58 protein-coding genes (1 of these 58 cut by a window edge) are annotated in these 55,248 nt (G+C 63.9%); 35 read left to right on the top strand and 23 right to left on the bottom strand.

What is annotated here, in order from left to right; translation table 11 throughout:
• The 5 genes from BM321_RS12695 to BM321_RS12675 form a co-directional block, all read left to right on the top strand.
• Positions 1-583, top strand: partial view of a coniferyl aldehyde dehydrogenase gene (locus tag BM321_RS12695; RefSeq protein ID WP_092442744.1) — the 3' end only. 848 nt of this gene lie to the left of the window's left edge; the window shows 583 of its 1,431 coding nt (coding positions 849-1,431); its start codon lies off the left edge, out of view; its stop codon occupies positions 581-583.
• 27 nt (positions 584-610) lie between these two features.
• Positions 611-1,156, top strand: a complete 546-nt coding sequence (locus BM321_RS12690) for a twin-arginine translocation pathway signal protein (RefSeq protein WP_092442743.1) — start codon at positions 611-613, stop codon at positions 1,154-1,156.
• Positions 1,157-1,306: 150 nt separating this feature from the next.
• Positions 1,307-2,902, top strand: a complete 1,596-nt coding sequence (locus tag BM321_RS12685) for a GMC family oxidoreductase (RefSeq protein WP_092442742.1) — start codon at positions 1,307-1,309, stop codon at positions 2,900-2,902.
• Positions 2,903-3,017: 115 nt separating this feature from the next.
• A complete protein-coding gene (gene coaD, locus BM321_RS12680; RefSeq protein WP_003177462.1) occupies positions 3,018-3,497 on the top strand; it encodes a pantetheine-phosphate adenylyltransferase in 480 nt (159 codons plus the stop codon).
• A gap of 133 nt (positions 3,498-3,630) precedes the next feature.
• On the top strand, positions 3,631-3,882 hold the full coding sequence (locus BM321_RS12675) for a YfhL family 4Fe-4S dicluster ferredoxin (protein ID WP_016489663.1): 252 nt from the start codon (positions 3,631-3,633) through the stop codon (positions 3,880-3,882).
• A 154-nt stretch (positions 3,883-4,036) separates the two neighbouring features.
• Here the strand turns inward: BM321_RS12675 and BM321_RS12670 are convergent, their stop codons facing one another.
• The 3 genes from BM321_RS12670 to BM321_RS12660 are packed head-to-tail and all read right to left on the bottom strand — an operon-like array spanning position 4,037 to position 6,071.
• On the bottom strand, positions 4,037-4,357 hold the full coding sequence (locus BM321_RS12670) for a hypothetical protein (protein ID WP_060740179.1): 321 nt from the start codon (positions 4,355-4,357) through the stop codon (positions 4,037-4,039).
• Positions 4,358-4,412: 55 nt separating this feature from the next.
• Complete coding sequence (gene mutM, locus BM321_RS12665) at positions 4,413-5,225, bottom strand: bifunctional DNA-formamidopyrimidine glycosylase/DNA-(apurinic or apyrimidinic site) lyase (RefSeq protein ID WP_053188961.1); 813 nt, start codon at positions 5,223-5,225, stop codon at positions 4,413-4,415.
• A 30-nt stretch (positions 5,226-5,255) separates the two neighbouring features.
• Entirely contained in the window at positions 5,256-6,071 is an 816-nt protein-coding gene (locus BM321_RS12660) for an HDOD domain-containing protein (protein ID WP_175534942.1), read from the bottom strand.
• Positions 6,072-6,304: 233 nt separating this feature from the next.
• Here BM321_RS12660 and BM321_RS12655 point away from each other — a divergent pair, with 233 nt between their 5' ends.
• The 4 genes from BM321_RS12655 (at position 6,305) to ilvD (ending at position 11,685) form a co-directional block, all read left to right on the top strand.
• Positions 6,305-6,844, top strand: a complete 540-nt coding sequence (locus BM321_RS12655; RefSeq protein ID WP_092442740.1) for a type 1 glutamine amidotransferase domain-containing protein — start codon at positions 6,305-6,307, stop codon at positions 6,842-6,844.
• A 111-nt stretch (positions 6,845-6,955) separates the two neighbouring features.
• On the top strand, positions 6,956-8,152 hold the full coding sequence (locus tag BM321_RS12650; protein WP_003206543.1) for a class I SAM-dependent rRNA methyltransferase: 1,197 nt from the start codon (positions 6,956-6,958) through the stop codon (positions 8,150-8,152).
• Positions 8,153-8,369: 217 nt separating this feature from the next.
• Positions 8,370-9,575, top strand: coding sequence for an MFS transporter (locus tag BM321_RS12645; RefSeq protein ID WP_092442739.1), 1,206 nt, complete (start codon positions 8,370-8,372; stop codon positions 9,573-9,575).
• 268 nt (positions 9,576-9,843) lie between these two features.
• Positions 9,844-11,685, top strand: coding sequence for a dihydroxy-acid dehydratase (ilvD, locus tag BM321_RS12640; protein ID WP_072405931.1), 1,842 nt, complete (start codon positions 9,844-9,846; stop codon positions 11,683-11,685).
• A 189-nt stretch (positions 11,686-11,874) separates the two neighbouring features.
• On the opposite strand, the gene BM321_RS12635 is transcribed toward ilvD, so the two are convergent.
• Positions 11,875-12,930: an HAD family hydrolase gene (locus BM321_RS12635; RefSeq protein ID WP_092442738.1), complete on the bottom strand. Its 1,056-nt coding sequence runs from the start codon at positions 12,928-12,930 to the stop codon at positions 11,875-11,877.
• 242 nt (positions 12,931-13,172) lie between these two features.
• Between BM321_RS12635 and BM321_RS12630 the strand changes: the two genes are divergently transcribed.
• Positions 13,173-14,564: an L-cystine transporter gene (locus tag BM321_RS12630; protein WP_092254381.1), complete on the top strand. Its 1,392-nt coding sequence runs from the start codon at positions 13,173-13,175 to the stop codon at positions 14,562-14,564.
• 120 nt (positions 14,565-14,684) lie between these two features.
• Here BM321_RS12630 and BM321_RS12625 read toward each other — a convergent pair whose 3' ends face one another.
• Positions 14,685-15,197 (bottom strand): dihydrofolate reductase, encoded by a 513-nt coding sequence (locus BM321_RS12625; protein ID WP_092442737.1) that lies wholly within the window; start codon positions 15,195-15,197, stop codon positions 14,685-14,687.
• Between the two features lie 86 nt (positions 15,198-15,283).
• On the opposite strand from BM321_RS12625, the gene BM321_RS12620 reads away from it, so the two are divergent.
• Together BM321_RS12620 and BM321_RS12615 are read left to right on the top strand one after the other, a co-directional pair.
• Positions 15,284-16,651 carry a DUF2868 domain-containing protein gene (locus BM321_RS12620; protein WP_092442736.1) on the top strand — a complete coding sequence of 456 codons (1,368 nt, stop codon included), beginning with the start codon at positions 15,284-15,286 and terminating at the stop codon, positions 16,649-16,651.
• Positions 16,644-18,017, top strand: a complete 1,374-nt coding sequence (locus BM321_RS12615; RefSeq protein ID WP_092442735.1) for a GTPase/DUF3482 domain-containing protein — start codon at positions 16,644-16,646, stop codon at positions 18,015-18,017. The genes BM321_RS12620 and BM321_RS12615 overlap by 8 nt, the downstream gene beginning before the upstream one ends.
• Before the next feature lie 178 nt (positions 18,018-18,195).
• Here the strand turns inward: BM321_RS12615 and BM321_RS12610 are convergent, their stop codons facing one another.
• The gene (locus BM321_RS12610; RefSeq protein WP_092442734.1) at positions 18,196-18,687 is read right to left on the bottom strand and encodes a 2-thiouracil desulfurase family protein; all 492 of its coding nucleotides are present in this window, start codon (positions 18,685-18,687) and stop codon (positions 18,196-18,198) included.
• Between the two features lie 2 nt (positions 18,688-18,689).
• Positions 18,690-19,322: a 2OG-Fe(II) oxygenase gene (locus BM321_RS12605; protein WP_092442733.1), complete on the bottom strand. Its 633-nt coding sequence runs from the start codon at positions 19,320-19,322 to the stop codon at positions 18,690-18,692.
• A gap of 140 nt (positions 19,323-19,462) precedes the next feature.
• Between BM321_RS12605 and BM321_RS12600 the strand changes: the two genes are divergently transcribed.
• Positions 19,463-20,206, top strand: a complete 744-nt coding sequence (locus BM321_RS12600; RefSeq protein WP_092442732.1) for a DUF2059 domain-containing protein — start codon at positions 19,463-19,465, stop codon at positions 20,204-20,206.
• 116 nt (positions 20,207-20,322) lie between these two features.
• On the opposite strand, the gene BM321_RS12595 is transcribed toward BM321_RS12600, so the two are convergent.
• Entirely contained in the window at positions 20,323-21,270 is a 948-nt protein-coding gene (locus BM321_RS12595) for a phospholipase BipL (RefSeq protein WP_092442731.1), read from the bottom strand.
• A 108-nt stretch (positions 21,271-21,378) separates the two neighbouring features.
• On the opposite strand from BM321_RS12595, the gene BM321_RS12590 reads away from it, so the two are divergent.
• The 14 genes from BM321_RS12590 to BM321_RS12525 all read left to right on the top strand — a co-directional run bounded on the left by BM321_RS12590 (position 21,379) and on the right by BM321_RS12525 (position 30,959).
• A complete protein-coding gene (locus BM321_RS12590) occupies positions 21,379-21,954 on the top strand; it encodes a DUF6436 domain-containing protein (RefSeq protein WP_092329618.1) in 576 nt (191 codons plus the stop codon).
• 395 nt (positions 21,955-22,349) lie between these two features.
• Positions 22,350-23,273 carry a sigma 54-interacting transcriptional regulator gene (locus BM321_RS12585; RefSeq protein WP_092329615.1) on the top strand — a complete coding sequence of 308 codons (924 nt, stop codon included), beginning with the start codon at positions 22,350-22,352 and terminating at the stop codon, positions 23,271-23,273.
• A gap of 9 nt (positions 23,274-23,282) precedes the next feature.
• Entirely contained in the window at positions 23,283-23,576 is a 294-nt protein-coding gene (locus tag BM321_RS12580; RefSeq protein ID WP_371856622.1) for a type III secretion system major pilin HrpA, read from the top strand.
• A gap of 58 nt (positions 23,577-23,634) precedes the next feature.
• Positions 23,635-24,558 carry a type III secretion protein gene (locus BM321_RS12575; protein WP_139230507.1) on the top strand — a complete coding sequence of 308 codons (924 nt, stop codon included), beginning with the start codon at positions 23,635-23,637 and terminating at the stop codon, positions 24,556-24,558.
• 45 nt (positions 24,559-24,603) lie between these two features.
• Positions 24,604-24,978, top strand: a complete 375-nt coding sequence (gene sctI, locus BM321_RS12570) for a type III secretion system inner rod subunit SctI (RefSeq protein WP_092329609.1) — start codon at positions 24,604-24,606, stop codon at positions 24,976-24,978.
• A gap of 14 nt (positions 24,979-24,992) precedes the next feature.
• Positions 24,993-25,880 (top strand): type III secretion system inner membrane ring lipoprotein SctJ, encoded by an 888-nt coding sequence (gene sctJ, locus BM321_RS12565; RefSeq protein ID WP_092442730.1) that lies wholly within the window; start codon positions 24,993-24,995, stop codon positions 25,878-25,880.
• The gene (locus BM321_RS12560; protein ID WP_092442729.1) at positions 25,877-26,467 is read left to right on the top strand and encodes a type III secretion protein; all 591 of its coding nucleotides are present in this window, start codon (positions 25,877-25,879) and stop codon (positions 26,465-26,467) included. The genes sctJ and BM321_RS12560 overlap by 4 nt, the downstream gene beginning before the upstream one ends.
• Complete coding sequence (sctL, locus tag BM321_RS12555) at positions 26,445-27,026, top strand: type III secretion system stator protein SctL (RefSeq protein ID WP_092442728.1); 582 nt, start codon at positions 26,445-26,447, stop codon at positions 27,024-27,026. The genes BM321_RS12560 and sctL overlap by 23 nt, the downstream gene beginning before the upstream one ends.
• A gap of 92 nt (positions 27,027-27,118) precedes the next feature.
• Positions 27,119-27,343, top strand: a complete 225-nt coding sequence (locus tag BM321_RS12550) for a type III secretion protein (protein ID WP_092329597.1) — start codon at positions 27,119-27,121, stop codon at positions 27,341-27,343.
• A 16-nt stretch (positions 27,344-27,359) separates the two neighbouring features.
• Entirely contained in the window at positions 27,360-27,767 is a 408-nt protein-coding gene (locus BM321_RS12545) for a type III secretion system chaperone family protein (RefSeq protein ID WP_175534939.1), read from the top strand.
• Positions 27,760-29,907 carry a type III secretion system outer membrane ring subunit SctC gene (sctC, locus tag BM321_RS12540; protein WP_092442726.1) on the top strand — a complete coding sequence of 716 codons (2,148 nt, stop codon included), beginning with the start codon at positions 27,760-27,762 and terminating at the stop codon, positions 29,905-29,907. Before BM321_RS12545 ends, sctC begins: the two co-directional genes overlap by 8 nt.
• The gene (gene hrpT, locus BM321_RS12535) at positions 29,904-30,113 is read left to right on the top strand and encodes an HrpT family type III secretion system protein (protein ID WP_092442725.1); all 210 of its coding nucleotides are present in this window, start codon (positions 29,904-29,906) and stop codon (positions 30,111-30,113) included. Before sctC ends, hrpT begins: the two co-directional genes overlap by 4 nt.
• A 6-nt stretch (positions 30,114-30,119) precedes the next feature.
• The gene (locus tag BM321_RS12530; protein WP_092329587.1) at positions 30,120-30,497 is read left to right on the top strand and encodes a transcriptional regulator; all 378 of its coding nucleotides are present in this window, start codon (positions 30,120-30,122) and stop codon (positions 30,495-30,497) included.
• Between the two features lie 12 nt (positions 30,498-30,509).
• Entirely contained in the window at positions 30,510-30,959 is a 450-nt protein-coding gene (locus BM321_RS12525) for a type III secretion system chaperone (RefSeq protein ID WP_092442724.1), read from the top strand.
• Positions 30,960-31,016: 57 nt separating this feature from the next.
• On the opposite strand, the gene BM321_RS30515 is transcribed toward BM321_RS12525, so the two are convergent.
• The 12 genes from BM321_RS30515 to sctW all read right to left on the bottom strand — a co-directional run bounded on the left by BM321_RS30515 (position 31,017) and on the right by sctW (position 42,132).
• A complete protein-coding gene (locus tag BM321_RS30515) occupies positions 31,017-31,523 on the bottom strand; it encodes a type III effector (RefSeq protein ID WP_175534940.1) in 507 nt (168 codons plus the stop codon).
• A 134-nt stretch (positions 31,524-31,657) separates the two neighbouring features.
• On the bottom strand, positions 31,658-32,758 hold the full coding sequence (sctU, locus tag BM321_RS12515; RefSeq protein ID WP_092442723.1) for a type III secretion system export apparatus subunit SctU: 1,101 nt from the start codon (positions 32,756-32,758) through the stop codon (positions 31,658-31,660).
• 14 nt (positions 32,759-32,772) lie between these two features.
• Positions 32,773-33,570 (bottom strand): type III secretion system export apparatus subunit SctT, encoded by a 798-nt coding sequence (sctT, locus tag BM321_RS12510; protein ID WP_092329579.1) that lies wholly within the window; start codon positions 33,568-33,570, stop codon positions 32,773-32,775.
• Entirely contained in the window at positions 33,570-33,824 is a 255-nt protein-coding gene (gene sctS / locus BM321_RS12505) for a type III secretion system export apparatus subunit SctS (RefSeq protein ID WP_092442722.1), read from the bottom strand. Before sctS ends, sctT begins: the two co-directional genes overlap by 1 nt.
• A gap of 9 nt (positions 33,825-33,833) precedes the next feature.
• On the bottom strand, positions 33,834-34,487 hold the full coding sequence (gene sctR, locus BM321_RS12500) for a type III secretion system export apparatus subunit SctR (RefSeq protein ID WP_092329574.1): 654 nt from the start codon (positions 34,485-34,487) through the stop codon (positions 33,834-33,836).
• Positions 34,484-35,584, bottom strand: coding sequence for a type III secretion system cytoplasmic ring protein SctQ (gene sctQ / locus BM321_RS12495; protein ID WP_092442721.1), 1,101 nt, complete (start codon positions 35,582-35,584; stop codon positions 34,484-34,486). The genes sctR and sctQ overlap by 4 nt, the downstream gene beginning before the upstream one ends.
• Position 35,585: 1 nt before the next feature.
• Positions 35,586-36,149, bottom strand: a complete 564-nt coding sequence (locus tag BM321_RS12490; protein WP_256573443.1) for a type III secretion protein — start codon at positions 36,147-36,149, stop codon at positions 35,586-35,588.
• Positions 36,142-36,561, bottom strand: coding sequence for a type III secretion protein (locus tag BM321_RS12485; protein WP_092442720.1), 420 nt, complete (start codon positions 36,559-36,561; stop codon positions 36,142-36,144). Before BM321_RS12485 ends, BM321_RS12490 begins: the two co-directional genes overlap by 8 nt.
• Positions 36,548-37,906 (bottom strand): FliI/YscN family ATPase, encoded by a 1,359-nt coding sequence (locus tag BM321_RS12480; protein WP_092442719.1) that lies wholly within the window; start codon positions 37,904-37,906, stop codon positions 36,548-36,550. The genes BM321_RS12485 and BM321_RS12480 overlap by 14 nt, the downstream gene beginning before the upstream one ends.
• Complete coding sequence (locus BM321_RS12475; protein WP_092442718.1) at positions 37,906-38,790, bottom strand: FHA domain-containing protein; 885 nt, start codon at positions 38,788-38,790, stop codon at positions 37,906-37,908. Before BM321_RS12475 ends, BM321_RS12480 begins: the two co-directional genes overlap by 1 nt.
• A 130-nt stretch (positions 38,791-38,920) precedes the next feature.
• Positions 38,921-41,008, bottom strand: coding sequence for a type III secretion system export apparatus subunit SctV (gene sctV, locus BM321_RS12470; RefSeq protein ID WP_092329561.1), 2,088 nt, complete (start codon positions 41,006-41,008; stop codon positions 38,921-38,923).
• Positions 41,005-42,132, bottom strand: a complete 1,128-nt coding sequence (sctW, locus tag BM321_RS12465; RefSeq protein WP_092442787.1) for a type III secretion system gatekeeper subunit SctW — start codon at positions 42,130-42,132, stop codon at positions 41,005-41,007. The genes sctV and sctW overlap by 4 nt, the downstream gene beginning before the upstream one ends.
• 317 nt (positions 42,133-42,449) lie before the next feature.
• Between sctW and BM321_RS12460 the strand changes: the two genes are divergently transcribed.
• Positions 42,450-42,986, top strand: coding sequence for an RNA polymerase sigma factor (locus BM321_RS12460; RefSeq protein WP_092442717.1), 537 nt, complete (start codon positions 42,450-42,452; stop codon positions 42,984-42,986).
• Positions 42,983-43,579: a GNAT family N-acetyltransferase gene (locus BM321_RS12455; protein ID WP_092442716.1), complete on the top strand. Its 597-nt coding sequence runs from the start codon at positions 42,983-42,985 to the stop codon at positions 43,577-43,579. Before BM321_RS12460 ends, BM321_RS12455 begins: the two co-directional genes overlap by 4 nt.
• A 105-nt stretch (positions 43,580-43,684) precedes the next feature.
• Here BM321_RS12455 and BM321_RS12450 read toward each other — a convergent pair whose 3' ends face one another.
• On the bottom strand, positions 43,685-44,899 hold the full coding sequence (locus BM321_RS12450) for a cytochrome P450 family protein (protein WP_092442715.1): 1,215 nt from the start codon (positions 44,897-44,899) through the stop codon (positions 43,685-43,687).
• A gap of 157 nt (positions 44,900-45,056) precedes the next feature.
• Between BM321_RS12450 and BM321_RS12445 the strand changes: the two genes are divergently transcribed.
• Positions 45,057-46,202: a serine hydrolase domain-containing protein gene (locus BM321_RS12445; RefSeq protein WP_371856623.1), complete on the top strand. Its 1,146-nt coding sequence runs from the start codon at positions 45,057-45,059 to the stop codon at positions 46,200-46,202.
• A 42-nt stretch (positions 46,203-46,244) separates the two neighbouring features.
• Here BM321_RS12445 and BM321_RS12440 read toward each other — a convergent pair whose 3' ends face one another.
• Complete coding sequence (locus tag BM321_RS12440; RefSeq protein ID WP_092442713.1) at positions 46,245-47,369, bottom strand: transglycosylase SLT domain-containing protein; 1,125 nt, start codon at positions 47,367-47,369, stop codon at positions 46,245-46,247.
• A gap of 158 nt (positions 47,370-47,527) precedes the next feature.
• Between BM321_RS12440 and BM321_RS12435 the strand changes: the two genes are divergently transcribed.
• The 4 genes from BM321_RS12435 to BM321_RS12420 all read left to right on the top strand — a co-directional run bounded on the left by BM321_RS12435 (position 47,528) and on the right by BM321_RS12420 (position 53,295).
• Positions 47,528-48,019 carry a type III secretion system chaperone family protein gene (locus tag BM321_RS12435; protein ID WP_092442712.1) on the top strand — a complete coding sequence of 164 codons (492 nt, stop codon included), beginning with the start codon at positions 47,528-47,530 and terminating at the stop codon, positions 48,017-48,019.
• Between the two features lie 10 nt (positions 48,020-48,029).
• Positions 48,030-50,162 (top strand): type III effector, encoded by a 2,133-nt coding sequence (locus tag BM321_RS12430; protein ID WP_092442711.1) that lies wholly within the window; start codon positions 48,030-48,032, stop codon positions 50,160-50,162.
• A 282-nt stretch (positions 50,163-50,444) separates the two neighbouring features.
• Positions 50,445-52,850 carry a penicillin acylase family protein gene (locus tag BM321_RS12425; RefSeq protein WP_092442710.1) on the top strand — a complete coding sequence of 802 codons (2,406 nt, stop codon included), beginning with the start codon at positions 50,445-50,447 and terminating at the stop codon, positions 52,848-52,850.
• A 103-nt stretch (positions 52,851-52,953) separates the two neighbouring features.
• Positions 52,954-53,295: a carboxymuconolactone decarboxylase family protein gene (locus BM321_RS12420; protein WP_014340738.1), complete on the top strand. Its 342-nt coding sequence runs from the start codon at positions 52,954-52,956 to the stop codon at positions 53,293-53,295.
• An 11-nt stretch (positions 53,296-53,306) separates the two neighbouring features.
• On the opposite strand, the gene BM321_RS12415 is transcribed toward BM321_RS12420, so the two are convergent.
• Complete coding sequence (locus BM321_RS12415) at positions 53,307-54,272, bottom strand: GlxA family transcriptional regulator (RefSeq protein ID WP_092442709.1); 966 nt, start codon at positions 54,270-54,272, stop codon at positions 53,307-53,309.
• Between the two features lie 188 nt (positions 54,273-54,460).
• Between BM321_RS12415 and BM321_RS12410 the strand changes: the two genes are divergently transcribed.
• A complete protein-coding gene (locus BM321_RS12410) occupies positions 54,461-55,099 on the top strand; it encodes an HD domain-containing protein (protein WP_092442708.1) in 639 nt (212 codons plus the stop codon).
• Positions 55,100-55,248 lie beyond the last annotated feature (149 nt).

Raw genomic sequence — 55,248 nt, 5'->3', positions numbered from 1 at the left:
GCGCAGGTTTTATCCGACCCTGGCGGACAACCCGGACTACACCGCCATCATCAACGAACGACAACTGGCGCGGCTCAATGGCTACATCAGCGACGCCACTGGCAAGGGCGCGTTGCTGATCGAGCTGTTCGAGCAAGGCCAGGGCCGCCGCATGGCCCACAGCCTGCTGCTCAACGTCAACGATGAGATGACCGTCATGCAAGACGAGATCTTCGGCCCGCTGCTGCCCATCGTGCCTTATGACCATCTGGACCAGGCGTTTGCCTACATCAATCAGCGCCCCCGCCCGCTGGCGCTCTACTACTTCGGCTACGACAAGGCCGAACAGCATCGCGTGCTCCACGAAACCCATTCCGGCGGCGTCTGCCTGAACGACACGCTGTTGCATGTCGCCCAGGATGACATGCCGTTCGGCGGCATCGGGCCCTCGGGAATGGGGCATTACCACGGGCATGAGGGCTTCCTGACCTTCAGCAAGGCCAAGGGCGTGCTGACCAAACAGCGATTCAACGCGGCGAAGCTGATTTATCCGCCCTACGGCAAACCCTTGCAGAAACTGATTCAGAAGCTGTTTGTCCGCTGACGCGTGTCTGCCCGGGTGATCACAATCATGAACGCCAGCCTCACCGATACTCCCGCGCTGTCACGGCGCGGCCTGCTGAAATTCAGCCTCGGCGCCAGCGCCTTCCTGGCCGCCGTCGGGCTGGGCGCCAGCCTGAGCGGTTGCTCGCCAAGCCAGCCGGCCGTCGGCCTGGAGGCCCTGCGCGACAGCGACCTGGCGTTTTTACGCGCCGTCATCCCTGTGATGCTGGACGGCGCAGTGACCGCCGGGCAGATGCCTGCCGCCATTGACGCGACCCTGGGCAGCCTGGACAGAAGCCTGGCCCACCTGTCCCCCGCCATGCTCGATCTCACGCACCAGTTGTTCGATGTGCTCACGCTGGGCGTGACCCGCGGGCCACTGACCGGGATCTGGGGCGCATGGGAAAACGCCAGCGCCGATGACATCCGCCAGTTCCTCGCGCGGTGGGAAAACAGTTCGCTGGACCTGCTACAGCAAGGTCACTGCTCGTTGCTGCAATTGGTGATGATGGCTTGGTACACCCAATCCGAAGCCTGGGCGCATTGCGGGTATCCGGGGCCGCCAACGGTTTGACCAATTCAGAACCACCCCCTGTGGGAGCGAGCTTGCTCGCGATAGCGTCACATCAGCCACCGATCGATTGACTGACACACCGCTATCGCGAGCAAGCTCGCTCCCACAAAGGGTCTATCGCTACCTCAAAACAATAAGAGAGCCCAGAACATGCCCGTACCCGATCCCTTCCGCGAAGGCCTGGCCCGTGGCTGGACCACCTACAACGGCACGCAATTGACCGAGGACCTGACCCTGGAAGCCGACGTGGCCATCGTCGGCAGCGGTGCCGGTGGCGGCACCACGGCGGAAATCCTCAGTGCTGCCGGCTACCGGGTGTTACTGATCGAGGAAGGGCCGCTCAAGACCAGTCATGACTTCAAGCTGCTCGAAGACCAGGCCTACAGCAGCCTGTACCAGGAAGGCCTCGGACGCATGAGCAAGGACGGCGCCATCACCATTCTCCAGGGCCGGGCCGTCGGTGGCACGACGCTGATCAATTGGACCTCCAGCTTCCGCACGCCCGACCAGACCCTCGATCACTGGGCCGCCGAGCACAACGTCAAGGGTCACGGCCGCGTTGAAATGGCGCCCTGGTTTGCGCAGATGGAACAACGCCTGGGCGTGGCACCGTGGCTGGTTCCGCCCAACGCCAACAACGACGTGATCCGCAAAGGCTGCGAACAATTGGGCTACGCCTGGCACGTCATCCCGCGCAACGTCCGCGGCTGCTGGAACCTGGGCTACTGCGGCATGGGCTGCCCGACCAACGCCAAGCAGTCGATGCTGGTCACCACCATCCCGGCCACACTGGACAAGGGTGGCGCGCTGCTTTACCTGGCGCGGGCCGAGCGCCTGACGATCAAGAACGATGCCGTCGTCGGCCTCGAGTGCCAGGCCATGGACGAGCGTTGCGTGGCGCCCAGCGGACGGCGCATCACCATCAAGGCGCGGCACTACGTGCTGGCGGGCGGCGGCATCAACAGTCCCGGCCTGCTGTTGCGCTCCGCTGCGCCAGACCCGCACGAACGTGTGGGCAAGCGCACCTTCCTGCACCTGGTGAACATGTCCGCCGGGCAATTCGACGAGGTCATCAACCCGTTCTACGGTGCGCCGCAATCGATTTATTCGGATCACTTCCAATGGCAGGACGGAACCACCGGCAAGATGTCCTACAAGCTCGAAGTCCCGCCCTTGCACCCGGCGCTCGCCGCCACGCTGTTGGGCGGGTTCGGCCCCGAGAACGCCTTACACATGTCCCGGCTGCCTCACACCCACGCCATGCTGGCGCTGCTGCGCGACGGCTTTCACCCGGACAGCCCCGGCGGCCGCGTCGAGTTGCGTAGCGATGGCGCGCCCGTGCTCGACTACCCCGTTTCGCCCTATACCTGGGACGGCTTGCGCCGGGCCTTCCACAGCATGGCCGAAATACAATTCGCTGGCGGTGCCAAGGCGGTGATGCCCCTGCACAGCGACGCCCGCTACGTGAAGACCCTGGCCGAGGCCCGCACGCTGATCGACGGGCTTGACCTGGCCTTGTACCGCACGCGCCTGGGCAGCGCCCACGTGATGGGTGGCTGCGCCATGGGTGAAGACCCGAGAACCGCCGTCACCGACAGCCTGGGTCGCCATCACCAACTGGGCAACCTGTCGATCCATGACGGCTCGCTGTTCCCCACCAGCATCGGCGCCAACCCGCAATTATCGGTGTACGGGCTGACCGCACAATTGGCGACAGCCCTGGCCGAACGCCTGAAAAACCCATGAATATCCGGATTATTCGCAGCGTCTATAGTGCTTTCTTATCCAACAGCCGACTTGGCCGACCGAGAAGGCTGCGATACCATCCGACTCCCCAACGGACTCCCGCCAGGACGACGCGATGAACCGAGTGTTGTACCCAGGTACCTTCGACCCTATTACCAAGGGCCATGGCGATCTGGTCGAACGCGCCGCGCGCCTGTTCGACCACGTGATCATTGCCGTCGCCGCCAGCCCGAAGAAGAACCCGCTGTTCCCGCTGGAGCAACGTGTGGAACTGGCCCGCGAGGTCACCAAGCACCTGCCCAACGTGGAAGTGGTCGGCTTCTCGACGCTTTTGGCCCACTTCGCCAAGGAAAAGAACGCCAATGTGTTCCTGCGCGGCCTGCGTGCGGTCTCGGACTTCGAGTACGAGTTCCAACTGGCCAACATGAACCGCCAATTGGCACCGGACGTCGAGAGCCTGTTCCTGACGCCGTCGGAGCGCTATTCCTTCATTTCCTCGACCCTGGTCCGGGAAATCGCGGCGTTGGGCGGTGATATCACCAAGTTTGTCCACCCGGCCGTGGCCGATGCGCTGACACTGCGCTTCAAGAAATGACCGGCAGGCGCTGCGAGCCACCTCGCAGCGCAGCGCAGTCCATCGCGCCCGCGTGCACTGCGCTCGCCAATGCGGCACAATTGCGCCCATACGTTTTCAGATGCCCGGGCCCAACGCCCCGGCAGGAGCCTGCATGTCCCTGATCATCACCGACGACTGCATCAATTGCGACGTCTGCGAACCCGAATGCCCGAACGAGGCCATTTCCCAAGGCGAGGAAATCTACGTCATCGACCCGAACCTGTGCACCCAGTGCGTCGGCCATTACGACGAACCCCAGTGCCAACAGGTTTGCCCGGTGGATTGCATCCCGCTGGACGAGGCTCATCCGGAGACTGAAGAGCAGTTGATGGCGAAATATCGCAGGATTACTGGCAAGGATTGAGCTTTTGGGCGGCCCCACAGGCCCCATCGCGAGCAAGCTCGCTCCCACAGGAGCTTTGCTTCAGGCACGAATGGTGTAAACACAGCAGCCCCCTGTGGGAGCGGGCTTGCTCGCGATGAGGCCATCAGCAGCACCAAGATTCAGTTGCCTGGCCTCACTCCTGCCGCTCAAACCCCTCCCCCACACACCCCAGGCACCGCACGAACGTGGCCCTGGCCGGGTCCACCACCAATGCCTTCCCCGCATCGCCGACCCCACCGCCCAGCGCGGTAAAGGGCAACGACACCACGAATGCCCCAGCCCCGATCACCGTAGCGGCGAGCAGCAGCGGGCGGGCGATCAGCAGGTCGCCGAGCATGGCGAAGGCCGGCGGATTCTGGATGGTGTAGCGCGGGTCGCCGCTGCCGCTGTTTGCCAGGGCAGGCAAACCGACACTCAGCAGCAGCGCTAGAACGACAGGTCGAAGCGGTTTCATCGGGCGATCCTTCGGCTAAATCAATATGACTACTGACTATAGACCGTCGGACGAATCAGCTCTGGCAGCGTGGGCACCAGACACTGGCGCGCTGGCCCAGGCGGATTTCCCGCAGTCCCGTGCCACAGACCTTGCACAATTCCCCGCCCCGGCCGTAGACGAACAGCTCCTGCTGGAAATAGCCGGGCTGGCCATCCCCACCGATAAAATCCCGCAACGTGGTGCCGCCGCGCTCGATGGCATGGGCGAGGATGCGCTTGATCTCGATCGCCAGCTTCAGGTAACGCGCCCGGGAAATACCTCCGGCGGCCCGGCGCGGGTCGATCCCGGCGGCGAACAGCGCCTCGGTCGCATAGATATTGCCCACCCCCACCACCACCGCGTTATCCATGATGAACGGCTTGACCGCCATGGAACGCCCCCGCGACAGCTGGAACAGCCGTTCGCCATCGAACAGGTCGGTCAGTGGCTCGGGACCGAGGCGAATCAACAGCTCGTGATTGAGTGGGTCGAGGCTCCAGAGCATCGCGCCGAAACGCCGCGGGTCGGTGTAGCGCAAGGCCAGGCCGGACTCCAGCTCGATGTCCACGTGCTCGTGCTTGAGGGCCGGCATGCCCACCTCCACCAGGCGCAGGTTACCGGACATGCCCAGATGGCTGATCAACGTGCCGACCTCGGCATTGATCAGCAGGTACTTGGCCCGCCGCTCCACCTGCACGATGCGCTGGCCCGAGAGCCGCACGTCGAGATCTTCCGGGATCGGCCAGCGCAGGCGGCGGTCACGGACCACCACGCGACTGACCCGCTGGCCTTCAAGATGGGGCGCGATACCGCGACGGGTGGTTTCGACTTCCGGCAGTTCTGGCATGAGGTTCTCGCGTCAGGCGACGCCGCGCACTCAACGAGAGGCGAGGTCGCGAATTTCCTGTTTCTGGGTCTGGAAGTCGTATTCCGACAAACCGATGTAGTCGAGCACCAGGCTCCCGACGCTATCCCACTCGTGGTCTTCGGCCTGGTTGCCCAGCACCCGGTGGGACGCACAGATGTTCTCGGACATCTTCAGGATCGCCAGCAGGTTTTTCAGCTGGCTGTTATTGCGTGAAGACTCGTCGCTGAAGACCGCCAGGGCGTTGTGGTGGTTGGCGATCGCCTGGCTGACGTGATCCGGCAGGCGCCAGGATTTGGAAGTGTAGTAACCGACCACCGCATGGTTGGTGTTGAACACACGGTTCTCGGTGTCCACCACCCGGCACTCGGCGCTGGCATTGGCGTAGGCCTCCTCCAGCACGCTCATGTAGTTGGGGAACTGCTTGAGCATCAACGGCACGCCGCAATCGTGGAACAACCCCAGGGCATAGGCTTCGTCACCGTTCTCCAGGCCGACGCGCTTGGCCAGGGTCAGGCAGGTCATCGCCACGTCCTGGGCCGTATCCCAGAAACGGTTCAGAGTGACGATGGTGTCATCGTGCAGCTCACCCTTGATCGACTGCGCATTGATCAGGTTGATGATCGAACGGCTGCCCAGCAGGTTCACCGCGCGCTGGATCGAGGTGATCTTGTTGCGCAGGCCGTAATAGGGCGAGTTGACGATCTTGAGCAAGGCTCCCGAGAGCCCCGGGTCCTGGGAGATCAACTTGGCGATGGTCTCCAGGTCCGGGTCGGGCATGTACTGCTCCATCTGCAGATCCACCATGATCTGCGGCTGGGGCGGCACACTGATCCCTTGCAGGGACTGTTGGATCTGTTCGGCGGAAAGTTCTTTGGACATGAGTGCACACTCTGGGTCAGGCGGGGATTCTAACCCTTAAAGATGGATCCGATACACCGCCGGGTAGATCGGCGGAACTTTCCTTCAGGCATCGGCTTCGGACTTTACAGGGCCGACAGCCAAGCCTGCATACAGGCTTGAGTCGGCAGCCCGACCACTCAGCTTGAGGAGATTTTTCCATGTCTGGTTTCCTGAACAACAAACGTGTCGCCATCCTGGTGACCGACGGTTTTGAACAGGCCGAACTGACCGGCCCCCAGCAGGCGCTGGAACAGGCCGGCGTCAAGGTGGACATCGTTTCGGCCCGCGAAGGCCAGGTCAAAGGCTGGAACCATGACCAGCCGGCCGACGACTTCCCGATCGACCTGACCTTCAAGGCCGCCAATGTCGAGCAGTACGACGCCGTGGTGCTGCCCGGTGGCGTGCAGAACTCCGACACCATCCGCATCGATCCCGACGCCCAGAAACTGGTCAAGGGCTTCGAGGCGGCGGGCAAGCCCATTGCGGTGATTTGCCATGGCGGCTGGTTGCTGGCGTCGAGCGGGCTGGTCAAGGGCAAGACCATGACCAGCTACAAGACCCTCAAGGATGACCTGGTCAACGCCGGCGCGAACTGGGTCGACCAGGAAGTGGTCAAGGACGGCACGTTGATCAGCAGTCGCCGGCCCGATGACATCCCGGCGTTCAACCGCGAGTTGCTCAGCGCGTTGTCCGCTTGAAGCCTGCTCGATACCGTGGCGAGGGCGCCCGCTTCCTCGCCACATGTCCAGCGCAAGCCCCGCCAAGGTTGCAACACGGTATACTCCCGCTCTTTTTTCCGGAGCGACGTCATGTCCCTGCCTAGCCTGCGCCTCAAAGCCAACGCCGACCGTCGCCTGCGCGCCGGCCACCTGTGGGTCTACAGCAACGAAATCGATGTGGCCGCCACGCCCCTGCATGGCTTCAAGGCTGGCGACCAAGCCATCCTCGAAGCCGCCGGCGGCAAGCCGTTGGGCATCGTTGCGATGAGCCCCAACAACCTGATCTGCGCCCGGCTGCTGTCCCGTGACGTGAAGCTACCGCTGGACAAGTCCCTGCTGGTGCATCGCCTCAACGTGGCGTTGTCCCTGCGCGAACGGCTGTTCGACAAACCGTTCTATCGCCTGGTCTACGGTGATTCCGACCTGTTGCCAGGCCTGGTGGTCGACCGTTTCGGCGACATCCTGGTGGTGCAGATCGCCTCGGCCACCATGGAAGCCCACAAGGACGACGTGATCGCCGCCCTGACCCAGGTGCTCAAGCCCAGCGGCATCCTGTTCAAGAACGACTCCGCGGCCCGTGACGCCGAGGGTCTGAACCGCTACGTCGAGACCGTGTTCGGCCTGGTGCCGGAATGGGTGGCCCTGGAAGAGAACGGCGTGAAGTTCGAAGCGCCGGTCATGGAAGGCCAGAAAACCGGCTGGTTCTACGACCACCGCATGAACCGCGCCCGCCTGGCCCCGTACGCCAAGGGCAAGCGCGTGCTGGACCTGTTCAGCTACATCGGCGGCTGGGGCGTGCAAGCCGCGGCGTTCGGCGCCAGTGAAGTATTCTGCGTCGATGCCTCGGCCTTCGCCCTCGACGGTGTCGAGCGCAACGCCGCGTTGAACGGCTTCGCCGAGAAGCTGACCTGCATCGAAGGCGACGTGTTCGAGGCCCTGAAGGAGCTCAAGGCCAGCGAAGAACGTTTCGACGTGATCGTGGCCGACCCACCGGCCTTCATCAAGCGCAAGAAAGACCTGAAGAACGGCGAAGGCGCCTATCGCCGCCTCAATGAGCAAGCCATGCGCCTGCTCAGCAAGGACGGCATCCTGGTCAGCGCGTCGTGCTCGATGCACCTGCCCGAAGACGACCTGCAAAACATCCTGCTGACCAGCGCCCGTCATCTGGACCGCAACATCCAACTGCTCGAACGCGGCGGCCAGGGGCCAGACCACCCGGTACACCCGGCCATCGCCGAGACCCGCTACATCAAGAGCATCACCTGCCGGTTGTTGCCCAACAGCTGACACCGGGCGGGGCCAGTGCCGTAGCGCTGCGCCCCGCGCACTCGAATCGCACTCTGATCGCGGCCTCGGCTGCGATTTTTTTTGCACGTCTGAAATAAGTCCACAGGAGAACTCCCACGCAATTACCAGAACCTTCCTACTCAATCTCCCCGGCGCCCGGCGGACATGACGCATTAGGATTGAAAGCGCCCCCTCAGGTACGTCTTGGACCTCGTCAATGACTGATCCGCAAAATCGCCCGGCTGCCCGCAAACCGGCCACCGTCGGCTTGTTGCTGACGCTGACACTGCTCGGCGTCTTTCCCATCGATGTCGTGCTGCCCTCGTTCCCCGCCTTGTCCGAGCATTTTGAACGCTCATCCGCGGACATTGCCCTGTCTGTCAGCCTGTTCGCGATAGGGATTGCCCTTTCCCAGCTGCTGGTCGGCCCGCTCTCCGACGTCATGGGACGAAAAACCCTGCTGTTGATCGGGATCGCCGTTTCCGCCGTTGGAGCCGCCGGTTGCGTGCTCGCCGACGGTTACGGGGCCTTTCTGTTCTTGCGTGTCGTCCAGGCCCTGGGATGCGGTTGCTTCGTGCTGTCCCAAGCGCTGATCCAAGACCTGTTCACCGGTCGGGAACAGCAGCGCCTGCGGATCTTTCTGGTCACCTGCGGGGGGATTTTCATTTCCGTTTCGCCCCTGGCCGGCACCGGGCTGCAAAACTGGATGGGCTGGCGAGGCAGCTTCCTGGTGTTCATTGCCCTGGCCATCGGTGCGTTCATCAGCGCCAGTCATTTACTTCAACGCCCTGTGGCAGACAGCCAACCCAGGCGCCTGGATTTCATCGCATCCTATCGAAAGGTCTGCGGCGACTTCAGCTTCATGGCCTATTGGTTAACCTCGGCGCTGGCCTTTTCCTGCCATTTTTCGTTCATCGTCATTTCACCGCTGGTCCTGATCGACCAGTTGCGCCTCTCCCCCGAGGCTTTTTCCCTGGCGCTGCTGGGCTATGGGCTGGCCTACATCGGCGGGGGCGCGGTAGCGTCCGTGCTGAGCAATCGAATCGATCCACAGACGCAAATCATCACGGGACTGGCCCTGATCCTCGCCGCAGGCCTGCTGATGCTGGGGCTTGCCAATCAACTGGGGTTGTCAGTCACCACCCTGTTGCTGCCCATGATCGTGTGCACCACCGGGACGACCATTGCCCGCGCAGCCGCCCACACCCAAGCCATGAACAGATTTCCCGAGCGGGCCGGCACATCCGCCTCCGCCGGCAGTGTGCTGATCTTCATCGTCGGCGGGCTGACCAGTGCCGCGATCAGCCTCACCCCGCTGGACTTGCAACTCACCCTGGCCCTGTGCCTGGTCCTGCTCAGCCTGCTGGGGCTGGCGCTCAATGCCCTGGTCCGGCAGCGTGACAGGGGGCTGTTGGCCGGCTGAACCCTGCCAGTCGTCATCCCGTGCACGACATTGGCGCCCGATCAGCGCTTTGCGTCATTTCATCCTGGCGCCAGCGGTGTAGAATCGTGGCATTCATCGCCATTCATCCCCGGCGGGTTTATGAGCTCATGCCGAGGCGCGCAGCGATCCTGCAAAGTCATCGGCCACTTCCGGACACACGGCCAAACCCGGGTGCTCCAGACGTCGACAGAAGCTCACTTCCCCATTGATACCTGATAAGTACCTGATTAGCCGCCCGGAGTGCTCCATGCCTGATTACCGCTCGAAAACATCCACCCATGGCCGCAACATGGCCGGCGCCCGTGCCTTGTGGCGTGCCACGGGGATGAAGGATGACGACTTCAAGAAGCCGATCATCGCCATTGCCAACTCCTTCACCCAGTTCGTACCCGGCCACGTCCACCTCAAGGACCTCGGCCAACTGGTTGCCCGGGAAATCGAACGCGTCGGCGGCGTTGCCAAGGAATTCAACACCATCGCCGTGGACGACGGCATCGCCATGGGCCACGACGGCATGCTGTATTCGCTGCCGAGCCGCGAGATCATCGCCGACTCCGTCGAATACATGGTCAACGCCCACTGCGCCGACGCCATCGTGTGCATTTCCAACTGCGACAAGATCACCCCAGGCATGCTCATGGCCGCCCTGCGCCTGAACATCCCGGTGATCTTCGTCTCCGGTGGCCCGATGGAAGCGGGCAAGACCAAGCTCGCCAGCCACGGCCTCGACCTGGTCGATGCCATGGTGATCGCCGCCGACTCCAGCGCCTCTGACGAGAAGGTTGCCGAATACGAGCGCAGCGCCTGCCCGACCTGCGGTTCGTGCTCCGGCATGTTCACCGCCAACTCGATGAACTGCCTGACCGAAGCCCTGGGCCTGGCCCTGCCGGGCAACGGTTCGACCCTGGCCACCCACAGCGATCGCGAGCAGTTGTTCCTGCAGGCCGGCCGGACCATCGTCGAGCTGTGCAAGCGCTACTACGGCGAAAACGACGAGTCGGTGTTGCCGCGCAACATCGCCAACTTCAAGGCGTTCGAGAACGCCATGACCCTGGACATCGCCATGGGCGGTTCCACCAACACCATCCTGCACTTGCTGGCCGCCGCCCAGGAAGCCGAGATCGATTTCGACCTGCGCGACATCGACCGCCTGTCCCGTCATGTGCCGCAACTGTGCAAGGTCGCGCCGAACATCCAGAAGTACCACATGGAAGATGTGCACCGCGCCGGCGGGATCTTCAGCATCCTTGGCTCCCTGGCCCGTGGCGGCCTGTTGCACACCGACCTGCCGACCGTGCACAGCAAGAGCATGGCCGAGGCCATCGCCAAGTGGGACATCACCCAGACCACCGACGAGGCCGTGCATCACTTCTTCAAGGCCGGCCCGGCGGGCATCCCGACGCAAACCGCGTTCAGCCAGTCGACCCGCTGGGAGACGCTGGACGACGACCGTGAAAACGGCTGCATCCGCAGCGTCGAGCACGCGTACTCCAAGGAGGGCGGCCTGGCCGTGCTCTACGGCAACATCGCCCTGGACGGCTGCGTGGTGAAAACCGCCGGCGTCGACGAGTCGATCCATGTCTTCGAAGGCAACGCCAAGATTTTCGAAAGTCAGGACAGCGCGGTGCGCGGCATCCTCGCCGACGAAGTGAAGGCCGGCGACATCGTGATCATTCGCTACGAAGGTCCGAAAGGCGGCCCGGGCATGCAGGAAATGCTCTACCCGACGTCCTACCTGAAGTCCAAAGGCCTGGGCAAAGCCTGCGCCTTGCTGACCGACGGTCGGTTCTCCGGCGGCACCTCGGGCCTGTCCATCGGCCACGCTTCGCCGGAAGCGGCGGCTGGCGGTGCCATCGGCCTGGTGCGCGATGGTGACAAGGTCCTGATCGACATTCCGAACCGCTCGATCAACCTGTTGATCAGCGACGAAGAACTGGCCGGGCGCCGCATCGAACAGGACAACAAGGGCTGGAAGCCGGTGGAAGTGCGTCCGCGCAAAGTCACCACAGCCCTCAAGGCCTACGCCCTGCTCGCCACCAGCGCCGACAAGGGTGCGGTGCGTAACAAGGCGATGCTTGACGGCCTGTAAGCGTCGTTCGTTGCAATAAAAAATGCCCCGCCAAGTGCGGGGCATTTTTTTGCGATGAGCGCAAATCCTGAGCACACCGACAATCGAATGTGGGAGCGAGCTTGCTCGCGATGGCGGTGTGTCAGCCAACAAGGATGCTACTGACACGACGCCATCGCGAGCAAGCTCGCTCCCACAAGGGGGTGGGGCTTACTGGATATCTTCCGGCTTGACGATCACCCAGTTCTTGTCCGCCGTCACCGGCAGTCCTTCCTTGGCCTGGGCCGCGGCGTGCTTGGCCATCATGCCGTTGATCTGGGTCATGTACTTGTCCTTGCGGTTGACCCACAGGTGGATGCCGCCCTTGGCCACGTCCACATCGTGAAACAGCATGTAGCCGTCACTGCTCGGCGTGTCGCCGCCCACCAGCACCGGTTTTTTCCATTCGTCGATGTACGTCAGGATCGCCGCGTGCTTGCCAGCCATCCAGGTCGCCGGGGTCCACAGGTAAGGCGTGTATTCCAGGTCAAGGTTGGCCTTCTCGTCATATTTGCCCGCGGTGATCTGCTTGCGGGCGGTGGTCAGTTCGCCGGTCTTGCGGTCCTTGAGCAACATGGTCACGCCGATCACGTTCTGCGGCTTGAGGTTGTAGCCGTATTTCGGGTCTGCGGCGACCATGCGTACCAGCTCTTCGGAAGCGGCGGTCATGACATAGACCTCGATGCCGTTTTCCATCAGCTTGTTGTACAGCTCGGCCTGGCCGGTGAAGACTTTCGGCGGGTTGACGTTGTACTGGACCACCTTGTCGCCATCGTAATAGGTGGTCGGCACCGGCTTGCCGGACGCCATCAGCTCATCGACATAGCCCTTGAGCTCCTTGAGCGTGAAGCCCGAGAACACCTGGGCCACCCACGGGTAGCAGACCATGTCGTCCACTTCGCACAGGCGGTAGTAATAACTGAACAGGCTTTCCTTGTGATCGGCCGTGTCCTTGAACGGCATCAGCTTCAAGGACGGGTCCAGGCTTTCCCGGGTGATGAGGCCCTTGTTCTCCATGAACGGCAGCAACGATTCCTCAAGGTCGTAGCGGTAACTGGTGTTGTCCATGTCGAACACCGCGTAGTTACCCTTGTTGGCGTTGGCCGCGATCATCGCGTCCAGGGCCTTGGCCTGTTCCGCCGGCCAGTGCTTGAGTTCGGTGGCGAACACCTGGCCGGCCAGGCCAAGACTCAAGGCGACAGCGAGAAAACGAGGTGCGAGTTTCATCGGCATTTCTCCCGGGTTCAAAGAATCCGACGCTAACAAATGCTTGTGACAGTCCTCGCCTGTGGGCGACCGCTTACATCTTGATCACGCCAGCCGCGTATCCGTAAACGTCACTGCCTTATTCCATAAACGACAATCTACATGCTTTTTTAGTATTAATTCATTAGTTATCAGGCTGTTAGGCTCCCCGGTTCGCAGTCGCGGCTTCAGGCGACTGGCACAAGTCTGATGGAGCTCTTTTGATGAATCTGCCGCTGATCCTCAATCTGCTGGTATTCCTCGCCTTGCTGTTCGGCCTGGCGCAAACCCGTCACAGTACCTGGAGCCTGGCCAGGAAAGTGTTGCTGGCACTGGTGCTCGGCGTGGTGTTCGGTATCGCCCTGCACACGATTTATGGCGCCGGCAACCCGGTCCTCAAGGCCTCGATCGGCTGGTTCGACCTGGTGGGCAACGGCTACGTGCAATTGCTGCAAATGATCGTAATCCCGTTGGTCTTCGCGTCGATCCTCAGCGCCGTGGCCCGCCTGCACAACGCCTCGTCCCTGGGCAAGATCAGCTTCCTGACCATTGGCACGCTGCTGTTCACCACCGCCATCGCCGCGCTGATCGGCATCGGCCTGACCAACCTGTTCGGCCTCACCGCCGAAGGCCTGGTGGCCGGCACCCAGGAACTGGCGCGCCTGCAAGTGATCCAGAGCGACTACGCCGGCAAGGTCGCCGACCTGAACATCCCGCAACTGCTGCTTTCATTCATTCCGCAGAACCCCTTTGCCGACCTGGCGCGGGCCAAGCCGACGTCGATCATCAGCGTGGTGATCTTCGCCGCGTTCCTCGGTGTCGCGGCGTTGCAGTTGCTCAAGGATGACGTGGAGAAAGGCCAGAAAGTGATCAACGCCATCGACACCCTGCAAAGCTGGGTGACGCGCCTGGTGCGCCTGGTGATGAAGCTGACGCCGTACGGTGTGCTGGCGCTGATGACCAAGGTGGTGGCCGGTTCCAACCTTCAGGACATCATCAAGCTCGGCAGTTTTGTCGTGGTGTCGTACCTCGGGCTGGGGCTGATGTTCGTGGTCCATGGCCTGTTGGTGTCCGCTGCCGGGATCAACCCGTTGCGCTTCTTCCGCAAGATCTGGCCAGTGCTGACCTTCGCTTTCACCAGCCGCTCCAGCGCGGCCACCATCCCGTTGAGCATCGAAGCCCAGACCAGCCGCCTCGGCATCCCACGGGCGATTGCCAGCTTCAGCGCCTCGTTCGGCGCCACCATCGGCCAGAACGGTTGCGCCGGCCTTTATCCGGCCATGCTGGCGGTGATGGTCGCGCCGACCGTGGGCATCAACCCGCTGGATCCGGTCTGGATCGCAACGCTGGTGGCGATCGTGACGTTGAGTTCAGCCGGGGTGGCCGGGGTCGGTGGCGGCGCGACGTTCGCCGCGCTGATCGTGCTGCCGGCCATGGGCTTGCCGGTCGCGCTGGTGGCCTTGCTGATTTCCGTCGAGCCGTTGATCGACATGGGCCGTACGGCGTTGAACGTCAGTGGCTCGATCACCGCCGGGGCGATTACCAGCCAGGTGATGCAGCAGACTGACAAGGCCTTGCTCGATGCCGAGGAGCATGGGGAGTTGGTGCACGCTTGAAGGGGAGTGCCCGTTGGATCGCTATCGCGAGCAAGCTCGCTCCCACAGGGGGTTTGCGGTGATCGCAGAGCGTGTGCTCACCAAGAATCCAGTGTGGGAGCGAGCTTGCTCGCGATGCTTTTAAAGCTTTTCCCACACTTCGAAGCTGTAGGCCGGCTTGTCACCTTCCGCCGGGTTCGGCTGGTTCGAGACCAACGCCCACTGGGTCGAATCAAAGTCCGGAAACCAGGCATCCCCCTCCGGACTCAGCGCCACGCGGGTCAGGTACAGTCGATCCGCCTGTGCCAGGGCCTGGGCGTACAGCTGGGCGCCGCCGATCAACATCAGCTCATCGACGCCCTGCTCCAGTGCCCAGGCCTCGGCCCGCGCCACCGCGGCCTCCAGGGTGGAAAACACTTCCGCGCCTTCCAGCACCAGGTCCGGCTGACGACTGACCACGATGTTCAGGCGCCCGGGCAGCGGTCGGCCGAGGGAATCCCAGGTCTTGCGTCCCATGATGATCGGCTTGCCCAAGGTGGTGGCCTTGAAGTATTTGAAATCCCCCGGCAGGTGCCAGGGCATGCTGTTGTCGACGCCGATCACACGGTTTTCACCAAGGGCTGCGATCAGGCTTAAGGGAAGAGTTTTTTTCATGGCTGCGAGGATACCAGAGGCCCGGCGTACCCCGACAGGCATCACAGCGGTTATGCTCAACCCTCATTCGAGCAACGGAAGCCCCCGTGACAGCACTGCAGAACCTCTGGTTGACCGAGACGATCCGCCTGCGTGAAGAACACGCCGGCCCCCTCGAGGACCAGGAAGCCAATCGCCTGGCCCGCGCGGCAGGCGGCGATCTTTCCACCCGCATCCGCCACCGCGCCCGCTGGCTGGCCGAGCGCGATGGCCTCACCCAAGCCCTGCGCCATTGGCTGCAAGGGGCGCGCCTGGCGCTGATCGTGCTGGTGGTGCTCGCCATCGTCAGCGGCGCCGGCCTCGGGTTCGCCGCCCTCGGCGATGGGCAAGCACCGGTCAATGTGTTCTGGGCCCTGGGCAGTCTTCTGGGGCTGAACCTGATCCTGCTCGTCGGTTGGGTCCTGGGCCTGATCTTCGCGGGCGAGCAAGGTGCCGCGCTGGGGCGCCTGTGGCTGTGGCTCAGCGAAAAACTCGCCCGCGATGCCAAGGCCGCCCAACTGGCACCGGCCCTGCTGCTGTTGCTGCAACGGCACAAACTCAATCGCTGGGCCCTCGGTGCGCTGGTCAATGGCGTGTGGCTGCTGGCGATGCTCAGTACGCTGGTCATCCTGCTGATGCTGATGGCGACCCGGCGCTATGGCTTTGTCTGGGAAACCACCCTCCTCGGCAGCGAGACCTTCGTCGCCATGACCCGAGGCCTCGGCGCGCTGCCTGCCCTGTTGGGCTTCAGTGTGCCGACCGTGGAGATGATCCGCGCCAGCGGCGACGGCGCCTTGGACATCGAGAGCGCCCGCCAGGCCTGGGCCGCCTGGCTGGTCGGCGTGCTGCTGGTCTATGGTGTGCTGCCGCGCCTGGGCCTGGCGTTGCTGTGCCTGTGGCGCTGGCGACGCGGTCGCGCCGCGTTGCACCTGGATTTGAACCTGCCGGGCTACGCCCAATTGCGTGAACGGCTGATGCCCAGCAGCGAACGCCTGGGCGTCAACGACGCCGCGCCCGCGCAGTTGCACCCCATCGAAAGTGCCGTCGGCGCGATGGACAGCGACGGCGCGCTGCTGGTGGCGATCGAACTGGATGATCGGCCCTGGCCGCCCAAACTGCCCGACACCGTGAAAAGCGCCGGCATCCTCGACAGCCGCGAGTCGCGCCACAAACTCCTGGAGCAACTGTCGCGCTTTCCGCCCGCACGCCTGGCCATTGCCTGTGACCCACGCCGTTCACCAGACCGGGGCAGCCTGGCGCTGATCGCCGAGCTGGCCCGCAGCGCCAGCGCCACCCGCGTCTGGCTGTTGCAGGCCCCGCTCGGCGAAGCCCTGGACGCCGAGCGCCTGGGCGACTGGCACAACGCACTGCACCAGTTGCAACTGCCCTTCGCCGACTGCATGCCCTTGAACTGGCTGGAGACCGGCCATGACTGAACCCATGAAGCCGTTGAAGCTGGCCGTGGTCGGCCACACCAACGTGGGCAAGACTTCACTGCTGCGTACCTTGACCCGCGACGTCGGCTTCGGTGAGGTGTCCCACCGTCCGAGCACCACCCGGCACGTCGAGGGCGCACGTTTGTCGGTGGACGGCGAAGCGCTGCTGGAGCTGTACGACACGCCGGGCCTGGAAGACGCCATTGCCCTGCTCGATTATCTCGAGCGCCTGGAGCGCCCTGGCGAACGCCTGGACGGCCCGGCGCGCCTGGCTCGCTTCCTCAAGGGCAGCGAGGCGCGGCAACGCTTCGAACAGGAAGCCAAAGTGCTGCGGCAACTGCTCGCCAGCGACGCAGGGCTGTATGTGATCGATGCCCGTGAGCCGGTGCTGGCCAAGTACCGCGATGAATTGGAAGTCCTCGCCAGTTGTGGCAAACCGCTGCTGCCGGTGTTGAATTTCGTCAGCAGCGCCCACCATCGCGAGCCCGACTGGCGTGAAGCCCTGGCGCGATTGGGATTGCACGCCCTGGTGCGCTTCGACAGCGTCGCCCCGCCCGAGGACGGCGAGCGGCGCCTGTATGAAAGCCTCGCGTTGTTGCTGGAAAGCGCCCGCGGGCAACTGGAACGACTGGTCGCCGATCAACAGGCCCAACGCCTGGCCCGCCAGCAGAGCGCGGCGCGCTTGATCGCCGAATTGCTGATCGACTGCGCCGCCTGCCGACGTAGCGTGGCCAGTGATGCAGAGCTGGAACGCGAGGCCATCAGTGAGCTGCGCAACGCGGTGCGTCAGCGCGAACAGCGCTGCGTCGAAGCCCTGCTCAAGCTCTACGCGTTCCGCTCCCAGGACGCTGCCGCCAGCGACCTGCCGCTGCTCGACGGACGCTGGGGCGATGATTTGTTCAACCCCGAAACCCTCAAGCAGCTGGGCGTACGCGTCGGCGGCGGAATCGCGGCAGGCGCGGCGGCCGGTGCTGGCGTGGATTTGCTGGTGGGTGGCCTGACCCTCGGTGCCGCTGCCCTGGCCGGGGCCATTGTCGGCGGCACCCTGCAAACCGCCCGCAGCTACGGCAACCGGCTGATGGGCAAGCTCAAGGGGCAACGGGAACTGACGGTGGACGATGGCGTGCTGCGCCTGCTGGCCCTGCGCCAACGACAATTGCTGCAAGCCCTCAACCTGCGCGGCCACGCGGCGATGGACAGCATCCGCATCGCCACGCCCCAGGACAAGACCTGGCGCGAAGGCAAGCTGCCCGACGCCCTGAACAAGGCCCGGGCGCATCCGCAGTGGTCGTCGCTGAACCCTCATGCGCGGTTGAGCCAGGCGGAACGGCAGGAGCGGATCGAGCAGTTGGCCGAGGAGCTCTAAGCGACACAAAACCCTCTGGCAAGCACACAAGACCTGTGGCGAGGGAGCTTGCTCCCGCTGGGGTGCGAAGCAACCCCAAAACCTGACACCTTGGTGTGTCAGGCCTACCGCGTTTCAGCATTTCGGGGCCACTTCGTGGCCCAGCGGGAGCAAGCTCCCTCGCCACAAAAGCAATCCATCAGTCGCCGATCAATGCCTTGAGCGCCAAAGCCGCTTCAGCCAACTCCAGCTCACTGAACACCTTCACGCCATGGCGCTTGAGCAACCCCGCCGTCACACCTTCGCCACTGACCTTCACACCGCTGAACGTCCCGTCATAGGTCAGCAGATTACCGCACGACGGGCTATTGGCCTTGAGCACAGCGATACGGATGCCGTGTTCACGCACCTGTTCCAGCGCTTGATACGCGCCCGATAAAAACTGCGCACTGACATCTTCACCGTCGGTAGTGATCACGGCTGCGTGGCCGTCGAGCACTTGTCCGCCCTGCCCACCGGGAATCTCCGCCGCCGCCCGGGGCGTGGGCAGGCCGCCGGCGACTTCCGGGCACAGCGCCACGATCCGGCCTTCGTCGAGCCATTGCCGGAGTTGATCGTACGGCCCGCTGGCACCGCCGTCGTAGCGCACGCGATGGCCGAGCAGGCAGCGACTGACCAGGATCTTTTCCATCGTCAGAACAACTCGTTGCCACGGCGTCGGAACCACCCCGTCAAGGACAGGCGATCCCGGGTGGCCGGCAGTACTTCATGGGGGATGTCCCCCGACAGGAACACCACCAGGCAACCGCCGGTGGGCACCACGTCACGCTCCACGCCATCCTCCAGATACATGCGCAACTGGCCGCCGTGCTCCGGCAGCCAATCGTCGTTGAGGTAGAGCACCGCAGACACCGCGCGCCGATCGTCATCGCGGAAGCGGTCGACGTGCTTGAGGTAGAACGCACCGGGCGGGTACAGGGCGAAATGACTTTCGAAATCCTCCAACCCCAGGAACAACCCGCGATTCATCGCCTCGCGCAGGTTGTCCATCAGCGCCAGGTAACGGTCGCAGGCTGGCGCCTGGCCGGGTTCGATCCACTGGATGCGATCACCCCGAATGCCTTCGCGAATCTCCGAGAACGGCCCGCGCCCGACCGCTGCCGGAGCCAGCTCACCCTCGGCGGCACGCTGGCGGCATTCGGCCGCCAGGGCACGGGTCAGCGCGTCCGGCAAAAAGAGGTTCTGCTGCGACCAGCCGCGCTCGGCCAGGTCGTCGACGATACGTAACAGCAGCGGGTGATCAGAAGGTATTTGCATGGCGCGCATAGTATGCCTGTGCCTGCAAAACCGACAGCGCCACGCAGCGGCTTCGCTGCGTCGGATAGCACCACCGTACGAACTTGATACGAATTCTCGACAAGACCCCACACCCCACGGAGAATAGTCGGCTGCTGACAGGAGTCCCTATGCGCCGTTTGCTTTTCTCACTGTTGATGTTCTGCGTGTTGCCCGTCTGGGCAGACAGCTACGACCAGTTGTACAAGGTCGCCGGCTGGCCGGAACAGCGGGCGCATTTCAATGATGCCTTGAGCGCCGCCCAGCAGCGCTATCAGAGCAGCCTGCCGCCGGCGGTGTTCCAGGCGCTGGTCAACAACAGCAATCAACGTTTCGCCCCCCAGGCCATGGACCAGCGGGCCGAAGCGCAATTACGCAGCAAGCTTCGAGACCCGAACCCGGCCCTGGCCTTTTTCCAGACGCCCCTGGGTCGCAAGGTCGTGGCGGCCGAGTTGCTGGCGACCCGGCGCGATCAATTGGCGAAAAACGCCAAGGGCCTGCCGAAGATGCAAGCCAGCGACAACCGCCTGTTGATCATCGGCCACCTGGCCCAGGCCCTGCCCGCCCGCGAAGCCGGCGCCGAAGTCAGCCTGGCGATCGCCGGCGTGGCGGCCGACAGCCTGAGTTCGATGATCCCCGGCCTGCTGGGGGCTGGCCAGGCCCAAGGCATGCTCAACGGCCAGCGCCAGCGACTGATGGAACAGATCGGCGCGGACCTGAACAACACGTTGTTGTACGTCTACCGTGACTTGTCGGATACCGAGCTGGAAGAGTTCGCCACCTTCGCCGAATCGGCCGAGGGGCAGGCTTATTACCAGGCGGCTTTGGCGGCGATCCGGGCGGGGTTGGCGGTGGGGCAGACGCTCGGGCAATAGTTCAGAGCGCTATCGCGAGCGAGCTCGCTCCCACAAGGGGCTTGAGTGAACTCAAGTTTCGCGAGCACCAAAGGTCCAATGTGGGAGCGAGCTTGCTCGCGATAGCAATAGCCCGATCACCGCCGACTCCGGCTCATCCGCTTGGCCAGAAACCCGAACATCTCCTGCCGCAACGCCAAGGCCTCATTGGCCAGATGATGCCGCCCTTCAGGCAACATCAACACCTGCGGCCGGTCGAACTTTGCGCGCAGCACTTGCAGGTTGTGCATCCAATCCACCGTCATGTCCGCCTGCCCCTGCACGATCAACGGCTGGCGCGGGCTGCTGGGGGCGGCTTCGATACGCTTGATCCACTGCGCCAGCGCGCCCACCCACGCGGTGGGCAGGCGCAGCGGTTGCAGCGGGTCGGCTTGCAGGAATGGCAGGAACTGCGGATCGGTGGAGTTCTCGCTGAAACGCCGGGCAATACCGGTCACGAACGGCTTGAGCAAGTAATAACTCAGGCGCGACCAACCCCAGGCCCGTGGCCGCACCAGGGGTGACAGCAGGATGACCTGGCCCTGGGCCGGACTCTGTGCGCCGTGGTTGAGCACGTGATCGACCACGATCGCCCCGCCAGTGCTTTGCCCGCACAGGTGCCAGGGGTGCGGCAGGTCCAGCGTCGCGGCCTCGGCCAACAGCCCCTGCAAGGTGGCCTGGTACTCGGCGAAATCCTCGATGCTGGCGCGTTCGCCGCTGGACAGGCCATGGCCCGGCAGGTCGCAGGCGATCACCGCGAACTGCTGCTCCAGGGCCCACTCGATCAAGTGCCGGTACAACCCCATGTGATCGTAGTAACCGTGGAACACAAACAACGTCGCCACGGCTTTTTCCGGCCACCAGACCTGGCTGACCAGCTCATACCCGCCCACCTCGAAACGCCCCAACCCTTTGCGCACACTACGCTGGGGAAAATCCAGCCCGTAAAACCGCTGGTAAGCCTGGGCTTGCTCGGACAGGGCTTGCCACTGGGCCAGCGGTTGCAGGCCGGCACGCAGGAGATCGGCATCGAAAGTGGCAGGCATCAAGGTTTCCAGGCATGGGCGCATCGCGCGAAACAGACTTTACAGGCCTGCGATATTCATCTGTCGCGGCAAGCATGGCAAGCTACGCGGCTTCAGAGGATCGACTCCATGCGCCCGTCCCACCGCACGACCTTGCTTGCCAGCCTGCTTGCCCTCGGATGCGCCGTCGTCTTGTGGGTGGCCTACGACTGGTTCCAGGGCCGTTTCCTGCGGACCTTCAGTCAACACACGGCGGTGTTTTCCGGCGATCCTCTGCATCTGCCCGCCGAGCTGGCCGGCCCTGGCGCGATCCGCCTGGTGCATTTCTGGGACCCGGCGTGCCCCTGCAACGTCGGCAATCAGCAACACCTGGCCGAACTGGTCGAAAAATATGTACCGCAAGGCGTCGAGTTCTATGCGGTACAAAAAATCGCCAGCCAGGGCCAACTGCCCGCCACGCTGAACCGCCTCAAACCCCTCGCGGCACTCCCCGGCTCGGAGCAGATTCCCGCCAGCCCGGCCGTGGGGATCTGGGACCGCAGCGGCAAACTGGCGTACTTCGGTCCTTATAGCGAAGGACTGAGCTGTAATTCGAGCAACAGCTTCATCGAACCGATTCTGGAGGCCTTGAGTGTCGGTCGGGAAGTCACCGCAACCCACACATTGGCAGTCGGCTGTTATTGCCCGTGGTCAACTTCAAACTGATAAGGCCCACTACGTTTCGTATTGTTTAGTGCATCTTGGGGATCGCCCGAAAGTGAGAGCATATGCTCGCCTCTAGAGTCCTTGCTCGGAGAATGGACAGGGGCTGAACCGTTTGTCGGATCCAATTCCCCCATACCTTCCTCGTGCTGACGCGTTTTGCTCCGCACCCCCGTACCAGACGGGCTACGCAGGCCGATGAGCGCTTGCCGACTGTCTGGCTGAATCGATTAACAAACGCCCCGGCAACATGAACTTTTTTTTAATTTTCTCTCTAAACCCTCGTGACAGCAGAACGTTGATTTCCGATCCAGGCGCGTCGGCGCGCGGAAGTTTTTCATACCTTTTCATCTTTCAACTTGTCGACCTCCTAATCCAACAAGATGGAATCGTCAGTGATGCAAAAGATGCTTTGCGCTGCACTTTCCAACTCCACCAAAGAGGATGCTCTGAACCTGGAGGCGTTTGCCCAGAGTGTCGCCCCGCTGATGGTCGATGTGCTGTTGCGCGGCGAAACCGGTACCGGCAAGGACACGCTGGCAGAGAAAATCCACCGGATGTCCGGCCGCTCCGGCAGGTTCGTTGCCATCAATTGCGCCGCCATTCCCGAGAGCCTGGCCGAGAGCCAGCTCTTCGGCGCCAACACCGGTGCGTTCACCGGCGTCAGCCAAAGTCGAGCGGGCTTCGTCGAGGCCGCCCATAACGGGACGCTGTACCTGGACGAGATCGACAGCATGCCGCTGTCGCTGCAAGCCAAACTGTTGCGTGTCCTGGAGTCCAGGACGGTCCAGCGGCTGGGCTCGACCCAGAACATCCCGGTGAACATGCGGGTGATCGCCTCGGCCCAATGCCCACTGGCGGAAATGGTCGAGCGTGGCGAATTTCGCCGGGACCTCTACTTCCGACTGAACATCGTCAGCCTCAAGCTGCCGCCCCTGCGCAGCAGAAGGGAGCGCATCGTGCCGCTGTTCCAGTCACTGGTGCACCGGGAAGCCAAGGCGCTCGACCGCCCCTACATTCCACCCTCCCCCGAACTGTTGTGCCGCCTGCTTGGCTACGCCTGGCCCGGGAACATCCGCGAGCTGCAATCGGCCGCCAAGCGCTACGTGCTAGGCCTGCCACCGCTGCCCCGCGCCGAACAATCGGAGCACAGCAGCTCGACACTCACCCTCAAGGACCATCTGCAGCAGTTCGAGAAAGTCCTCATCGAAGACTGCATGCGCCGTCACCACCATCGCGTCGACAAGGTCATCGCCGAATTGGGCATCGCCCGGCGCACGCTCTACTACCGGATGAAGTGCCTGCAAATATCGATGAACTAGGAAGCCGGCGTGGAACCGTTCAGGCCTGCGCCGCCACCTAGTCATCGAGGCGCTCGAAATCGTCTCGCCCTTCCACAATCAGGAGATACGATTATGGCTTTTGGTGGAGCTTCTCTAGCGGCGTCCATGGCTGCCATGCAGCAGATGGACCAGACCGCGGCCGCGATGACAACCCTGAAATCCCAATTCGACCAACAGAAACTGGTCGCCGACACCATGAATGCGATCGCCGCAGGATCGATGGACAGCGCAACCAAAGCCATCACTGCCATGGGGGAGGCGTCGAAGAACATCCATTACTGACCACTCGCTTCAAGCCCCGCCGCGGCGGGGTCACCTCAAGCGCGATGAGATAAGCCCCATGCACATCGACTTGCTCAACCCCCTTCGTTCCTCCAGGGAACTGTCCCGCGACGAATCACCGCCGCGCCTTGCCTCGGCCACGCAAGGCCTGGCAGACGCGGTCGTCGAGCACCTGGCGCTTCATCCGGCCAACAGCCGGTTACGCGAGGCGCTCGCCCAATGGGGCAATGAGCACGGCTCGGCGGGCGGGCAGTCCCGGTTCGGTTGGCAGAGTCCCCAGGGAGGCTTGGCGGCAGAGGTGGAGAGCCCCTTGAACCTGGTGCTCACAGACATCCTGGAAGAAATCAACGGCGGTACCGGCTCGAATCTCGAAATGGACAGCGACGACGCGTATAGCGATGAAGACCTGTTTCGCGACCTGGCGCAGATGTTCGCCCATCGCCGGCAGCCCATCGGCGATAACGATGTCGACAGCCAGAGCGATTTCGGCAACGCGAACAATCCCTTCTGCGGCGCCCTGTTCGGTGCCTGGGAGACGGAAGGCGCCGGGCTGCAGGGGCGGCGTGACGCGCGCCTGTTGCTGTTACTCAAGCTCCTGGCGATGCTGGGTCGCAGGAAACTGTTGACGCTGCTGGACATCGACGACGATGAAGACCAGGCACGTTATGGGCAGGACGATCAGGACCTGCTGCTCGAAATCGCCGGCTTCATGGACCAGCACCCCGTGCGATATCCCCCACCTGCGACGTTCGCCGGGGAGCCTTGGACATGGACCGGGCGCATCGCCCGCGGCACACCGCTGGACGCCCGCGAAAAACGGCTGTTCCAACTGGCCCTGGAGCAGTTGGACTTCGCCCTGGCCCGTCTCGCGGGCCAACGCACATCGATGCGGCACCGGGCAAAACGCAGCCGGGAAGAAATCGAATTTCACCTGAGCGTCACCGATAGCGCTCGCAATGTCTTGAGGCTGATGTGTGCCTGAAGGCAACCGCCCTTTGAAAGGGTCTTTGAAAACTGGAGAGAACCCATGGAAATCAAAGCCGTCGACGCCGCCAGCCTCGCCTCCTCTTCCGGGAAAGGTCCGACGAAACCACAGGCACATGCCGAGACCAGCGATGTCAGCTGGTTCAATGCGCAAATGCGCGAAAAACCCGCCGCCCCCGACAGCGAAAACAACGTCGCCGCGCGCATCATCGACTCGCTGTCGAGCCGCTCCGGCGAATTGCAGCGCCTGGATGAGCGCGCCAACCGCGACATGCTCAAGGCCATTCGTACCGCCGACCCGCAGGACATGTTGCAGTCGAACCGCTCCTTGTCGTCCTTCCACCTGGAAAGCCTGATGACCGCGAAAATGGTCAGCAAAGGCTCCCAGGCGATCGAGAAGCTCACTAATCTCCAGTAAAAGGCAGGTCGGCCATGTCCATCCGCGCACTCCCCACGTTGCTGCTGTGCCTGCTGCTCACCGGCTGTGATGAACGAGCGGCCCTGCATAGCCGCCTTTCCGAGCAGGACGCCAACGAGGTCATCGCTGAGCTGGCGGACAAGAACATCGAGGCGAGCAAGCAGTTCGACAAGGATGGGCTGACCGTACTGGTCGGCGCTGCCGACATGAACAGCGCCGTCCATGTGCTCGAAGCCGCAGGCCTGCCGCGTCGCTCCCGCTCCAGCCTGGGGGACATTTTCCGCAAGGAAGGGGTGATTTCCACGCCGCTGGAAGAGCGTGCCCGTTATATCTATGCGCTGTCCCAGGAGCTGGAGTCGACGCTTTCCCAGATCGACGGGGTGGTGCTCGCCCGTGTCCATGTGGTCCTGCCGGAACGGGTCGCGCCCGGCGAGCCGGTCCAACCCGCCTCGGCCTCGGTATTCATCAAGCACACCGGCGCGCTGGATCCCGACAGCATCACGCCGCGGGTGCGCAACCTGATCGCCAGCGGAATTCCCGGCATGGCCGACGCGGCCCAGAACCCCAGCAAGTTATCGGTGGTGTTCGTGCCTACCGCGCCGTATCAGGAACGGCGCAAGATGGCCCATTTCGGACCGTTCCTCATACAGGCCGACGAAGTCAGCTATTGGCGAACGGTGACCGTGGTGGCGGGCGTCAGCTTGCTGGGCATTGTGCTCGGCGCCTTGTATGGCCTCTACAGGCTATGGCACAAAGGCGCGTTGTCGCTGCCAGGTTTCCTGGCCCGGAAACTCGCCAAGCCGAGCGAAGCACCCGGCCCGCAGCCAGGCGGCACAGCGCCTCCATTGTTCGCGGTGAAGAAACCCGCAGCCAGGCCAGATAACCGTGGAACCGTCGCATGAGCGAGGCGCTCGAATGGGTCCGCTGGTGGAATCATGCCTGGCGCGCAGCAGACCGTGAGTGGTATCCGCCAGGACTCGACCGACTGCCAGCATCACGCCTCGATGCCCTCGCCCGGGGGCATCACGCGGCGCTTGCGCTGAGTTTCGGCATCACCCCTTGCCCACCACCCCGGCCTAATCCGGTGCTGCAATCGCTGCTTTGCGGCGCACCGCAGACCTTGGCGCTGGCCTGTGAATTGGTGGCGATCACCTGTTCGCCATTGACGGCTACCCAGGCGTTGTCGCCGCCGGATCGCGCCTGGTGCGAACGCACCGCCAAAGCACTGCGCCCCGGGCACTGGCTCGAACAGGGCCACGACCCGCTCGTGTTACTGCGCACCTGGCTGGGAACGTTGGCCTGGCAACGAGCGCGCCTGGCGTTTCCCCGCGACCGGATCATCGCCCTCGAAGGCCTGCCCGTGCCACAACCGCCGGCCGCCAAGCTCGACACGCTGTGGCAATCCGCATGCTGGAAAGCCGAGCAAAGCCTGGCCGCCCCTTCCCCCACCGACCCGGAGATACACGATGCTCGCTCGGCGTTCGCTTGAACTGCGCCCCGACGGCCAAGGCTTGCTGCAGCCTTACATTGCCCGCGAAACCCTGATCGACTGCGCCCGGGCGCAAGTCGTCCTCGAACAAGCCCAGGCACAGGCCACGCAGTTGCTCGAACGCGCCGGTGAAGACGCCGACACGGTGGTGCGCAACGCTCAGGCTCAGTTCCTGAACAGCGCCGAAGCCGTGCTCGCCGCATGGGAAGCCCAGCGCCAGGCCATGTGGGAACGGATCGAGATGAGTGCCGCGCAACTGGTCAACGAAGCCCTGGGCGTACTGCTGGACGACGTCCCGGAGCCGGCACGTATCAAGGCGCTCATCCGCCAGCTTGCCCATCGCCAGCACGACCCGGTCAGCGCTCCCCTTCGCTGTCATCCCGACGACCTGGCGCACCTTGTCCACAGCCTCGGCGACCGTGACGGTTGCCCGTGGACGCCGGTGGCAGACGCCAGCATGGCGCGCCAGCAGTTGCAGCTGGAAACACCTGGCGGCACCTTCCTGCTCGACTGGACCAGCGCGATCGAAGCGCTGCGGGTGGTCGAACCGCGGCCGTGACCGAGCTCACTTTTTCACGTTTCTTCGCGGAACCGCTGCCGGCGTAACCACCACTCACCCAGTGAATACGCCCCAGCCCAGAGGAACCGTCCATGTCTTCCATCGATGCCATCCAACGCCGCCTCGACACCTATTTCCAACGTGCCTCCGACAACGTCAACAACGCAGCGATGAACGCGGCCGAAAGCCAGTCGCTCGACGACATGCACACCTTCCTCACCAGCATGAACGGCATGTCGGTGGCGGTGAACGCGGCCACTCAACAAACCACTGCCCACCACAACCTCGCCAAGGCAATCATCGATGCAATGCCATGAGCTGCGGACACAGCTCATGCGCTGGCGCGCCAACGTCGACGAGCCGGAACACTTCGTCCTGCTCATCGACGACGGCGAAGTCGCCTTCGGCAAGCTCGAAGACAGTCTGCTGGTCTCGGTCGAACTGCCTGCCTCGGCAACCAGTGAGGCATCCCTGCAAGACATTCTGCGGCTGGCGCACCCAAGCCTCTCCCGCTTCCCCGGGGCGTTGGGCCGTTCGCCCCAGGACAGCCGCCTATGGCTGCTGGCACAGTTGGAAGCGGACTGTCACATCGACGACCTGATCGAGACGCTCGAAGCACTGCTCAACCAGCGCGACACCTGGCAATCCATCCTCCACGGAAACCGACGTACCGCTCCGGCGTCGGTGATGCGACGGCCTTCGCCTCTTCACTTCCTCGGAACAGGAATTCGACATGCGTAACAAGTGGCTCATGCCGTACCGCTTGCTGACCGGAGACACGTCATGTCTCCAGCCGTTGATCGCAATCCGCTGGGTGAAACCTTCGCTGATCGCGCTGGCGCTCGCCGGCACGCTCGGCCTGGGCATGCCGGCCGGGGCGGCCGTGCCCACCGATTGGAAGAACACCCCGTATGCCTACGACGCCCAGGCTACGCCGCTGGCCAAAGTGCTCGGAGACTTCGCCAACACCTTCGGCGTGCAACTGGTGATCGACGGCACCGTGCAAGGCAATGTCGAGGGCCGCATGCGTGCCGAAAGTCCCCAGGCGTTTCTTGACAGGCTCGGGTTGGAAAATCGTTTCCAATGGTTCGTGTATGGCAACACCCTCTACGTCAGCCCGTTGCAGAACCAGAGCTCCAGGCGCCTGGAAGTCTCCGCCGACGCCGCACCGGACATGAAACAGGCACTGACCGACATCGGCCTGCTGGACCCGCGTTTCGGCTGGGGTGAATTGCCCGACGAGGGCGTGGTCCTGATCTCCGGACCGGAACGCTACGTACGCCTGGTGACGCAGTTCGCCAGGGCACGCAAGACGCCCGAGGAGAAACAGGAAGTCATCAACTTCCCACTGCGCTACGCCACCGCCGCCGACCGGAATATCAAGTACCGGGGTGAAACGCTGGTCATCCCCGGAGTCGCCAGCATCCTGCGCGGCCTGCTGGAAACCCGCAGCTCCACCTCGGGAGGCACGCAGACAGCCATTCCTCAAGCGTCGTTCCAGAACATGCAGACCAACCAAGCCATGGCCATGGGCAATCTCGAACAATTGACCTTCAACGGCATGGGCCGCCCGAACACGACCCGCATCAAGCCCGGCGACAGCGGCGGCGGTGGTCGCGGCAAGATCCGTGTCGAGGCGGACGTGCGCAACAATGCGGTGCTCATCTACGACGCGCCCAAGCGGCGGGAAATCTACGCACCACTGATTCGCGATGTGGACGTGCCGCGCAAGCTGGTGGAGATCGATGCAATCATTCTCGACATCGACCGTACCCAACTGGCCGAACTGGCCGCCAACTGGAACGTCGAGAGCGGCGACCTCATTGGTGGTGCCTCGATGCTTCGGCCCGGTGCCAGCTCGACCGTGTTCATCCAGGACTATGGCGATTTTTCCGCGCAGCTACGGGCCCTGGAGGGACGAGGCCTGGCCACGGTGGTGGCGAACCCCTCGGTACTGACCCTGGAAAACCAACCCGCGGTGATTGACTTCAGCCGCACCGAATACCTCTCCGCCATCGGTGAACGGGTGGCCAACATCGAGCCGATCACCGCCGGGACCAGCCTGCAGGTGGTGCCTCACGCCATCGAGACCGGGGGCCACAGTCAGATCCAGATGTCCCTGGACATCGAAGACGGACGCATCGAACCTTCCGAAGTCGGCCAGCAGACACCCAGCGTGCGCCGGGGGGTGGTCAGCACCCAGGCCGTGATGGGCGAAAGCCGATCGCTGGTCGTCGGCGGGTTCCACACGGAGGAAACCGGCGACAACGTCGAACGGGTGCCTTGGTTGGGCCGCATCCCGCTGATCGGCCCGCTGCTGTTCTCTTCGACCACCCGCGAGACCAATCGCCGGGAGCGGGTATTCATCCTCACGCCACGGCTGATCGGGGACCAGGTCGACCCGGCACGCTACATCTCCGCCCTGGACCGCGCCCAGGTCGACAGCGCCATGGCTCGCGTGGAAGAACGCCGCAACGGCAAGCGTCCCGTCGGTCGCATCGAGGTCAGCGATGTGCTCGCCCAGCTCGCCGATGGCCATATTCCAGCCACATTCAAGCAGGCCGGGTCGATTCCCTACTCGCCTGAAACCCTCTGCGCACTGCAACCCGGCCTGGCGCTGGACGCGACACGGGCCCAATGGTTCGCCGGCCCCGACTACGGAATCGCCGTGGGCGTGGTACGCAACGAGGGTTCGCGGCGCCTGCGCTTCGACGAGGCAAGCTGCGGCAGTCGCTGGACCCTGGCGGCGTCCGCCTGGCCCAAGGTCTGGCTGGAACCCGGCGAAGAAACGGAAGTGTTCGTGGTCATGAATCAGCCCACCCGCACGCCTGGCGGCGGACGGCCCTCTCTCCTGCAAACCCAAGCGAGGATCGCGCCATGAGTCGCACGCCATTGCTGCTGGTTTTATTGCTCGGCCTGCCGGTCTTCGCCGGTTGCGCGAGCCGTTCAGGCTGCCAGGGCGACGCCTGTGACCGCATCGAGCCCGACAACGCCCGCCTGGTGATCTGGTGGTCGCCCGACATGCGTGGCGGCCTCGGCACGCCCGAACACCCACTCGACCATACGGTCGTTCCACTGGAGAACTGAAACGGCATGTCTTTCACGGTGCACAGCGCAAACACTCGCCAGGACTTCCAAAGGAACATCATCGCTGGCGTCGCGACGTATTGGGAGATCGCCCCCGGCATTGAGTTCGGCTTACGGCGCGAGCCCCACAGCGTAGGGATTGCGTTGCAAATACACAGCCAGGCGCTGGGCGCGAACCAGATCCAGCGCGCGCTCGAACGGCGCTTCGCCCACCCCATCGACTACGCGCAACTGTTCGTGTTTCTTGATCCACAGCGCGCACTCGTGGTGTGGCATGCATTGCCGGAGGCGCCAATCACCCCTCAGCTGCTCGATGAAATCCAGTCCCGGCAGTTGTCGTTGCTGGGCCTGGAAGACCTCGACGACCGCCCACCCACGTATTGAACGAGGTTTTCCATGACCGCCGCACCGCTCGCCCAGCGCTTGATCTCAGCCCTCGCGGACCATCTACATGCGGACTTGCACTTGGAGGACGGCGTCTGCGCGCTGTATGACAGGCACAACCGCGAAGCGGTAGTCATCGAGCTGCCCGATCACAGCGACATTGCCATTCTCCATTGCGCGATCGAAGTGCCCGCCCACGCCCCGGGCCTGCACAAGCGCCTGCTGGAGCTCAACTTTCGCCTGGACCTGCTCGGCGGCAGTTGGCTGGCCCTGGACGATAAGGCCTGTGTTCGCCTGTGTGCCCATTGCTCACTGGCGATGCTCGACGAGAAAGGGTTCTGTCACTGGGTCGTGGGCTTCGTCGCCCAGGCCAGCGATGTGCGTACACGGGTCCTGGACCTGGCCACACCCGGCGGCCCACGTCCGGCCTCCCTCAACATGAACCGCTCGCGGCTGGGTTGAACAGGCCATGGGCCCGCCAGGCAAGCCTGACGGAGCCCATGAACACATCCTGGGGTATCAGCGAAGCTTCATCGCTTCGCCACCTTCCTGCATGACTTTCCTGGCGCTGTCCATGAAGCCCTTGGTGATCTCCGTCACCGTGTCGCTCATCAGCTTGGTCATATCGGCTGCGCTCTTGATCTGCAGCATGGTCGCCTGGCGCTCCTCCATGCCCATCTGCATCTGGTACTGGTTTTCCATCAGTTGGCGCTGACGCGCCTCCATGTCGGACATGAACGAAGGCGTAGAAGCCGGCCCCGAAGACGGGTTGGTGTTCGTCTCGCCCGTCGGCAACGTGTCTGGCGTCGGCATCGTGCGGTCTGCCTCCCGGGTCCGGGTGCGGCCACGCTGCTGATGCAAGCTGGGGGACACCGAGGACGAGCGTCCTCGTCCATACAGGCTCTGGGCTCCGCGACGCTGTTGCGCCTCATGGGGCTGCTGGCTCAGCGAAGGTGAGTTGGGCTGAAAGCTGTCGATGCCGTGCAGGGCGCCTGTTGCCCTGACCGGACTGGGGTCATTCGGCATGGGAAGATCCTCCAATGGGTTCACCGCGATTCGGCTTGCGCGTCATGGGCTCTCTCGGCAAGCCGAGGGAGGCCCGGACGAATCAGGCTCACTCCCTGAGTGGCACGTCACCCGCATCGGTTCCATCGAACGTCTCAGCGCAGGTTCAATTCCGGAATCTCGATCACCTCGACCTTGGCCTCGTCGTCCAGTTCGCGCAAGACCCGATAGATGTGCGCCACTGCCTGGAGGGTCTCGCGAGGGATATAACCACCGACATCTTCCCGGTAGATCGTGCGCGCCAGCCAGATGCACTGGATCACCGGCACCCGGGCAGCCTTGGCGCGCTCGATCAACGCACGGGCTTCGGCATCGACCCCCTTGACGATGAGCCTTGGCAGCGGGGTTTCCTCGGGCCGATACAGCAACGCGACGGCAAAGTGGGTTGGATTGACCACCAGCATGTCAGCGTCCTCCACCGGCTTGGCTTCCTTGTCGGCGGACTGGTTGACCAATTGCCGGGCCAGGCTACGGCGATGCGACTTGACGTCGGGGTCGCCTTCCATTTCCTTGAACTCTTTACGCACCTCCTCCTCGCTCATGCGCAGGCGCTTGGCGAAGAAATACTTCTGCAAGCCGAAGTCGATGATCGCCAGCACCAGCAACACCCCCAGGCAAACATGCATGATGTGCCGGAACAGGCTGGCCAGCCCCCGCCAGTAGGTCTGCAGGTCGCTGTTGACCAGGCTGATCAGCGTCCCGAGCGCGGGCATGGTCACCAGGTAAAGCACCATCGCGATGAACAACGCTTTCACCAGCCCCATGAACAGGTTGATCAACGTCTGGCCGGAGAACATTTGCTTGGCCTGGTTCATCGGGTTCAGGCGGTGCGGGTCAGGCTGGAGGGCCTCGGGGGAAAACAGAAAGCCGAACTGTATCCAGCCGGCCACCAGCCGCGTGGCGATCGCCAGCCCCACAGTCATCAAGGTGAAACTGAGCAGCACGCCACCGGCATGGGCCAGGGTTTCCTCGAACGCCCGGACAAAGCCAACGTGCAGCCGGTGCAGCGGGAACGCCACCATCGTTTGCAACGCCTGCATGCTGTCGTCAGCCAGCACCAAGGCCACTTCGGTGATCGCGGCGAGCACCAGCAGGCTGCTCAGGTCCTGGCTCTGGCCGACCTGGCCTTTTTTGCGCGCGTCGCGAAGCTTCTTCGGCGTCGCGCTTTTGGTCTTTTCGCCACTGTCTTCACTCATGGGCGACGTCTCCTTCAGGGCGCCTGGAACAGCACATGGAGCAGGTGCCGGATTTCCGAATAGCGACCGAGACGACCGGTCATGGCATCCCACAAGGTGGGCAGGTAGAACAGCAGGAAGCCCAGGCCGACCAGGCTCTTGGCCGGCATCGCCAGGACAAACACCTGCAACTGCGGGCTGTACAGGCTGAGCAGCGCCAGGCTGAACTCCACCAGCAACAGCAAGCCAATGAACGGCGCCGCGTACAGGATCGTGTGCATGAACATCTCGGCGAGCAGCCCGAGGAACACGCCGAAGCCATCCGCGCCGGGCAGGGGAAACCAGACCGTCGGCGACCACACCAGGTAGCTGTCCCAGATCACCTGGGTCAAGGTGCCGATGCCCAGGGTGGCGACCAGCAGCAAGATGAGCATCTCCTTGAACAGGTGCCCCAGGGGCGTGGTGTCGGTGCCGAGCGCCGGGTTCAACTGGCCGCCGATAAGCGCACCGCGCTGGTTGTCCAGCAAGGCGCCTACCGACTCGTACAACCAGAACGGCATCGCCAGCAACACCCCTAGCAAAAAGCCCAGCACCAGCTCCTTGAACATCAACCCGCCCAGCATGAGCCAGTCGACCCTGGCGTCGATCAGCGCCTGGCGGATCCCGGGCGCCGGCAGCAGGCTCAAGGCGAACACAATGGCATGGCGCGGCAGGCCACGCAGATGCTGGAAGCAGAACACCGGTACCAGATAGGCAACCGGATAGATCCGCGCCATGCCAAGCGCTACCGACAGCAGCAGGTCGTAATAGGGCACGAACGCCGAGGCCGTCATCAGGTGTTGGCCATCATTTCGAATGCCCGGCGCAGCAACCCCAGCAACTCTCCGCCGACCCAACGCCCGGTGACCAGCAAGGTCAGCCCGACCGCCACCAGCTTGATGCCGAACGGTAGGGTCTGGTCCTGGATCTGCATCAGTGCCTGCACCAGCGAGGTCAACACGCCGACGATCACCGCCACGATCAATGGCGGCGCGGAAAGCAGGACCACGAGCACCATGCCCTCCTTGAACAACGTCATCGCGTCCATCGCGGGCCCTCAGAGGTAGGAGTAGAAGAGGCTGTCGAGCAACTGCGTCCAGCCCTGCGCGAGGACAAAAACCAGCAGCTTGAGCGGCAATGAAATGGTCATGGGCGCGACCATCTGCATGCCGAGCGCCAGCAGCAGGTTGGACACGATCAGGTCGATGACGATGAACGGGATGTAGATCAAAAATCCCATCTGGAAGCCGGCTTCGAGCTCCGACAACATGAATGCCGGGATGAGCAGCATCAGGTCATCGCGACTGGCCTGCTCGGCGCGCTCCTTGGGCCACATCCGCTGGGTGTTCTCGAGCAGGTGCGTAAGGATGTCCGGGTTGGTGTTGCGCGACATGAAGGCCTGCAGCGGCTTTATCGCGTTCAGGGCGGAGTCTTGCAACGCTTCGGTACTGCTGAAATCCAGCGGCCGTTCGTGCAATGCTTCGGCGACGTTATGGCCGACCGGCGCCATGATGAACAGCGTCGCAGCCAGGGCAATGGCGTACAGCGCCATGTTCGGCGGCACTTGCTGCACACCGATGGCATTGCGGGTGATCGTCAGCACGATGGCTATCTTGAGGAAGGCGCTGCAGATGATCAGCAGCAGCGGCACCAGCGAGATCCCCCCGATGAACAGCGCCAGCAGAAAGGGGTCGACCCCCTGGAAGCTCATCCAGCCACATCCACGCGGGCGATCTGCAGGCCCAGGCGACCATCGACCTCGACCAGTTCGCCATGGGCCAAGGGACGCTCGCCATGGAACAGCGTGCCCGCGCCCGGGGCCACACCTTGCACGTCCAACACGGCACCGGGGGCCAGGTTGCGCAGCTCGCCCAATGTCAGGCTCAAGTGACCGCAGCGGACCGTGAGCGCCAACGGCAGGTCCTCGAAGCGCCCGGCGGCCTGCATCGCCAACGGCCCCGCCTCGGGTTCAGCCTCGACCGGCCCGAAAGTCGCCTGGCTGGCCGCCTCGGGCGCCTGCTCCTGGATGTCAGGCTCGTAACGGGCGGTATCGTCCCACTCGGGTGTCAGCAGGTCGGTGTCGGCGGTGGTGTTCATAACAGTCTCCTCAAGGGTGAGTACGATCAGGCGCAACGGCGTGGCATGGCTGTGCACTCGCACCTGTAAACAATGCCGGCCCAGGGCAATGCGCCCATGGCCGGCGGAATCGAACAATGGGGTTTCCGGCACCAAGACGTCGCCGGGGCGCAGTGCCGCCAACTGCCCGGCTCCAAGGGCCAGATGCCCCACCGGCAGCGGGATACGAAGCGCCAAGTCCTCGTCCCAGGAGGCCGTTCGCCGTTGCCAGGGCGCGGCACGCAAGAGCCCCAGCAAGGTTGCCCCGGCCATTTCCAGGTGGCTGACGACACACGCCGCCCCCAACTGCACGTCGAGCCGACAGGCAATGCCCCGGCCCCTCGGTGCCAGGCTTGGCTTGAGAAAACCAAACGCCGCACGCACGGGCTCGCTCAACGCCTGGTGGAACAGCGCCCAGAACCACTCGGCGTCCGCGCCGGGCTCGGCTGGCAACACCACCGGGCACTCACCCAACAGGCTGAGCACCGGGCCGGCTTCGCTCAGGCTGAAAACCCCATGGGCGCACTCCAGCGCACAAGGGGTGCCGTCGGCAGGACCGTTGCCCAGGGTCAACTGCAGCCGTCCCACCTCGCCCGCCACCTCGAAGGGCAAGCCGACGCCCGCCCCCAGCATCCGCCGGGCAGCGGCGTCCGCGGCGCTGACGTGGGGCAACGACAAAGCAAGTACGGTCATGTCAGGTGTCCTCCTTTTCGCGCGTCACGCGCACGGTTACCGGCTGGCCCAAGCCCTGGGTCAATGCGTCTTCGAGGCGAGCGGTACGGCTGGACAAGCGCGCCTGCGTCCTGGCGTCTTCGCTACTCAGGCCGATGTCCCAACCGCAGGCGCCCCTCGACCGCTGTGCACAGACCCGGATACGTCCCAGGTGTGGAAGGTGCAGCAGCAGGTCCAATTGCTGGTCGAGGGTGGCCTGCAAGCGCGGCGTGAGCTGGTCGACGAACGCTTCCTCATCGCTGCCTTCCAGGCTCGCCAGGCCTGACAGCGAACCGGTGCCGGCGGTGTCGTCCTGGGTGCTGTCGTGTGGCCCATCGACCCACTGGCGAAACCAATAGCCATCGCCGCCCCCGGCCATCACGTCAGGGTCGCGCTCGGTTCGGCGCGCTGGTTCGCACGGCGCAGGCCGCACTGCCCGGCTTGCCTGAGCCGGCGCTGGCTCGTGAGAACGCAGCGGGTGCCGAGGGAGCGGCGTCGAGGATTCGTAACGCGGCGGCGACTCATGGCGTACGGTGCGCTCATTCATCGCCGGGCTCCTGGACCAGGCGCTCCATCAGCGCCTTGAGTTTCTCCAGGTCGCGCCGACGACCCCGTAAGCGCTGCTCGGCAGCCGCTGTTTCCTGCTCCTGCTGCAGCTGTTCGTCATGCAGCACCTGCACCGCCCGCGCTTGCTCGGCCAGCTCGCCGATCAGGCGTCGCTCCTGCACACTCCAGGCATTCAATTCGCCTACGCTGATCGCACGACCGCGATGCTCCTGGCACAACCCCTCACGCTGCTGCGCTTGCTGCTCGCGGGCCGCCTGCCATTGCGCCCGCGCGGCGACCACCGCCGCTTCCCGCTCGCGCAGCAGGTCGCGTTGCTGGCGCCACTGCCGTTCGGCCTGCGTCTCCCGATGCCGGCGTACGGGCGCCAGGGCGTCCAGGTCAGCCCGGAACATAAGCAGTCAACTGTTGCAAATGGGCGAGCGTGGACGGCAACGGCGCAGGCTCGCGCAGGTCCTGGCGCAGGAAAGCGTCCAAAGCACCGCGGGACTCCACCGCCAGGTCGGTCAAGGGATCGGCACCGGCCTGGTATTCCCCCAGGCGCAGCATCAGCTCGATCTGGTCATAGGCCGACAACAACCGCCGCAAATTGATACCCGCCCGCAGGTGTTCGGCGTCGGCCACATTGGCCAGGGTTCGCGACAGGCTGGCCAGGACGTCGATGGCCGGGTAGTGACCGCGCTCCGCCAGTTTTCGCGACAGTACGATGTGGCCGTCGAGCAACGAACGCACTTCGTCCGCCACCGGGTCGTTCATGGAGTCCTGCTCGATCAGCACCGTATACAGCGCTGTGATGGCGCCGTCGTGGGTCAACCCGGCGCGCTCGACCAGGCGCGGCAACAGGCTGTAGACCGACGGGGGCAGGCCGCCGCGCCCCAATGGCTCGCCGGCGGCCAGGCCGATTTCACGCTGGGCCCGGGCAAAGCGGGTCAGCGAATCGATCAGCAGCAGGACGCGTTGGCCCTGGCCGCGAAAACCCTCCGCCAGGGCCGTCGCCGTGAACGCCGCACGGGCGCGTTCCATGCTGGAGCGGTCGGAGGTGGCGCACACCAGGACTGCACGGGCACGCAGCTCATCGTCGAGTTCATGGTCGAGGAATTCGCGCAACTCACGTCCGCGCTCGCCGATCAGGCCGAACACGATGACATCGCAATCGACGTTCCGGGCAATCTCCGCCAGCAGCGTGGTCTTGCCGCAACCGGCACCGGCGAACAACCCCACGCGCTGGCCTTCACCGAGCGCCAGCGGGCCGTCGAGGGCTCGCACGCCCGTCGTCAGGAGACGCTGGATGCGCGGCCGCTCGGTCGGCGCGGGGGCCTCGCCAATCACCACCGACGCGTCCGGCACCTGGGAACCGGCGAACGCCCCGGCACCGCCGTCGATCAGCGGCCGACCGAAGCCGTCCAGCACCTGGCCGAGCAATTGCGGACCCACGCACACTCGATGGGGCATGCCCAACGGTTCCACCGCGGCCCCGACCCGGACACCTTCCAGGCCGCCCAGCGCGCTGAGCAAGGCATCGTGCTGGTCGAAACCGACGATCTCGGCGAGCAACGGCTCGCGCCCATCACGCTCGACCCGGCACAGGTCGCCGATCTGCGCCGCGGGCAGCCGGCATTGCAACAGAATGCCGCTGACCCGCTGCACCCGCCCGCGTACCGTGACCGGCGCGAACCGGCGCAGGCGGGCCCGTTGCCCGGCTTCCCAGGCCTCCAGTCGCGCGATGGCCGCCTGTGTCATCACCAGGTGACCTCGTAGCGCTGGTCGCCTTCGAAAGTGACCTTATTGTTATCGATGGCGGTCAGGCGCAGGCCGTCGATCTGGTCACCGAGAAACAACCGACGTCCATTGGAGGTGACGACGTGACCGCGCTTGCCGCCCACGATCTGGGCGATCTGGAACGGCAGCTGGGTCAGGCGCTCCTTGACCTCGGCCGTGATCACGACCGGCGCCTCGTAGCGAGCGTTGAAGCGCTCGATCAGACGCTCGACCATCGCCAGGCGCTGGCGCGGCAGTTCGCCCACCAGCACCAGCCGATCGTTGCGCAGCTCCACCTGCACGCCGGCGGCCAGGTCACGCTCCTGCAACATGCGCGCAAGCTCCAGGCGCACCGCCTCGACATCGTCCAGGGCCACCTTGCTGCCTGCCGGCGGCTGGGCCGGGCTGCGCAGGGTCTCGGTCGGTTGGCTGGTAAAGGCCCAGGCGCTGGAGGCGACAGTGATCACCGCCGCCGCGATCGCCAAGCGCCTGGGCCAGGACGGCCGCGCCGCAGACTTGGCGCTGCCCCGGCCCGCAGCCACCTCGTCGTCCTGCGCCGTCTCCGGCGGCCAGGGTTGTTCGGCGGGCGCCAGGCACAACCAGATACCGGCCACGGCGAAAGGCACGTTGGCCAGTAACGGCTCAAGCGCCGCCCAGGGTTGGCCTTGGCCGTCGCACACTGCGCCTTCCAGCGGATCCAGCGTCCATTGCCCGTGCAACTGGCTCAGACGTACGTGACGCGCGCAGATGCCCGGATCGTAAAGCGCCAGATCGGCTTCCTCCGCCGCCCCGACGACCCACTCCTCACCCACCAGCGGCAATGCCGCACCTCGGTGCAGACCACTCAATACACGCAGCTCGAACATGGCCGATTCCTCAAGGGGCGACAGGTGTGCGCCCTCAACCCGTTAATGCGGGGCCACCGAGGCACCCGCCTTCTGTCACGACCAGGCCCGTGAATGCACCTGGCATTCTTCAAGTGAGCACACCGCTGCGTCAGGCGGCGTTCTCCACCTGCAAGTGCTCCTGCTCCAGATCGAAACGTCCCAGCACGTTCACTTGGGCATTGCTGTGCAGCTCGCTGTAGGCAAGCACCGGCACGTGATTGAATTCGTCGCGCAACAGGTCGCGCAGCGGTGCCCTCAGGTCTTGGGCCACCAACAGCACGGCGACACGCTTGGCGCGCAACGGGAAACCTTCGCGCAACTGCAGCACCAACGCCCGGGTGTGCACGCTCTCCAAGGCAAAGAAAGTTTCTGTCTGGGTCTGGCGCAGCGCGTCGCGCAACAGGCCCTCGGTCTCCGGCGTCAGCAGCCAGACGTGCAAGCCTTCTTCGTCGCGGTACTGGTGATAGATCTGCGCCTTCAGGGCGATGCGCGCGTAGTCGGTCAACGCACCGACGTCACGCTCGTGTTGCCCATGTTCGATCAAGGATTCGGCGATCAGGCGAACCGCCCGCAGCGGCACGCCTTCACCGGCCAGGCGCTGCAGCACCGCGGCGAATCGCGCCAACGGCATGGTTCTCTGCAGCTCCTGCACCAACTCCGGCTGGCCCGCCTCGAGCCAACTGAGGATCGATTTGCTTTCCTGCAATCCGAGGAACTGCGGGCCGGTGGCGAACATGGCGCGGCTCATCCGTTCCACCAGCAGTTCAGCCGCAGACACGGCCTCTACACGCTCGTCCGCCAACAGCGGATCGTCGGGTAGCAGCCACAGCCACTGGTACTCGTCACGCACTTCACTGCCGATCTGTGCATCCTGGGGTTCGAAGGGCAGCGGTCCGCGGGCCACGGCGACACGCTCTCCGAACGTGGCCCGCAACATCGGCACTTCGTGCACGCAGAAACGAAACTCGTCGTCCTCCAGCACCGCGCTGTATTCGATCTCGAAGGGCGGCAGGGTCAGGCCAAAGCCCGCCACCAGCCCGTTACGCTTCCTGCGGATCGCCTGGACGACCTCTTCGACCGCGGGGTTGCCCTCCAGCGCCTTGGAAAACTGCAAAAGGTAGGCACGGGTCGGGTCGAAGCTGCGCACGTCTTCAGCGCCGTTCTGCTCGGGGGAAACAACCTTGGCCGACGCGTCGCCCTGGCGAGCCTGGCGTGCCCGCGCCTGCAACTGAACGATGCCGGCGGTCCCGGTGATCAGGGCAATGACGATGAACACCGTCGTTGGCATGCCTGGCAACGCGGCAAAGCCGAGCATCCCGACGGACGCGATCACCCAGGCCTTGGGCTCGGCGGTCAATTGCCTGGCGATTTCCTTGCCGACACTGCTCCCCGCCGACTGCCCCTCCGGCGATACCCGGGTAATGATCATGCCGGCGGTGAGGGAAATCAGCAGTGCAGGAATTTGCGCGATCAAGCCGTCGCCGATGGTCAGCACGGAATACAGGTGCATCGATTCGGAGGCGCCCATGTCGTGCTGCATCATGCCCACCGAGAAACCACCGATGAGGTTGATCACGACAATCACCAGACCGGCGATGGCATCGCCCTTGACGAATTTCATCGCCCCATCCATCGCACCGAACAGCTGGCTTTCCTTGTTCAGTTCCTCGCGGCGGCGACGGGCTTCGTTGACATCGATCAGGTTGGCGCGCAGGTCACTGTCAATGGACATCTGCTTGCCGGGCAACGCATCCAGGGTGAAGCGCGCCGCCACTTCGGCGACACGCTCGGAACCCTTGGTGATCACCAGGAAGTTGACGACTGTCAGAATCAGGAAGATGACCAGCCCGACCGCAAGGTTGCCACCGACCACGAAATTGCCAAATGCCTCGACGATGTGACCGGCGTCGCCCTGGAGCAGGATCAGGCGGGTGGTCGCCACCGACAAGGCCAGCCGGAACAGGGTGGTCAGCAACAACACGGCCGGGAACGAGGAAAACGCCAACGGCCGGGGCAGGTACAGCGACAGTACGATCAGCAGGCAGGAAATGCAGATGTTCAACGCGATCAGCGCATCGACTACCGCAGTGGGCAGCGGCAGGATCAGCATGAAGACAATGCCCAGCACCACGAACGCCCCGGCCACCTCGATGCGCTGCACCGCCCCGCTGGCGATTTTGTTCAACAACGCGATCATGAGCGTGCTCCCGGCAGCGCGGGGGCGGTCTGCCCGCGAGTCTCGCCGCGTGAACGCTCATCGAGCAGCACCAGCAAATTCTTCAGCGCGGTCTGCCGGCTCTTGCCATCGCGCCAGAGCACCAGTGGCAAACGCTTGAGCATTGCGTACAACCCGTTCAGCGAAACCAGTTGGTCCCGCTCTTGGTCGCCGCCCAGCTCACGCCCGAGGCGGCGCACTTCCGCCGACGACAAGCCGCCGGTGGCGATGCCCAGCATGCGCTGCAGCAGCAGTACGGCGGTGAGCTGGCCGGCCGGGCAACGGCCGGCCAGTTGCTCCAGGAGCTGTCGACAACTTTGCAGGACACTGCTCAACTGAGTCGAAGTGGACAGGCCGATCAGCAACGTACGCAGCTTGGCGGTCGGCCTCGATGGGGTCTGCGCGGCGATGTCATCCGCCAAGGCCCGGCGCATCATGTCCAGTCCCGACACGAACGCCGTTTCACCGAACAGGCCGAGCAACGCTTGCATCATGGTCGGCAGCGACTGCTTGAGCACCACGGTGTCGTAATAGAGCCGCCGTACCGCCTGACGCAACTCGGGGTCGCCTCCCGAAGCACGCAGGGCCTCGGCGATGTTCATGCCCGCCTGGATCTCTGCCCCGTACCGTTCACGCAGCCGTTGCAGGTAGTCGCGGGCACGCTTGGCCTCGACGAGACGGCCCTGCACCTCGGCGTCGCGCAACGCTTCGCGCAGGATCAGGTCGGTACGAGCCGGATCACCACCCGTGGATTGCAACACTTCTTCGAGCACCGGCTCGCCGTAGAGCAACACACCGGCCTGGGCGGCCATGGCAGCCAGGCTCTGCTTGCCCGGGTGACCGAGTTGGTCGTACCACTCCTCCAACTGCGCGCGAGTCTCGACCCGCGCCTGCCCCACCTCGCTGCGGGCATTACGGATGCGACGCTGGTTCAACGCCTTGGTGTTGCGCTCCACATGATGGCTGAAGGTCATGCCGACCTCTTCCATCGAATTGGACTGCACGACCTGGGACATTGGCTCAGGCTTGCCCAGACCGACGACAGCCGAGGCCGCCTCGGCCAGGTTGACGGCAATGCGCATATTTGTCGGTGATTCTACTTTCATGATGACCATGAGCGTGGTTTCGGACGCTCAGTGGGTGGCGGCGATCCAGCATTGAGTTCCATCGTCGGCCAAGACCTGCGCCGACGACTTCCGGAAGGTGGCGGCCCGCCCTTTTTCAATCGCCCGAGCGGTGCAAATTCATGCAGTGGAGCCCGTACCCGCTGTGCATGCACTTGCACAAAAAACGCTGACACTCCCAACAAAAAACCTTATTTATCAGACAGATAAATTATCAAAAGGCATTGGCACAGGTCCTGCTCAAGGGGTCACGTCGGCATCCGCTCGACGCTACGGAACCTAATCAGAGGGATACATTGATGAGCAGTCTGAAATTCATGCCCCCCCCGCATACGTCCCCGCCAGGCTTCACCTTCGGCGAGGAACGCAAGCTGCGCCTGTTCGTGCACAAGCGCGTGCTCAACCAGGATGACGCCGACGACATCGTCCAGCTCACTTACCTGGAGGCCTGGCGCAATCAGGAAAAATTCAAAGGGATGGCAAAGCCGGACACCTGGCTGTGCGGCATCGCCCTCAACCTTATCCGCAACCATTTCCGTCGTTTCTATGCACAGCCGCCGCTGAGCGTTTTCGACGAAAGCGAGTTCAACGAGCCCAGTGACGACGTCGACCTGAGTGAACTGTGCGAGAACCATCGGCTGCTGGACCGCACGCTCTCGGCCATGGATGCGCTGCCCAAGGACATGCGCGAAACCCTGTGGACCGCCGTGGACACCGAGAGCAGCTACCGCGATGCCGCCGAACGGCTGGGCGTGCCCATCGGGACCGTGCGCTCGAGACTGTTTCGAGCGCGTGAACAACTCAAGCGAAGCGTCTATGGAGAAGCCCAGCCATGACCAGTAACCGTTTGAACAGCCGGCCCGACCTGCCACGTGGCGTTCGCCGATACACCCAAGACGATCTGCCGACAATGACCGATATCTTCAACGAAAGCGCTCTGGGGGGCACCAGTTCTCCCGTGCTCAGAGCGTTTTCCCTGAAGGAAATGACATTCTTCATCGAGTGCTTCGTCAAGGAAGGCGATCCGATCTATGTGCTTGAACGCGCCGGCGAAGTCGTCGCCTGGTTGATCGTCAACCGCTTCAGTTGGGGCGCCCAGGCCTGCCGATTGACTGGCGAAGTGTCGATCTATGTCCGTCACGACCACATTGGCAGCGGCGTGGGCATTCGCCTCGGCCAAGCTGCGGTGATATTGGCCAGGCAGTATGGTTTCGAGACGCTGGTGGCCTGGATCATCGAGCACAACGAAGCCAGCAAGCGCGGTGTGCAAGGGTTGGGGGCGACGCAGTGGGGCCGCTTCCCGGGCATCGCCCGGTTCGCGGACAGCCGCGCGGATGTCGTGCTCTATGGGTTGCACCTGGCACCCGCCGACACGGCGCCAACCCTCCCATCCACCCACAGGCGGAGCACCGAGGCCAGCCTGGCTTGAGTCCACGGCTCACCCGGCAGGTTGTCGGGCGAGCCGTTTTTTCTGTACGCATGAGCCAGTGCCACTTTCTGCACAGCCACCGCTCACGCATTTACCGACGACGCTTCAGTCCGCCAGCCAACACACCGGCAACGCCTGCGGCCCTCTGAAATTGGGCACATAACGCCAGCGCAAGGCGCCAGGATCGACAGCCAATCGCAACCCGGGGCAGCGCCGAAGCAAGGTGTTCAAGGCAACGACCAGTTCCTGCCTGGCCAACGAGGCGCCCAGGCAGTGGTGGGTGCCTTTGCCGAACGCCATGTGCGGGCAGACCGGTCGATTGATATCGAGCTTGTCCGGATCGGCGCACAGCCCTTCATCACGATTGGCCGAACCCAACACCGCCATGACCATCTGGCCGCGTTGCAAGCGCTGCCCGGCCAGCTCCGTGTCCCGGGTGACGAAGCGGATCATGGCCCGCTCCACCGACGAGTCGAAGCGCAACAGCTCCTCCACCGCAGGGGGCATCAAGGCCGGCTCGTCACGCAATCGAGCCAACGCCTCGGGGTGCTGCAGCAGTGCGTGGACGGCATTGCCGATCATCGACGCCGACGTTTCATGCCCGGCGATGATGAGCAACGCGATCATGCTGCACAGCTCGCTGCGGCTGAGCATACTGCCCTCTTCCTCGACCTGCACCAGTGCGGAAATCAGATCATCGACCGGTCGTGCCCGGCGCTGGTCGATCAAGGCGAGCATGTAGGCGGCGAACTCGCGGTAACAGCGCTGCAACTCGCTCACGTCCAGCCCCACTTGCTGGACGATCACCTGGGACCAACGGCGGAAGTCATCGCGGTCTTGCGCAGGGACGCCGAGCAGCTCGGCGATGACCGTGATCGACAGCGGGAATGCATACTGGCTCACCACGTCCATTTGCCCGTCCGGCGCCACGGCATCCAGCAACGTCTCGGCGATCTGTTCGATCCGTGGGCGCATGGCGGTGACAGCCTTCAGCGTGAAGGCTTTGTTCACCAGGCGACGCAAGCGACGATGAGCCTCCGCGTCGCGGTTGAGCATGTGGTCATTGAGAAACGCGATGGCTTGCTCGCCGTCGGACAACGCCATGAGCGGCGCGCCAAGCCGGGACGGATCACGGGCAAAACACTCAGGGTCGAGCAGCACCGTCTCGACCTCCTTGGCACCGGTGACGTACCAGATCGGCAACTGCCCTTCGGGCTGGCTGAGAAACACCGCGGCCTCCTGGCGCAGTGCCGCGTAATGCCGATACGCCTCGTCGCGAAACGCGTCGCTGTTGAAATCAAGGGTGCGCTCGTAAGCCATCAACACTCTCCAAAGACATGGGTCGTTGCCCCTGAGTGGCACGGCTGGCGAAAAAGACTCCATCGCCGGCCGTCCAATCGCACCCTGAACCGTTTGCACCGTCGCAGTCACTTACGGGAAACCACCCCACCCCCGCGGAGCCGACATGACGCGCACACTGACAATCCATGGGCAATGCGCCCCTTGCTTCGAACCGGTCAAAGAGGCCTTTATCCAACTGATGCAGAGCCCGTTCGAACGCGGCGCGGCTCTGTGCATACAGGTTGACGGCGAAACCGTCGTCGACCTGTGGGCCGGTATTTGCGGGCCGGAACCGGACACGCCTTGGCAGCGCGACACGCTGCTCAATCTCTTTTCCTGCACCAAGCCTTTCACGGCCGTGGCAGTCATGCAGTTGGTGGGCGAAGGACGCCTGGCGCTGGACACCCCGCTCTGCCACTACTGGCCGGCCTTCGCCAACGCCGGCAAAGCCTCGATTACCCTGCGCCACGTGCTGTGCCACCGCGCCGGGCTGCCGGCACTGCGCACCTTGCTGACACCGGAAACCCTGTACGAATGGGACACCATGACGGACCTGATCGCCGAGGAACGTCCCTGGGCGGCGGCCGGGGAGCGGCAGACGTATTCCCCCTTGCTGTTCGGCTGGATCCTCGGCGAGCTGCTGCGGCGGGTAGATGGCCTGCCGCCGGCGCAGAGCATCTGCCAGCGGGTGGCGGCACCGCTCGGGTTGGATTTTCACCTTGGCCTCGACGAGGCGACCATCGGGCGCTGCGCCTACATGGCACGAACCAAGGACGAGATCGACGATGAAGCCTTCGGCCGGGTGCTCCAGTTCGTGCTCAACGAACCGACCGCCATGAGCGCGCTGGCCTTCGCCAACCCGCCGATGGTGCTGGGGCGCAGTAACGAAACCGGCTGGAAGCGCATGACCCAGCCAGCGGCCAACGGGCATGGAAACGCCCGCAGCCTGGCGACGTTCTATGCGGGCCTGCTCGACGGACGTCTTTTGGAGTCACCGCTGCTCAATGAAATGCTGCGCGAACACAGCGCCGAGTACGACCCGACGCTACAGACCCCAGCGCGTTTCGGCCTGGGCGTGATGCTCGAACAGCCGCATGTGGCGAACGGCAGTTATGGCATGGGCGCCTCGGCCTTCGGCCATATGGGCGCTGGCGGCACCGTCGGTTTCGCCGATCCTGAGCGCGGGGTAGCGTTCGGCTTCGCCTGCAACACCATTGGCTCCTACGTGCTGATGGACCCCAGGGCACGACGCCTGGCCAACGTCGCGACAGATTGCCTGTAGTTCGTCGGATGAGGGCTCGCCCAGGGATAGGGCGAGCGTCGTTCACGCCCCTGGCGGGACCGCCGCGTCCGCCACTTGCGTGGCGGCCGTACCGGTATTGACCGGAGTGCTGCGCGAGTCTTCGCCGATGACCCCGTGGGGGTGTGCCGCCCTGGCGATCATGTCCGGTTGTGCCAACAGCCGACGCGACGCTTCCATGGGCATCAGCAATTGCCCACGGGCCCGACCTCGCCCGGCGGGGTTGAGCATGCGTAGCTCTCGTTCGTGCACACCGGACAGCACCGCCAGGTGCGCCAGGTCCACCGGCTGCTGCAGAGCGACCATCTGGAAATACGGCTGGTCGGCGATGGGCACCAGGTTCACGCCATATTCAGCCGGTGTATTGACCAACTGGGACAACGCCAGCAGCCGCGGCACATAGTTCTGGGTTTCACCGGGCAGCGAGAGGTTCCAGTAGTTGGTCGCCAAGCCACGAGCCCGATTGCGGGTGATGGCATCGCGCACGCGACCTTCCCCGGCGTTGTAGGCGGCCAGCGCCAACAGCCAGTCACCGTCGAAGTAATCGTGCAGGTACGACAGGTAGTCCAGGGCCGCGCGGGTGGACGACGGGATGTCCCGGCGCTCGTCATAGTCGCCAGCCTGCTGCAACTGATAGCGACGCCCCGTGGCCGGGACGAACTGCCAGAGGCCCATGGCCTGGGCGGGGGATTGGGCGTTCGGATTGAAGCCGCTCTCGATGGCCGGCAACAAAGCCAGCTCCAGCGGCATGTTGCGCTTGCTCAATTCGCCGACGATGAAGTGCAGGTACCGGCTGCCGGCGCGCCCCGTCTGGGTGAGAAACGCCGGGCGCTCCATCAACCATCGGCGCTGCTCGTCGATGCGCGCCACCCCTCGGGTCTTTGTCTGCAAGGAAAACCCCTGGCGCATGCGTGCCCACAGGCCACCATCGCCTTGCGCGGGCAATTCGCCGATCTGGACCAGCGTGTCCGTGGGCGCCGGTTCGAGCCAGCGCAACTGCGAACGGTATGGCTCGCGGGCAGCCGGATCGCCAATGGTCAACTGCGGCTCGAGGTGCTGGCAGCCATACAGCAAGGTGCCCATGGCGAGCATGGACAAACCTTTGGGGACGAAGCGCAGGGCCAGCGAACGTGCGAGTGAACGGGACATGGGCGATCAACCTTGAATGAGGTGGCGCCATTGGGTGGCAGATCACCGGGCAGCGGTTCCACCCGCCTGCAGTGGAGGGGAACTGAAATGGCGCAGGTGTCACTCACCTTGGGCTAGCGGGCGCTCGTCGGCGCCGGCACGACAATGCGAGGTCAATCATGGCGTCACCCATCTATTGCAAACTGATCGATCAGTTGTGCGAACTCACGATGATCCCTACTCCGTCAGCGTTCTACGAACAGGCGAACCTGTCGGTCAAGGATGTCGACTTTTCCTTGAAACACACCCCAGGCGTCGGCGAGGGCGACGTGTTCATCTACTGCAGCTTCGGGCCGTTGCCTGTGGCGAATCGGGAAGCCGTCCTGCAAAGGCTGCTGGAAACCAACCTGTATCTGCTGAGCGGGGCGTTCTGCCCGTCGCTGTCCTACAACCGCGACAGCGAGCTGGTCATCCTGATCGGGCACGTGCCCGTGGACAACCTCACGGCCGAGCGCCTGCTCGGGCTGATGGGCGGTGTCGCCGACATGGCGCTGATCTGGCGCGACGGCTACTTCTTCGACGGCCCCGTCACGGGGCGCGAGGCCAAGCCTGCCCAGGCGCCAAACCCCATCAAGCGTCATTCAGGACTCAACAACGCTCTGTCGCTCTAGGAGAAACACCATGGCAGTTTTATACGTAAGCCTGAACCAAGGCCCGGCAGCCTTGAGCCAACAACAGAACGATGAAATCAGACCGGTGGGAGGCAGCCTCGCCGAGCAGGTCCGTCCCTCCACGACGCCTTTGGTGCCCTTCCATTTCACCGGTAGCGCTAGCGAATCGACGCAGCAGGCCTTCGCCAGCAAAAAGCCCCGCCTGGAGGGACTGATCGGCAGGCTGGGCAAAAAAGACCCTGAAGCTGATCCCATAGGCTTCGCCCGGGCGTACATGACCCTGGAAGGCAAGGCATTGAGCTATGCGCCTGGAACGAGTTATCAGGAGATGCACCAGCACCTGGCCGAGCTGGGCGGCACGAACCACCCGATGCTGTCGGGCCGCGAGGAAACCGAAGCCTTCATCGCCGACCTCAACAACTACCTGAGCAAGAGCGAAGAGGCACGGGCCGCGAGCGGCAGCTTCAAATCCGTCTGGCATGCCCATTGCACACGCGTGGGCGAGACCCTCGGGGCCTATCATTCGTTGTGCCAGGAAGTCATCGACAACTCCCAGGGGCATGAGGACCTGCCGCACCTGGTCAGCAGCCACGCTGCCTTCCGGGACTATGCCAAGGGTGTCGTGAAAGCCATGGGCGAGGAGATGCCCGCGCGCCTGAGCACGTTCCTGAACAGCCGCATCGCCCACGCGCAACAGGCCGCGAGCAACGCTGCCCTGCCCAAGGCCGAACAGGACAGGGCACGAGATCAACTGATCCAGTTGCAAGAAGTGCGCACAGAGTTCGGTGAGTTGCTGGAGAAGGATGAGGCCAAGCCAACCACCCCAAGCAAGCTGGAGAAGGTTACAAAGGAAAACGAAGGGCTGGACACCGCGCTGAAGAACGTCGCCCGCCAGGACCACGTCGCCCAGCTCAAGACCCAGACCGGCTTCGTCACCGGCCTGGCGGTCTTCCTCGATGCGGGGATCCCCCAGGGCATCGCGTCCGCCGGTCACTTCGGCGCCGCCACCTCGGCAGCCGACGAGTTGATGGAGAATGCGTCCTATGGAGCACAGGTCGCTACGACCTCGGTCGTCCTTGGAACCGCTCACAAGGTGATCAGCGACGGCATTCGTCCGTTTGTCCAACTGGTGGTCGACAAGACCATCGGCAAGGGCCTGGCCAAAGTCGACCCACTGGCGGTGTACCCCAAGCCTTTGCCGGAAATCACCGTGAACGGGCGCCGGGTCGTCAACCCTCAACTCTCGGAGCTCGACGTTTCCCAGGCGCAAAAACGCAATGAGTTCAAACTGGCACAGAATGCCAACAACTTTGGCACCCCGAGCGGTGACTTCACCGGTTACCTCGCCTTCGGCACCGCCCAAACGGTGCGCGACGTGCTGGACCTGTTCAGCTCGATAAGCGCCTCGGGCCACATCGCCCGCAGCACGGCTTCCGGTGTAGGCGGCTTCGGAATGGCGGGCGTCCAGGCCGTGGCGAAATATGCGCAGGTCCATGGCGAAGAGCAGATCCCGACCTACCGGGTCACCACGGAAAATCGGGACTGGGGCGAGCTGCTGCCCAAGGCACTTTCCGAAGCCAAGGATAAACTCAACCCTCTGAGCATCACCAACCTCAGCGACTACGCCAACCGGATCCTCGGTGCTAGCGAAGGGATCGCCCTGCGAAACCTGGTGCGTGACGCGTCCGAGGCGGGCGAAGACGCCACAGTGGAGGAAAAAGTCGTGCAGCTGGTTGCGACGTTCGTCAACTCCGGCGTGACCCTGTTCCCGTTCTTTCCCAACGCCGTGACAGCCCCGCTGGAAAACAAAGCGTTGAATGACGACAAGGACGACCTCGCCCTGCGTGCAAACGTGGCGCTGCTGAACACCCTGCATCCAAATAGCGAAATCCACGCCCACACCCAGCCGGATGGCTGGAGGCGCAACCTGGAGAACGCCTACCGCGTGGGCCGCGGCTTTACCCAGATCATCCCCCAGACCACTGTCGCGCAACTCAACAAAGGCGCCGACAAGATCCAGCAATTGGCCACAAGACCCAAGAACCTGCCTGCGGGCGACAACGTCGAACTGGCGGAGCGCGGCCAGACGCAACCCCAGGGCAATCCGCCTGGGGAAGGACAATCCAGCACGAAACCCGCCTGATGAAACCGTCGGGCCATTCCCTGGGGATGGTTCGACGCTCATCGATTCCAACTCCCCTCCAAGACCGGTCGCAGGAACGATGCTCCTGCGACCGCCCTCCCTACGGCGTTGACCGCCTATACTGCGGCCCGTGAAAGCGCCACCGTGGGCGTCCTGCCCAATCAGCGACACATCCGCCAAAAGGTGCGACGCCAGGGAAATCGCCTGGGCGCAACGGTGCGCGTGGACACGGCATCGTGTTAAAGAAGCAGCAGGCATGCTGTCACTCCACAAGGAATCACCATGAAACGCACCCTCATCGCCTTCCTGTCACTGGTCGTCACCGCCATCATCGTCGCGGGCGGCTACCTCTACAGCAAGCAGCCCACCCGCCAGGGCACGGTGCAGGTGCCGGGACTGCAGGGCTCGGTGACGGTGCGCTACGACGAGCGTGGGGTGCCGCACATCCGCGCCGAGAACGAAACCGACCTCTACCGCGCCCTCGGCTATATCCATGCCCAGGACCGGCTGTTCCAGATGGAGATCATGCGTCGCCTCGCCCGGGGCGAGTTGGCCGAGGTGCTGGGGCCAAAGCTGCTCGACACCGACAAACTGATGCGCAGCCTGCGCATTCGCGAGCGCGCCGCAGCCTATGTGACCGAACAAGACCGGCAATCCCCGGCCTGGGCCGCCATGCAGGCCTACCTGGACGGCATCAATGCCTACCAGGACAGCCACACCCGGCCCGTGGAGTTCGATGTGCTGGGCATTCCCAAGCGCCCCTTTACGGCTGAAGACACCGTGAGCATTACCGGCTACATGGCCTACAGCTTCGCGGCGGCGTTCCGTACCGAACCGCTGCTGACCTACGTGCGCGATCAACTGGGCGCCGAGTACCTGAACATCTTCGACCTCGACTGGCAGCCCCAGGGCGTGCTGGCCGACGGTCCCAAGCGCGGCCTGCCCCTGGCCGCCGCCGACTGGAAAGACCTCAATGCCCTGGCCCGCCTGAGCGAACAAGCCCTGGCGGAAAACGGCCTGCCGCAATTCGAGGGCAGTAACGCCTGGGCGCTCTCCGGCAGCCGTACCCAAAGCGGCAAGCCGTTGCTGGCGGGCGACCCGCATATCCGTTTTTCCACGCCGTCGGTGTGGTACGAGGCGCACCTGTCCGCGCCGGGTTTCGAACTCTACGGGCACTATCAAGCCTTGATGCCCTTCGCCACGCTGGGCATGAACAAGGATTTCGGCTGGAGCATCACCATGTTCCAGAACGACGACCTGGACCTCATCGCCGAGAAGGTCAACCCGGACAATCCCGAGCAGGTCTGGTATCGCGGCCAATGGGTGGACATGACCCGCAGCGAACAGCAGATCGCGGTCAAGGGCCAGGCGCCGGTGACGCTGGTGCTGCGCCAGTCGCCCCACGGTCCGATCGTCAACGATGCCCTCGGTGCGAACGCCGGCAAGACCCCGGTCGCCATGTGGTGGGGGTTCCTGGAAAGTCGCAATCCGATCCTCGACGCCTTTTACCAGCTCAACCGCGCCGATACCCTGGCCAAGGCCCGTGGCGCCTCGGCCCAGATCCATGCCCCTGGGCTGAACGTGGTGTGGGCCAATGCCAAGGGCGATATCGGCTGGTGGGCCGCCGCGCAACTGCCCAAGCGCCCCGCCGGCGTGAAGCCCGGGTTCATCCTCGATGGCAGCAGCGCGGAGTCGGAAAAGGAAGGTTTCTACCCGTTCAGCAGCAACCCCCAGGAAGAGAACCCGACGCGGGGCTACATCGTCTCGGCCAACTTCCAGCCCGTGCCAGCCAGCGGCATCGAGATCCCCGGTTACTACAACCTCGCCGACCGCGGCCAGCAACTCAACCAGCAGCTCAGCGACAAGCAGGCGAAATGGGACATCCAAAGCACCCAGAAGCTGCAACTGGGCACCACCACCGCCTACGGCCCTCGCGTGCTCGCGCCGTTGTTGCCGGTGCTGCGTGAAGGGGTCAGCGACCCGCAGGAACGCAAATGGGTGGAACAACTGGCCCAATGGCCGGGCGATTACCCGCTGGACTCCATCAGCGCCACGCTGTTCAACCAGTTCCTGTTCAACCTGGCCGACGCCGCCCTGCACGATGAACTGGGCGATGGGTTCTTCGACACCGCGCTGTCGACCCGGGTGATCGACGCGGCCCTGCCACGCCTGGCGGCCTCGAAGGATTCACCCTGGTGGGATGACCGCACGACCCTGGGCACCGAAACCCGTGCCGACACGGTGAGTGTCGCCTGGAAGAAAAGCCTGGCGCACCTGCGGGCCACCCTGGGCGACGATGCCACGCAATGGCAATGGGGCAAGGCTCACACCCTGACCCATGGTCATCCGCTGGGCCAGCAAAAGCCGTTGGACCGTGTCTTCAACGTGGGGCCGTTTGCCGCCCCTGGTACCCATGAAGTGCCCAACAACCTCTCCGCCAGGATCGGCCCGGCGCCGTGGCCGGTAACCTACGGGCCTTCGACCCGGCGCATCATCGACTTCGCCGACCCAAGCCATAGCGTCACCATCAACCCCGTCGGCCAGAGCGGCGTGCCGTTCGACAAGCATTACGAGGATCAGGCCGAGGCGTACATCGAAGGGGTCTATTACCAGGCGCACCTGGCCGAGGAAGAAGTGGTCGCCAATACTCGCGCCACCCTCAAGCTACTGCCGGCCCGGGCGCCCTGAACCGGGCGTGCCGATCTTTTTCATCGCTGAACCGGGCTTGATCGTCACGGATGGTCAAGACTACAGGGGCTCACCTCCCGCCTCTTTCACAGGAGTCAACGCTATGTTCAATAACTGGTCCGAACTGCTGCCCACCATCAAGAGCGCCTTTGGCGCCCTGGGCAAGAGCAATCCGAAGATGGTCAAGGCCTACATGGCCTTGGATGAAGCCGCGGCTGAAAACAACGTGCTCGATGCCAAGACCCGCGAGCTGATCTCCATCGCCGTGGCCATCACCACACGCTGTGACGGCTGCATTGGCGTACACACCGACGCCGCCATCAAGGCCGGCGCCACCCGCGAGGAAATCGCCGCCACCCTGGCCACCGCCGTGTCATTGAATGCCGGCGCGGCGTACATCTATTCCCTGCGAGCCCTGGAGGCCCATGACGCGCTGAAGAAGTGAGCGGCTGACACCTACGCCAGCGCAGCGAAATTCAGCCTGAATTGCTGCGGCGTCACGCCCAGCCTGCGATTGAATACGCTGCGCATGTGCTGGGCGTCGCGAAAGCCACATTGCCAAGCCACGGTCTTGAGCGGGGCGCGGGTGCTTTCCAGCATCACCCGCGCCGCGTCCACCCGGGCCTGCTCGACGAACTCCGCTGGCGTGATCTTCGCTTCCCGGGTGAAAACCCGAGAGAAGTTACGCGGGCTCATGTTCGCGGCATTGGCCAGGTCGGCGATGGTCAGGTCACCGTTCAGGTGCGCCAGGACATACGCCTGGACCTGGGCCACGGTGGACGTCGGCTCAGCGTGGGGTGCGAGAAAAGGGCTGAATTGCGACTGCCCGCCCGAGCGCTGGGTAAACACCACCAACCGCTTGGCAACACTCAGGGCCACGTCCGGGCCATGGTCCTGGGCCAGCAGGAACAAGGAAAGGTCGATCCCCGCGCTCACCCCGGCCGAGGTGTAGAGCTGGCGATCCTGCACGTACAAACGATCCGCTTCGACCCGGGTCGAGGGACACAGCTGCGCCAGCGCCGTGGCGTCACCCCAATGGGTGGTGGCGGTCCGCCCCTCCAGCAATCCGGCCCGGGCCAGCATGAAAGCGCCGTTGCAGATCGAACCAAAGCGCCGCGCCCGCCCGCAAGCTTCCCGCAGCCAGGCATCGAATACCGCGCCAAAGTGCATCAACGGCAACCGCGGTCCGCCCGCCACCAATAGCAGGTCGTACGCCTGCGAGGCGGCGCTGAAGTGCCGATGGGGATTGAGGGACAAGCCATTGGAACAAGACATCGCGCCCTGTTCGACGCCGATCACTTCAAGCCGATAATGATCCTCGGCGACCAGGAACCGATTGGCTTCGCTGAACACGTCCATGGGCCCGGTAACGTCCAGCGCCTGGACGCCTGGGAATACCACGACGGCGACGACTTTCTGCATGGTGCTCGCTTGCCTTCGAGTGGAACGACTCCAGCACCCTAGCCAATTCGCGCCTCGCAAGCCACCCTGGCACGAAACCCAGGCTTATTGGCACGGATCGCAGCCATGGGAACATTGTTCGGCTAACTCCCGGCGAACAGACTGAAACCCTCGGCGCCGCACTGGCCCATCGTCAAGAGGAGAACAGCATGAACAGCATCGCCGGCATCAAGATCCCCGACAGCACCCTCGCCCGCGCCACCACCGAATACATCCGCGATATCGAGTCCGACTTGCTGTACCACCACTCTCGCCGGGTATTTCTGTTCGGCGCCTTGAGTGGCCAGCGTCGGCAATTGGCCTACAACCCGGAGTTGCTGTATGTCGGGGCGATGTTCCACGACCTGGGCCTGGTGGAAGGTCATCGCAGCGACGATGAGCGTTTCGAAGTGGACGGTGCGAACGCGGCCGCAGCGTTTCTCAAGCCCTACGGGTTGAGTGATGACGATATCGAACAGGTATGGCTCTCCATTGCCCTGCACACCACGCCAGGCGTGCCCAAACACCTGCGCCCCACCGTCGCCCTGGTGACCGCCGGGGTGGAGATGGACGTGCTGGGCATGGACTACGCCGCGTTTCCGGCTGCGCAGCGGGACGCCGTGGTGCATGCTCATCCGCACGGGGAAGGGTTCAAGGAATGCATCATCTGCGCCTTCGCCGACGGTTTGCGGCATCGTCCGCAGACCACCTTTGGCAACGTGAAGACCGACGTGCTGGTGGATCAGGAACCAGGGTTCAAGCCGATGAACTTTGTCGAAGTCATCCGTACATCGCCTTGGAATTCGTAACCCGTCCATTTCTGCATTGACTGCCACACCGCTTTCGCGGGCAAGCCCGCTCCCACATTGGATTTGCGGCTGTTCACAGTTTTGTGAGTACCCCAAAAACCTGTGGGAGCGGGCTTGCTCGCGAAGGCGGACTGACATTCAACCTTTTC

Origin of the sequence: Pseudomonas sp. NFIX10 (assembly GCF_900111955.1) — a bacterium.
Classification (GTDB): Bacteria; Pseudomonadota; Gammaproteobacteria; order Pseudomonadales; family Pseudomonadaceae; genus Aquipseudomonas; species Aquipseudomonas fluorescens_AA.
Note: the sequence above shows the minus strand (reverse complement) of the source record. Positions and strands in the feature narration are given on the sequence as shown.

What these genes read in the sequence shown, in the direction of transcription:
- sctI (WP_092329609.1), top strand. Translation starts at nt 24,604, where the DNA reads ATGGAAATCAAAGCCGTCGACGCCGCCAGCCTCGCCTCCTCTTCCGGG.
- sctT (WP_092329579.1), bottom strand. Translation starts at nt 33,570, where the DNA reads ATGACGGCCTCGGCGTTCGTGCCCTATTACGACCTGCTGCTGTCGGTA.
- BM321_RS12530 (WP_092329587.1), top strand. Translation starts at nt 30,120, where the DNA reads ATGTCTTTCACGGTGCACAGCGCAAACACTCGCCAGGACTTCCAAAGG.
- mutM (WP_053188961.1), bottom strand. Translation starts at nt 5,225, where the DNA reads ATGCCAGAACTGCCGGAAGTCGAAACCACCCGTCGCGGTATCGCGCCC.
- BM321_RS12575 (WP_139230507.1), top strand. Translation starts at nt 23,635, where the DNA reads ATGCACATCGACTTGCTCAACCCCCTTCGTTCCTCCAGGGAACTGTCC.
- BM321_RS12560 (WP_092442729.1), top strand. Translation starts at nt 25,877, where the DNA reads ATGAGCGAGGCGCTCGAATGGGTCCGCTGGTGGAATCATGCCTGGCGC.
- BM321_RS12625 (WP_092442737.1), bottom strand. Translation starts at nt 15,197, where the DNA reads ATGAAAAAAACTCTTCCCTTAAGCCTGATCGCAGCCCTTGGTGAAAAC.
- BM321_RS12545 (WP_175534939.1), top strand. Translation starts at nt 27,360, where the DNA reads ATGCGCTGGCGCGCCAACGTCGACGAGCCGGAACACTTCGTCCTGCTC.
- BM321_RS12425 (WP_092442710.1), top strand. Translation starts at nt 50,445, where the DNA reads ATGAAACGCACCCTCATCGCCTTCCTGTCACTGGTCGTCACCGCCATC.
- BM321_RS12635 (WP_092442738.1), bottom strand. Translation starts at nt 12,930, where the DNA reads ATGAAACTCGCACCTCGTTTTCTCGCTGTCGCCTTGAGTCTTGGCCTG.
- sctV (WP_092329561.1), bottom strand. Translation starts at nt 41,008, where the DNA reads ATGATCGCGTTGTTGAACAAAATCGCCAGCGGGGCGGTGCAGCGCATC.
- BM321_RS12690 (WP_092442743.1), top strand. Translation starts at nt 611, where the DNA reads ATGAACGCCAGCCTCACCGATACTCCCGCGCTGTCACGGCGCGGCCTG.
- sctL (WP_092442728.1), top strand. Translation starts at nt 26,445, where the DNA reads ATGCTCGCTCGGCGTTCGCTTGAACTGCGCCCCGACGGCCAAGGCTTG.
- BM321_RS12480 (WP_092442719.1), bottom strand. Translation starts at nt 37,906, where the DNA reads ATGACACAGGCGGCCATCGCGCGACTGGAGGCCTGGGAAGCCGGGCAA.
- sctU (WP_092442723.1), bottom strand. Translation starts at nt 32,758, where the DNA reads ATGAGTGAAGACAGTGGCGAAAAGACCAAAAGCGCGACGCCGAAGAAG.
- BM321_RS12655 (WP_092442740.1), top strand. Translation starts at nt 6,305, where the DNA reads ATGTCTGGTTTCCTGAACAACAAACGTGTCGCCATCCTGGTGACCGAC.
- BM321_RS12460 (WP_092442717.1), top strand. Translation starts at nt 42,450, where the DNA reads ATGAGCAGTCTGAAATTCATGCCCCCCCCGCATACGTCCCCGCCAGGC.
- sctS (WP_092442722.1), bottom strand. Translation starts at nt 33,824, where the DNA reads ATGGACGCGATGACGTTGTTCAAGGAGGGCATGGTGCTCGTGGTCCTG.
- coaD (WP_003177462.1), top strand. Translation starts at nt 3,018, where the DNA reads ATGAACCGAGTGTTGTACCCAGGTACCTTCGACCCTATTACCAAGGGC.
- ilvD (WP_072405931.1), top strand. Translation starts at nt 9,844, where the DNA reads ATGCCTGATTACCGCTCGAAAACATCCACCCATGGCCGCAACATGGCC.
- BM321_RS12435 (WP_092442712.1), top strand. Translation starts at nt 47,528, where the DNA reads ATGGCGTCACCCATCTATTGCAAACTGATCGATCAGTTGTGCGAACTC.
- BM321_RS12430 (WP_092442711.1), top strand. Translation starts at nt 48,030, where the DNA reads ATGGCAGTTTTATACGTAAGCCTGAACCAAGGCCCGGCAGCCTTGAGC.
- BM321_RS12650 (WP_003206543.1), top strand. Translation starts at nt 6,956, where the DNA reads ATGTCCCTGCCTAGCCTGCGCCTCAAAGCCAACGCCGACCGTCGCCTG.
- BM321_RS12685 (WP_092442742.1), top strand. Translation starts at nt 1,307, where the DNA reads ATGCCCGTACCCGATCCCTTCCGCGAAGGCCTGGCCCGTGGCTGGACC.
- BM321_RS12590 (WP_092329618.1), top strand. Translation starts at nt 21,379, where the DNA reads ATGCGCCCGTCCCACCGCACGACCTTGCTTGCCAGCCTGCTTGCCCTC.
- BM321_RS12675 (WP_016489663.1), top strand. Translation starts at nt 3,631, where the DNA reads ATGTCCCTGATCATCACCGACGACTGCATCAATTGCGACGTCTGCGAA.
- sctJ (WP_092442730.1), top strand. Translation starts at nt 24,993, where the DNA reads ATGTCCATCCGCGCACTCCCCACGTTGCTGCTGTGCCTGCTGCTCACC.
- BM321_RS30515 (WP_175534940.1), bottom strand. Translation starts at nt 31,523, where the DNA reads ATGCCGAATGACCCCAGTCCGGTCAGGGCAACAGGCGCCCTGCACGGC.
- sctC (WP_092442726.1), top strand. Translation starts at nt 27,760, where the DNA reads ATGCGTAACAAGTGGCTCATGCCGTACCGCTTGCTGACCGGAGACACG.
- BM321_RS12485 (WP_092442720.1), bottom strand. Translation starts at nt 36,561, where the DNA reads ATGTTCCGGGCTGACCTGGACGCCCTGGCGCCCGTACGCCGGCATCGG.
- BM321_RS12420 (WP_014340738.1), top strand. Translation starts at nt 52,954, where the DNA reads ATGTTCAATAACTGGTCCGAACTGCTGCCCACCATCAAGAGCGCCTTT.
- BM321_RS12450 (WP_092442715.1), bottom strand. Translation starts at nt 44,899, where the DNA reads ATGGCTTACGAGCGCACCCTTGATTTCAACAGCGACGCGTTTCGCGAC.
- BM321_RS12455 (WP_092442716.1), top strand. Translation starts at nt 42,983, where the DNA reads ATGACCAGTAACCGTTTGAACAGCCGGCCCGACCTGCCACGTGGCGTT.
- BM321_RS12595 (WP_092442731.1), bottom strand. Translation starts at nt 21,270, where the DNA reads ATGCCTGCCACTTTCGATGCCGATCTCCTGCGTGCCGGCCTGCAACCG.
- BM321_RS12630 (WP_092254381.1), top strand. Translation starts at nt 13,173, where the DNA reads ATGAATCTGCCGCTGATCCTCAATCTGCTGGTATTCCTCGCCTTGCTG.
- BM321_RS12550 (WP_092329597.1), top strand. Translation starts at nt 27,119, where the DNA reads ATGTCTTCCATCGATGCCATCCAACGCCGCCTCGACACCTATTTCCAA.
- BM321_RS12645 (WP_092442739.1), top strand. Translation starts at nt 8,370, where the DNA reads ATGACTGATCCGCAAAATCGCCCGGCTGCCCGCAAACCGGCCACCGTC.
- BM321_RS12490 (WP_256573443.1), bottom strand. Translation starts at nt 36,149, where the DNA reads ATGAATGAGCGCACCGTACGCCATGAGTCGCCGCCGCGTTACGAATCC.
- BM321_RS12615 (WP_092442735.1), top strand. Translation starts at nt 16,644, where the DNA reads ATGACTGAACCCATGAAGCCGTTGAAGCTGGCCGTGGTCGGCCACACC.
- BM321_RS12600 (WP_092442732.1), top strand. Translation starts at nt 19,463, where the DNA reads ATGCGCCGTTTGCTTTTCTCACTGTTGATGTTCTGCGTGTTGCCCGTC.
- BM321_RS12410 (WP_092442708.1), top strand. Translation starts at nt 54,461, where the DNA reads ATGAACAGCATCGCCGGCATCAAGATCCCCGACAGCACCCTCGCCCGC.
- BM321_RS12440 (WP_092442713.1), bottom strand. Translation starts at nt 47,369, where the DNA reads ATGTCCCGTTCACTCGCACGTTCGCTGGCCCTGCGCTTCGTCCCCAAA.
- BM321_RS12525 (WP_092442724.1), top strand. Translation starts at nt 30,510, where the DNA reads ATGACCGCCGCACCGCTCGCCCAGCGCTTGATCTCAGCCCTCGCGGAC.
- BM321_RS12670 (WP_060740179.1), bottom strand. Translation starts at nt 4,357, where the DNA reads ATGAAACCGCTTCGACCTGTCGTTCTAGCGCTGCTGCTGAGTGTCGGT.
- BM321_RS12415 (WP_092442709.1), bottom strand. Translation starts at nt 54,272, where the DNA reads ATGCAGAAAGTCGTCGCCGTCGTGGTATTCCCAGGCGTCCAGGCGCTG.
- BM321_RS12585 (WP_092329615.1), top strand. Translation starts at nt 22,350, where the DNA reads ATGCAAAAGATGCTTTGCGCTGCACTTTCCAACTCCACCAAAGAGGAT.
- BM321_RS12475 (WP_092442718.1), bottom strand. Translation starts at nt 38,790, where the DNA reads ATGTTCGAGCTGCGTGTATTGAGTGGTCTGCACCGAGGTGCGGCATTG.
- hrpT (WP_092442725.1), top strand. Translation starts at nt 29,904, where the DNA reads ATGAGTCGCACGCCATTGCTGCTGGTTTTATTGCTCGGCCTGCCGGTC.
- sctQ (WP_092442721.1), bottom strand. Translation starts at nt 35,584, where the DNA reads ATGACCGTACTTGCTTTGTCGTTGCCCCACGTCAGCGCCGCGGACGCC.
- sctR (WP_092329574.1), bottom strand. Translation starts at nt 34,487, where the DNA reads ATGAGCTTCCAGGGGGTCGACCCCTTTCTGCTGGCGCTGTTCATCGGG.
- BM321_RS12610 (WP_092442734.1), bottom strand. Translation starts at nt 18,687, where the DNA reads ATGGAAAAGATCCTGGTCAGTCGCTGCCTGCTCGGCCATCGCGTGCGC.
- sctW (WP_092442787.1), bottom strand. Translation starts at nt 42,132, where the DNA reads ATGAAAGTAGAATCACCGACAAATATGCGCATTGCCGTCAACCTGGCC.
- BM321_RS12605 (WP_092442733.1), bottom strand. Translation starts at nt 19,322, where the DNA reads ATGCGCGCCATGCAAATACCTTCTGATCACCCGCTGCTGTTACGTATC.